Annotated in this window: 50 protein-coding genes and 2 tRNA genes (2 of these 52 cut by a window edge); 30 read left to right on the forward strand and 22 right to left on the reverse strand. The window is 40.3% G+C overall.

Going from position 1 to position 57,671, the window contains the following annotated elements; translation table 11 throughout:
• The 9 genes from H589_RS0113870 to H589_RS0113910 all read right to left on the reverse strand — a co-directional run.
• A protein-coding gene (locus H589_RS0113870) for an FtsX-like permease family protein (RefSeq protein ID WP_027722587.1) crosses the window boundary here: on the reverse strand, positions 1-2,329 show its 5' portion. 2,528 nt of this gene lie to the left of the window's left edge; only the first 2,329 of its 4,857 coding nucleotides appear in the window; the start codon lies at positions 2,327-2,329; its stop codon lies beyond the left edge, outside the window.
• Between the two features lie 19 nt (positions 2,330-2,348).
• Positions 2,349-3,083, reverse strand: coding sequence for an ABC transporter ATP-binding protein (locus H589_RS0113875; protein ID WP_027722588.1), 735 nt, complete (start codon positions 3,081-3,083; stop codon positions 2,349-2,351).
• A gap of 38 nt (positions 3,084-3,121) precedes the next feature.
• Positions 3,122-3,799, reverse strand: coding sequence for an ABC transporter permease (locus H589_RS0113880; RefSeq protein WP_027722589.1), 678 nt, complete (start codon positions 3,797-3,799; stop codon positions 3,122-3,124).
• A 365-nt stretch (positions 3,800-4,164) separates the two neighbouring features.
• Positions 4,165-4,953, reverse strand: a complete 789-nt coding sequence (locus tag H589_RS0113885; protein WP_027722590.1) for a polysaccharide deacetylase family protein — start codon at positions 4,951-4,953, stop codon at positions 4,165-4,167.
• Positions 4,953-6,116 (reverse strand): glycosyltransferase family protein, encoded by a 1,164-nt coding sequence (locus H589_RS0113890; RefSeq protein ID WP_027722591.1) that lies wholly within the window; start codon positions 6,114-6,116, stop codon positions 4,953-4,955. The genes H589_RS0113885 and H589_RS0113890 overlap by 1 nt, the downstream gene beginning before the upstream one ends.
• Entirely contained in the window at positions 6,113-6,730 is a 618-nt protein-coding gene (locus H589_RS0113895; RefSeq protein WP_027722592.1) for a histidine phosphatase family protein, read from the reverse strand. The genes H589_RS0113890 and H589_RS0113895 overlap by 4 nt, the downstream gene beginning before the upstream one ends.
• A 2-nt stretch (positions 6,731-6,732) precedes the next feature.
• Complete coding sequence (locus H589_RS0113900) at positions 6,733-7,848, reverse strand: glycosyltransferase family 4 protein (protein WP_027722593.1); 1,116 nt, start codon at positions 7,846-7,848, stop codon at positions 6,733-6,735.
• 60 nt (positions 7,849-7,908) lie between these two features.
• Entirely contained in the window at positions 7,909-9,177 is a 1,269-nt protein-coding gene (locus H589_RS0113905; RefSeq protein WP_027722594.1) for a glycosyltransferase family 4 protein, read from the reverse strand.
• The gene (locus tag H589_RS0113910) at positions 9,174-10,343 is read right to left on the reverse strand and encodes a glycosyltransferase family protein (RefSeq protein ID WP_027722595.1); all 1,170 of its coding nucleotides are present in this window, start codon (positions 10,341-10,343) and stop codon (positions 9,174-9,176) included. Before H589_RS0113910 ends, H589_RS0113905 begins: the two co-directional genes overlap by 4 nt.
• A 251-nt stretch (positions 10,344-10,594) precedes the next feature.
• Here H589_RS0113910 and H589_RS0113915 point away from each other — a divergent pair, with 251 nt between their 5' ends.
• The 4 genes from H589_RS0113915 to ilvN all read left to right on the forward strand — a co-directional run bounded on the left by H589_RS0113915 (position 10,595) and on the right by ilvN (position 14,697).
• On the forward strand, positions 10,595-11,767 hold the full coding sequence (locus tag H589_RS0113915) for a hypothetical protein (protein ID WP_027722596.1): 1,173 nt from the start codon (positions 10,595-10,597) through the stop codon (positions 11,765-11,767).
• The gene (locus H589_RS0113920; protein ID WP_027722597.1) at positions 11,754-12,467 is read left to right on the forward strand and encodes a class I SAM-dependent methyltransferase; all 714 of its coding nucleotides are present in this window, start codon (positions 11,754-11,756) and stop codon (positions 12,465-12,467) included. Before H589_RS0113915 ends, H589_RS0113920 begins: the two co-directional genes overlap by 14 nt.
• A 300-nt stretch (positions 12,468-12,767) precedes the next feature.
• The gene (gene ilvB / locus H589_RS0113925; protein ID WP_027722598.1) at positions 12,768-14,429 is read left to right on the forward strand and encodes a biosynthetic-type acetolactate synthase large subunit; all 1,662 of its coding nucleotides are present in this window, start codon (positions 12,768-12,770) and stop codon (positions 14,427-14,429) included.
• Between the two features lies 1 nt (position 14,430).
• Positions 14,431-14,697, forward strand: coding sequence for an acetolactate synthase small subunit (gene ilvN, locus H589_RS0113930; protein ID WP_027722599.1), 267 nt, complete (start codon positions 14,431-14,433; stop codon positions 14,695-14,697).
• 290 nt (positions 14,698-14,987) lie between these two features.
• Here the strand turns inward: ilvN and H589_RS0113935 are convergent, their stop codons facing one another.
• The 4 genes from H589_RS0113935 to H589_RS0113950 all read right to left on the reverse strand — a co-directional run bounded on the left by H589_RS0113935 (position 14,988) and on the right by H589_RS0113950 (position 20,265).
• Positions 14,988-16,418 (reverse strand): DNA integrity scanning protein DisA nucleotide-binding domain protein, encoded by a 1,431-nt coding sequence (locus H589_RS0113935; RefSeq protein WP_027722600.1) that lies wholly within the window; start codon positions 16,416-16,418, stop codon positions 14,988-14,990.
• A 121-nt stretch (positions 16,419-16,539) separates the two neighbouring features.
• Complete coding sequence (locus H589_RS0113940) at positions 16,540-18,450, reverse strand: YgiQ family radical SAM protein (RefSeq protein ID WP_027722601.1); 1,911 nt, start codon at positions 18,448-18,450, stop codon at positions 16,540-16,542.
• Between the two features lie 40 nt (positions 18,451-18,490).
• On the reverse strand, positions 18,491-19,756 hold the full coding sequence (locus tag H589_RS19805) for a two-component system sensor histidine kinase NtrB (protein WP_342664914.1): 1,266 nt from the start codon (positions 19,754-19,756) through the stop codon (positions 18,491-18,493).
• Between the two features lie 5 nt (positions 19,757-19,761).
• Entirely contained in the window at positions 19,762-20,265 is a 504-nt protein-coding gene (locus H589_RS0113950) for a PocR ligand-binding domain-containing protein (protein WP_027722602.1), read from the reverse strand.
• A 226-nt stretch (positions 20,266-20,491) separates the two neighbouring features.
• Here H589_RS0113950 and thiD point away from each other — a divergent pair, with 226 nt between their 5' ends.
• Both thiD and H589_RS0113960 read left to right on the forward strand, forming a co-directional pair.
• Positions 20,492-21,856 (forward strand): bifunctional hydroxymethylpyrimidine kinase/phosphomethylpyrimidine kinase, encoded by a 1,365-nt coding sequence (gene thiD / locus H589_RS0113955; protein WP_027722603.1) that lies wholly within the window; start codon positions 20,492-20,494, stop codon positions 21,854-21,856.
• 147 nt (positions 21,857-22,003) lie between these two features.
• Positions 22,004-22,087: transfer RNA gene (locus H589_RS0113960), tRNA-Leu, on the forward strand.
• Between the two features lie 85 nt (positions 22,088-22,172).
• On the opposite strand, the gene H589_RS0113965 is transcribed toward H589_RS0113960, so the two are convergent.
• On the reverse strand, positions 22,173-22,592 hold the full coding sequence (locus H589_RS0113965) for a hypothetical protein (protein ID WP_027722604.1): 420 nt from the start codon (positions 22,590-22,592) through the stop codon (positions 22,173-22,175).
• A 129-nt stretch (positions 22,593-22,721) separates the two neighbouring features.
• A complete protein-coding gene (locus H589_RS0113970) occupies positions 22,722-24,026 on the reverse strand; it encodes an APC family permease (protein WP_027722605.1) in 1,305 nt (434 codons plus the stop codon).
• A 424-nt stretch (positions 24,027-24,450) separates the two neighbouring features.
• Between H589_RS0113970 and putP the strand changes: the two genes are divergently transcribed.
• The 9 genes from putP to H589_RS19815 all read left to right on the forward strand — a co-directional run bounded on the left by putP (position 24,451) and on the right by H589_RS19815 (position 34,854).
• Positions 24,451-25,923 carry a sodium/proline symporter PutP gene (putP, locus tag H589_RS0113975; RefSeq protein ID WP_027722606.1) on the forward strand — a complete coding sequence of 491 codons (1,473 nt, stop codon included), beginning with the start codon at positions 24,451-24,453 and terminating at the stop codon, positions 25,921-25,923.
• A 178-nt stretch (positions 25,924-26,101) separates the two neighbouring features.
• Positions 26,102-27,265 carry a THUMP domain-containing class I SAM-dependent RNA methyltransferase gene (locus H589_RS0113980; protein WP_027722607.1) on the forward strand — a complete coding sequence of 388 codons (1,164 nt, stop codon included), beginning with the start codon at positions 26,102-26,104 and terminating at the stop codon, positions 27,263-27,265.
• 127 nt (positions 27,266-27,392) lie between these two features.
• The gene (locus H589_RS0113985) at positions 27,393-27,761 is read left to right on the forward strand and encodes a response regulator (RefSeq protein WP_027722608.1); all 369 of its coding nucleotides are present in this window, start codon (positions 27,393-27,395) and stop codon (positions 27,759-27,761) included.
• Between the two features lie 87 nt (positions 27,762-27,848).
• Positions 27,849-28,826 (forward strand): PhoH family protein, encoded by a 978-nt coding sequence (locus tag H589_RS0113990; protein ID WP_027722609.1) that lies wholly within the window; start codon positions 27,849-27,851, stop codon positions 28,824-28,826.
• A 2-nt stretch (positions 28,827-28,828) separates the two neighbouring features.
• Entirely contained in the window at positions 28,829-29,284 is a 456-nt protein-coding gene (gene ybeY / locus H589_RS19810; protein WP_035076075.1) for an rRNA maturation RNase YbeY, read from the forward strand.
• 207 nt (positions 29,285-29,491) lie between these two features.
• The gene (gene argF / locus H589_RS0114000; RefSeq protein ID WP_027722610.1) at positions 29,492-30,469 is read left to right on the forward strand and encodes an ornithine carbamoyltransferase; all 978 of its coding nucleotides are present in this window, start codon (positions 29,492-29,494) and stop codon (positions 30,467-30,469) included.
• A 22-nt stretch (positions 30,470-30,491) separates the two neighbouring features.
• Positions 30,492-31,724, forward strand: coding sequence for an argininosuccinate synthase (locus tag H589_RS0114005; RefSeq protein WP_027722611.1), 1,233 nt, complete (start codon positions 30,492-30,494; stop codon positions 31,722-31,724).
• A gap of 271 nt (positions 31,725-31,995) precedes the next feature.
• Complete coding sequence (argH, locus tag H589_RS0114010) at positions 31,996-33,375, forward strand: argininosuccinate lyase (protein ID WP_027722612.1); 1,380 nt, start codon at positions 31,996-31,998, stop codon at positions 33,373-33,375.
• A 150-nt stretch (positions 33,376-33,525) separates the two neighbouring features.
• On the forward strand, positions 33,526-34,854 hold the full coding sequence (locus tag H589_RS19815) for an HD-GYP domain-containing protein (protein WP_051249753.1): 1,329 nt from the start codon (positions 33,526-33,528) through the stop codon (positions 34,852-34,854).
• Between the two features lie 72 nt (positions 34,855-34,926).
• Here H589_RS19815 and H589_RS19820 read toward each other — a convergent pair whose 3' ends face one another.
• Complete coding sequence (locus H589_RS19820) at positions 34,927-35,328, reverse strand: bacteriohemerythrin (RefSeq protein WP_035076078.1); 402 nt, start codon at positions 35,326-35,328, stop codon at positions 34,927-34,929.
• A 189-nt stretch (positions 35,329-35,517) separates the two neighbouring features.
• Positions 35,518-35,611: transfer RNA gene (locus H589_RS0114025), tRNA-Sec, on the reverse strand.
• Positions 35,612-35,806: 195 nt separating this feature from the next.
• Between H589_RS0114025 and ftsH the strand changes: the two genes are divergently transcribed.
• From ftsH to priA, 8 genes are read left to right on the forward strand one after another with little or no spacing between them, the layout of a single operon-like run.
• Positions 35,807-37,849 (forward strand): ATP-dependent zinc metalloprotease FtsH, encoded by a 2,043-nt coding sequence (ftsH, locus tag H589_RS0114030; RefSeq protein ID WP_027722613.1) that lies wholly within the window; start codon positions 35,807-35,809, stop codon positions 37,847-37,849.
• 7 nt (positions 37,850-37,856) lie between these two features.
• Positions 37,857-38,699, forward strand: coding sequence for a dihydropteroate synthase (gene folP, locus H589_RS0114035; protein WP_027722614.1), 843 nt, complete (start codon positions 37,857-37,859; stop codon positions 38,697-38,699).
• Positions 38,699-39,445, forward strand: coding sequence for a diadenylate cyclase CdaA (gene cdaA / locus H589_RS0114040; RefSeq protein ID WP_027722615.1), 747 nt, complete (start codon positions 38,699-38,701; stop codon positions 39,443-39,445). Before folP ends, cdaA begins: the two co-directional genes overlap by 1 nt.
• 1 nt (position 39,446) lies before the next feature.
• The gene (locus tag H589_RS0114045) at positions 39,447-40,367 is read left to right on the forward strand and encodes a CdaR family protein (RefSeq protein ID WP_027722616.1); all 921 of its coding nucleotides are present in this window, start codon (positions 39,447-39,449) and stop codon (positions 40,365-40,367) included.
• Positions 40,368-40,401: 34 nt separating this feature from the next.
• Positions 40,402-41,751, forward strand: a complete 1,350-nt coding sequence (gene glmM / locus H589_RS0114050) for a phosphoglucosamine mutase (RefSeq protein ID WP_027722617.1) — start codon at positions 40,402-40,404, stop codon at positions 41,749-41,751.
• A gap of 49 nt (positions 41,752-41,800) precedes the next feature.
• Positions 41,801-42,670, forward strand: coding sequence for a UTP--glucose-1-phosphate uridylyltransferase GalU (galU, locus tag H589_RS0114055; protein ID WP_027722618.1), 870 nt, complete (start codon positions 41,801-41,803; stop codon positions 42,668-42,670).
• Positions 42,661-43,422, forward strand: a complete 762-nt coding sequence (locus tag H589_RS0114060) for a LolA-like protein (RefSeq protein ID WP_027722619.1) — start codon at positions 42,661-42,663, stop codon at positions 43,420-43,422. The genes galU and H589_RS0114060 overlap by 10 nt, the downstream gene beginning before the upstream one ends.
• A gap of 8 nt (positions 43,423-43,430) precedes the next feature.
• A complete protein-coding gene (priA, locus tag H589_RS0114065; RefSeq protein WP_027722620.1) occupies positions 43,431-45,773 on the forward strand; it encodes a replication restart helicase PriA in 2,343 nt (780 codons plus the stop codon).
• A gap of 152 nt (positions 45,774-45,925) precedes the next feature.
• Here priA and H589_RS0114070 read toward each other — a convergent pair whose 3' ends face one another.
• Both H589_RS0114070 and H589_RS0114075 read right to left on the reverse strand, forming a co-directional pair.
• A complete protein-coding gene (locus H589_RS0114070) occupies positions 45,926-46,954 on the reverse strand; it encodes an STAS domain-containing protein (RefSeq protein ID WP_027722621.1) in 1,029 nt (342 codons plus the stop codon).
• Positions 46,954-47,703, reverse strand: coding sequence for a Smr/MutS family protein (locus H589_RS0114075; RefSeq protein ID WP_027722622.1), 750 nt, complete (start codon positions 47,701-47,703; stop codon positions 46,954-46,956). Before H589_RS0114075 ends, H589_RS0114070 begins: the two co-directional genes overlap by 1 nt.
• A gap of 366 nt (positions 47,704-48,069) precedes the next feature.
• Here H589_RS0114075 and H589_RS0114080 point away from each other — a divergent pair, with 366 nt between their 5' ends.
• The 4 genes from H589_RS0114080 (at position 48,070) to H589_RS0114095 (ending at position 52,715) form a co-directional block, all read left to right on the forward strand.
• Positions 48,070-48,831, forward strand: a complete 762-nt coding sequence (locus H589_RS0114080) for an ABC transporter ATP-binding protein (protein WP_027722623.1) — start codon at positions 48,070-48,072, stop codon at positions 48,829-48,831.
• A gap of 25 nt (positions 48,832-48,856) precedes the next feature.
• On the forward strand, positions 48,857-50,017 hold the full coding sequence (locus H589_RS0114085; protein WP_027722624.1) for a SufB/SufD family protein: 1,161 nt from the start codon (positions 48,857-48,859) through the stop codon (positions 50,015-50,017).
• A gap of 271 nt (positions 50,018-50,288) precedes the next feature.
• Positions 50,289-50,738, forward strand: coding sequence for a metal-dependent hydrolase (locus H589_RS0114090; protein ID WP_027722625.1), 450 nt, complete (start codon positions 50,289-50,291; stop codon positions 50,736-50,738).
• A gap of 111 nt (positions 50,739-50,849) precedes the next feature.
• Positions 50,850-52,715, forward strand: a complete 1,866-nt coding sequence (locus H589_RS0114095) for a potassium transporter Kup (RefSeq protein WP_027722626.1) — start codon at positions 50,850-50,852, stop codon at positions 52,713-52,715.
• Between the two features lie 16 nt (positions 52,716-52,731).
• Here H589_RS0114095 and H589_RS0114100 read toward each other — a convergent pair whose 3' ends face one another.
• From H589_RS0114100 to H589_RS0114110, 3 genes are all read right to left on the reverse strand, one after another.
• Positions 52,732-53,076: an Hpt domain-containing protein gene (locus H589_RS0114100; RefSeq protein ID WP_027722627.1), complete on the reverse strand. Its 345-nt coding sequence runs from the start codon at positions 53,074-53,076 to the stop codon at positions 52,732-52,734.
• 251 nt (positions 53,077-53,327) lie between these two features.
• Complete coding sequence (locus H589_RS0114105) at positions 53,328-53,759, reverse strand: ACT domain-containing protein (RefSeq protein WP_027722628.1); 432 nt, start codon at positions 53,757-53,759, stop codon at positions 53,328-53,330.
• Positions 53,760-53,796: 37 nt separating this feature from the next.
• A complete protein-coding gene (locus H589_RS0114110) occupies positions 53,797-55,095 on the reverse strand; it encodes a phenylacetate--CoA ligase family protein (RefSeq protein WP_027722629.1) in 1,299 nt (432 codons plus the stop codon).
• Between the two features lie 492 nt (positions 55,096-55,587).
• On the opposite strand from H589_RS0114110, the gene rsfS reads away from it, so the two are divergent.
• The 3 genes in view from rsfS to H589_RS0114130 are tightly spaced (at most 21 nt apart) and all read left to right on the forward strand, a layout consistent with a single transcriptional unit that may run on beyond the window.
• On the forward strand, positions 55,588-55,974 hold the full coding sequence (rsfS, locus tag H589_RS0114120; RefSeq protein WP_027722630.1) for a ribosome silencing factor: 387 nt from the start codon (positions 55,588-55,590) through the stop codon (positions 55,972-55,974).
• Positions 55,975-55,995: 21 nt separating this feature from the next.
• Complete coding sequence (gpmI, locus tag H589_RS0114125; protein ID WP_027722631.1) at positions 55,996-57,531, forward strand: 2,3-bisphosphoglycerate-independent phosphoglycerate mutase; 1,536 nt, start codon at positions 55,996-55,998, stop codon at positions 57,529-57,531.
• Positions 57,531-57,671: the 5' portion of a hypothetical protein gene (locus H589_RS0114130; RefSeq protein ID WP_027722632.1), read on the forward strand. The gene runs 102 nt beyond the window's last position; the window shows 141 of its 243 coding nt (coding positions 1-141); the start codon lies at positions 57,531-57,533; its stop codon lies off the right edge, out of view. The genes gpmI and H589_RS0114130 overlap by 1 nt, the downstream gene beginning before the upstream one ends.

Raw genomic sequence — 57,671 nt, forward strand, 5'->3', positions numbered from 1 at the left:
TGGCAATGGTTGAAGAACGGGTATCTATACGGCTATACCAGTAGTGCATGGGCTCAGCATCCCTTGTACCGTCAAGAACTTCAACTTTAGTCATGTAACGAAATGTTCGTGGAGTCAGTAGGTCAAAAAGTGTAGTTTGCCGACATGCAAACATGATCACCTTTGTATCCATATTAAGTCTGTGCATTTTTAGTCTATAGGCATTTTTACCTGTCTGCCTTTTATCAATAGCCCAGACTATATTACCTTCATCTGAAAATTTGTATCCTTCAATAATAAGCTTTGGCTGCACTATTTTCTTTGATGCAACACCGCTGAATTTAAAATCTCCCTCGGAGTCAGCCAGAGAGTAAAATCGTGTTTTACCTTGAAAAGCCATAAAAATTGTACCAGGAGCAGCCTGATCTGCAAAAAGTTCACCCTGACGGATGAAACGAGCCTTGCCGTGTACCTGTGAAAATCCTTTGCGGGGCTTTTTAGTGGTTAATTCTTTAGGAGTATTGGATATTTTTCTGATAAGCCCTTCTATAAGCGAAGCCTGCTTAGCGATATTATTCCAATTTATATTTTCGATGCTATCAAAAGGAGTCCCCCAATATTCTCGCGCATCATTGACCGTGGCAAAAGTAAAACTTAACTGGCCTGCTAATGTCCCAATCTCACTACTGAATTGAGGCTTATCAAGAAGCCATGTCTGCCATGGACGTGTACGGTCTGGGCGTAGAGTATCTTTGTAGAGACCTTCGGTTCCGGTCTCTTGTTCAACAATGGGTACAGCATCTCCTAAGATATTATTTATCTGCGAAAATGTACGGGAGAGGTTAATTCTTGGGCGAAGTTCATAAAACCAACCTTCGCCGAATGCTCCAACCCCTTCGCCGTGACTGGAAAGATGCAGTGATACAGAGCAGGCAAGTTCCTTTGAACGTACGATACTACGAAGTTTTCTTGCACTTTTGATGGCATTCAGCTGCTGCTTGGTGTCATGCTTGGTAATTAAGACTTTTTCTTTGAGCTTAGGGAACAGGCTCTTAATCTCAGCCATCTCTTCCGAAGGCAGATTAGAATAGTCTGTCTTCCATGAAATGCGGCGCAATAGTTTACGCCTATTATCAAGTTGAACGATTTGTTTTTGATCAATATTTTTCTGTAAACGCTGGCTCATCAGTTCTTTACTGATAATATCGGCTTCATCTTTAATTTGATTTTTTATTGTTTTGTATAGCAGTTCATAGAGTTCTGGATTACCTGTCGCAATTTCCGTAGCCAGCGGGTTATCATTCTCCAGTCCTTCCAGAATTCTTGAGGCGTTGTTTTTCTTTTTGCTTAGCTCTACTTTAATTTTTTTAAGAATTTTACTTTTACCGGAAATAGCATTTATAAATTCGCGCATTCCACGCAAAGACTGAGCATGACCAGTCGTCGCTAACAGTAATACAGAGCGTTTTAGTGGATTTGCTGCTATCTTTCTGCCTATATCTAGAAGTGAAGCCACAGACAAAGCTTCATCTGCACCAGGAGCATCCCCCATAATATATGATGAACTGTCGTAAAAAGATTCAATGACAATAAGCTGTTCAGCCATTTTAGGGTCACTGCCTTCAATCATGCAGTAAACATTTTCGGCTTCAATACGCTTCCATCTGCTTTTTGAGTGCAGAGTCCCCGTGTCAGAAATAAGCTGTTTAATGCCGCCTGAGACAACGCCAAGCTCTTTGCGGGCATCGACGGCACTTATATAGTAGCGTGGAAAATCAAGCGGGGACAATTCGAGTTTTTCTTCAAAGAATCCTTTTATACTTTGCCCATTATCAATATAAATGAGAGCAGATGCGCCAAGGCTGGCTGCATTCAACCAATTTTTACCTGAATCAAGGTCCATAAGAACAATGGAGTTTTTAACTGGAAGTCCGTTAAAATCTTTAAGTTGTCCATGGCCTACATAAATGACAGGGCCTGATAATCCTTTTTGGGGAGTAGAAGGTGGGGATATTGCATTTAGTTTTGCAGGCTTAATGCTGATTTCTTTTCCGTCTTTACCAACAGTAAATCTGGTTTTAGAACTAACTATTGCGGGAGCCAGAAAGAGCTGTCGGCCTATTTTGAAATTTCCAAGTTCTTTAAATCTTTTTTCAATATAATCAGCAGTTTTTTTAGCCCCTTCGGAGCCAAAAGAACGATCCCCAAACATAGAGAGATCGGTTATAGTCTGTCTTATTGGATCAATTGAGCTGTGCGCTTGCTGTGGTACTAAAAAAGAGACAAGCATAATTATGCATAGCAGCATGGGAAGCGAACGTATTAAATATTTGGGAGATGTCATTGTCATCAAAGCAGGTCTCCAGTGATCATGCCATGCTGATACGGCCAACATCAATATTCAGCTGGTCACGTTCTTCGATTTTTTTAATAAGTCCGTCTTCGATCCAGACCACTCTGTCAGACGCATTGAGCATTTTATAGTCATGTGTTGCGGTAATGATTGTTACACCGCGTTCTTTACTTAAATGATTCATGAGTTTAATGATCTCTTCTCCGGTAGAGAGATCAAGGTTTCCTGTAGGCTCATCTGCAAGGATGATTGCCGGATCGTTTGCAAGAGATCTTGCAATTGCAACTCGTTGCTGCTGCCCTCCAGAAAGTTCCTGTGGTTTATGATTGTAGCGTTTATTCAGTCCTACAAGGTCAAGCAGCTCAATTCCTTTGGCAACGGCCGCATCGTTATGAACTCCGGCAAAAATCATGGGTAGAGTTATGTTTTCCAGGGCTGTCATAACCTGAATAAGGTTGAAGGTCTGGAAAATATAACCGATTTTACGGTTTCTGAGCCATGCCAGTTCAAATGCATCAAGCTGGGCAATATCGACTTCATCAATAAATACTTTACCTTCTGATGGCTTATCAAGACCGCCTATCATATTGAAAAGAGTCGATTTTCCAGAGCCAGAAGGTCCCATTATAGATAGGTATTCTCCTGCATATATTTCAAGGTCTACACCTTTAAGAGCTTGTACATCAGTACTGCCGAGTTTGAAGCTTTTCTTAACTCCGGTTACTCTGACTATAGTATGTTGATCGGCCATATCTTTCGCCTTAATGTAATTCGTTAAGTTAATTAAATTTATTCTTCAGTACGCATAGCTTCAATAGGGCGCATTCGCGCGGCAATGAAAGCAGGGTATAAAACTCCGAGTAAGCTAAGTCCCAAACCAACTCCAATCGAATAAAGTATTGAAAGTCCAGCTTCTTGCGGGGAAAGCATGGTCAAAGCCTCAAATCCGAATCTCAGCATGCCGATTATGATAGATATAAATGCTCCGAATATTGCTCCAAGTAGTGAACCAGTGACTCCCTGCATGGACGCTTCGAGCACAAAAAGGCGGAGCACAAAGCTGTCAAGTGCTCCGAGGCATTTCATTGTACCTATTTCGCGAAATCTCTCAGTTACAGCCATAAGCTGCGCATTAACAATACCAACTGTGCAGACTAGCAGTGATAAAATTACAATCCATCGTTCTTTGGCGCTGCCACCCGGTTCATACCCGGTTTTATCAAGCATTTTGATAATATCCGGATTGCCGGAATTATAAAGTCCATTGCTGATGTCCGAACCGATAAGCACATAGGCCAGAAAGGATACTGCTAAAATCAGGCTGGTCACCGTAACCATATTACGTAAAAAACGTGATTTTAAGCTTTTTAAACTGATCTCAAAAGATTTCTTAAACGGAAGAACCACCAAAGCCGCAATATCTGATGGTGAATCCGAGTTTTGGAAAGGTATTCTTTTTTGTGCCATATTTTGTCCATATATTATTAGGCAGGATGCACCTGTGTAACCAAAGGATCTTAAATTATTTATTAAGTAGTATTCAATTTTTTGCTAAATCCTGCAAATTTATGACATACCTCAGTTAAGTAAATTATCTAATCATATATTAGATTCCAATGCATAGAAGATTAAACTTTTATACTCAATAAATAACTGAAATATTGTGAATTGCAAAGAAAAAATTAGTCAAATAGGCGTACTTTTGTATGATTATTTATTTAGCAATATGAAGTGGAGTCAAATATCCATTGCAATAAATTTTCTATGAAATTTCATACTATGTTAGTGAAACACTCGTACACAGAAGACTAATGAAGAATAGGGTGAGTTGGTTATGGAAGCATGTCTCTGATATCTTTGATTTGAAAAGAAGGTGTATCTTTAATTTTGCTCAATAGATAATCAAGAAAAAGAAAGGATGTCTTGTTCATACGCTGATGGTGAAGCATAAATCCTGCGTAATCGGTTTGAACAGCTTTTTCTATCTGAGACTGTAATATTTGAATACCTGATTTAGGATTTTTCTCTTTTACAGTATGTAAGTCAATATTTATGGGAAGGTCAGGAAGGTTATCAAGCGGGCAGGGCGAAACATTGATGCTTCGCGAAATGGCAACAAATCCAAGATCAGAGAGACTGTTCATTGTATCACTTGTGCAGCGATTCCATGGAGGAGTAAAAAAAGGACAAAAATTTTCGCCAAGAAGAGTGCTTAGTTTTTGCTGGCCTTTCTTTAATTCTGCTTTGACTTTATTTTTATCGCGAGATGGGCCGAATTCGAATTTTTTTCCTTCTTTTTCACAGTTAATGTGGCGGTAGCCATGCTGATGCAGACACCATAAATTAAGTTCCGGCTTCAAGGTATCTAAAAGACTGGCGACACGAGATTCATTTGCCCATGCAGGAACAACCGCAAGGGATAATGGGACTTCGTGTTTTTTAAATACACGGATCATTTCAGAAAACTGATATCCTGAATATCCTATATCGTCAGCTCTAAAAAAAACATCACATCCTTCTTCAGGTATGATTTTTTCAAGATGATTCCACCAGAAATCAAATGAATTGATCAGTGTTGAAATATTATTCTTCCAGATTGACGCAACAGGCCTATATGACATTAATTTTTTCCATATTCTCTTATGATATCAGCAGATGTATTTGCTCCATCCAAATCTATCGCATGACATTGCGATGTGCGGCAACTCATCAACAGGGCGTTTATAACATTATCCATACTGGACGCAACTAGATCTTTAGTCTCTAAAACTCTAAGCGGAATATGTTTAGCCAATTTTTCAGCACGCATACGCTGTTCATGGTTATGAGCAAAAGGTAAAACTGCCGTAGGGATACCAGAGGTTAGAATATCCATACAAGTGTTATATCCGGCCATAGAAATCATAGCGTCGGCAGCGGTCAGCAGGTTCGTAAAATCAGATGCAAATTTTTTTACAGTGATATTTTTAAAATTTTTTGAGGAGTTATAAAGGATATTAAAATTTTCTTGATCGTAAAAAGGCCCGGTCAGCATAAGCAATTTTGTCTTTTCAGGAGAATTGCATGAAAATGATTTAAACACAGCCTCCATAAGAGGTTTCCCTACTTTGCCGCCTCCAGCGCTTGCGATGAGTAATTTTTCGTTTACAGCAATGCCTAAACTTTTCCTGATGGATTCACGAACACCTTTATCTGGCTTGCGGGCAGTAAAACCTGTGTATGAATATGGAATAGTAATTTGATTCAGAAGTTGGAATGTTTCATCAAGACTTGCAATTTGGGGGTCAGAATGTATGAGCAGCAGGTTAAAATATTTATTAAGATATTTAACTACGCGTTTTTCGTGTTTTCCTCCATCATCTCTTTCCACCAATATATCACGTAGTGAACAGATTACTTTTATGTTGCCAAGTTGACCGTCTTTTATGGCATCAAGAACTGGTAAAAGCTCAAAGCGGAAAGCCTTTCGTCCGAATGGAAATAGTTCAATAAGAAATATATCAGGCTTTTCCTGTCTAAAAATATTCAAAAGAGATGTTGCACGATTTTTTTTAACTTCTTCAAGGTCAAGGCTTGGATCGGTAGTCATTAAACCACCGAATTTTTCATCCATGCACAGTCCAGGCAGTTGAATATATTTTATGTTTAATGGTAGATCCTGATCAGGTTTACTCCCACCTGCAACAAAAAGAACCTCTTCTTTGTCCAGAGCGCGAGCGATTTCGAGACTGCGAAAAAAATGTCCCATTCCAAGGACATGTTGGCAATAATGTATAATTTTCATAAGATATCATTCAATCTTTCAATAGAAAGGTTTCCATCATATTTTAACCAGTGCAAACGTCTGCGTTTAACAAGCTTTGGTTTGTCATCCATAAAATCATGACCGGCAAGTTTATAAATCACTGTTTTTAAAACGCCTTCGTGGGCTACAGCAAGTACTTTTGGATGTTTCTTGTCTACCATTTCTGCCACTTTGCCAGCTCCATGAATAAGTGCATCAATTCCTCTGGCAGATGTTATTCTTCTGTTTTCACCATTTGGGGGGCAGAAATCCCATCCTTTAGAAATCTCTTCATCCAACATGCCTGGAAATTTTTCATTAAGTTCTTCAAGTGTCAAACCGGACCATTTTCCCCAGTCCTGCTCGCGCAGATCTTTTAGTCTTAATGTTGGAAGGTTGAGTCCTTCTGTAATTATTTCAGCTGTTTCAATTGCTCTTCCAAGATCGCTGGTAATCACTGCATCGAATGATTCTGGTTTGATTGTTTCTATCCAGCTTGCAGCCAGTTGGCGGCCATGATCTGTTAACGGGGAATCAAAATGGCCTTGAATTCTATTTACTGCATTCCATTCGGTAACTGAATGTCTGATTAATGCTATATGTACTGATTTCATATTTACCTCCGGCTTGTTAATTGGATTAATCTAGATTCAACTCCCATCAGGTTCTTTTTCATATTAAAATATTTTTCAATTCGTTTTGGTGCTGCGATGCTCATTTGTTTACGTTGTGATTTATTACAAATAAGTTTTAGAATATTGTCAGTCAGGTTAGAGATATTTCCTTGAGGCGAAAGCAGTCCTGTTTCACCTTGGGCAACGGCTTCAGATGGGCCACAGGTTGAATATGCAACTATAGGCAGCCCGCAGCATTGCGCTTCGAGATAAACCATTCCAAGTGATTCATTAATTCCGGGAAAGGAAAATAGATCCGCGGCGCTGTAATATTTATACAATTCGTTGCGCGGTATTTGTCCAAGAAAAATTATTTTATTACCTGCTTTTTTGTAAGCAAGAGATTCAAGCCTGTCTCTAGCTTCACCGTCACCGGCAATAATCAGTTTTGTATCCGGATTAGTTTTGGTGACTGAGGCAAATGCTTTTATCAGGTCCGTTATGCTGTCTGCTTTAACATCATTGCGCAGCATTGCGGTGCTCATGATTGTCGTAGTGCCATTTAATTTAAGCATTTTCCGAATATCATTTCTGCCTTTCATGCAGAATTTAAATTGATCAGGATCAATTCCGGGATAGGTTCTGGAAAGTTTTTCAGGCAACACTATGCGTGCTAGATTTGTAAAGTCAATTGCCTTATTGGCGAATACATGATCCGCATGGATAAGAGCACTTTTGTTAGACATGTAGCCGAGCCATGTCTTGTAGTTTCTTCTGTATTTTGTGGCGAATACACCTTGGTATATTGCATACGGAATTTCAAGTACTCTGGCGATTCTAGGTCCGAAAAGGTCTGGAGATTTGTAATAGCTGTGGTACGTAAGCCAGATATCAGGATTGAAATCTTCAACTCTATTCAGCGTTTTTTTGTATTCATATAAAAGAGCAGGCCATTTATGAGGTTTACTCATAATGTTGCGCATGCGCATATGACTGGCAATTTCAACTTCATGCCCCTGATTACACAGAAAATCGTGTAAACTTTTTCCGATCATGAGATCCCCGGAAGGAACTTTGTGGTTAATCGGTTTGGGCGGGGCAAAAAAAGCAATCCGCATTGATGCTATGTCCTTCTTGCCTTCTTATGCAAGTGGCTGAAAGTGATGCTGAACGTGTTGCTAGCTCCCGGCTTTTATACCGTATATTTCATATACATCAGCCAGTTTGTTGATCCAGTAGCGGTTATCAAAAATTTCATGGACTCGTTCTTTTGCTGCAGGGATGACTGACTTGCGAAGCTCTTGATCTGTTAGAATTCTTTCCATGGCATCAGCCATTGCTTCATGATCACCTGGTTCAACAAGAAGTCCGGTTCTGCCACTTTCTACCAATTCAGGAATACCTGAAACTGTTGTAGTAACTACAGGGACGGACATAGCCATACTTTCAGCAAGAACATTGGGTATTCCGTCACGGTCACCGTTTTCGGCAATTTCACAGCCCAGAGTGAAAAGATCTGCTTTACGATAAAGATCAAGCACTTCTTCATGCGGTTTAGCCCCTAACCATGTGCATTTTTCAGAGAGTCCAAGTTTATCAATAAGGGCAAGTGTTTCTTCCCGCTCATCACCATCACCAACAATTTTGTATGAAAAATCTATTCCTTTTTCGTCAAGTTTTTTCAATGCCTTGAAAACTGTGGGAAGTCCTTTTTTTGCTGTAAAGCGGGCTACTGTGAAAATTTCGTAAGGAGCAGAAGAAGTGTATTTCTTATCAGAACTGAAAAGTTTCAGATCAATGCCATGATACACTTTGTGAATAGGTTTTCCTTCCGGTGCAATAGACTGAAGGTAATCGCAGTTGTAACCAGTGCAGGTTACAGCAAATTTAGCCTCTGAAATCTTAGCTGTGATTTTTTCAGGCTTCTGGGTGTATATATCCTTTGCATGGGCTGTGAAGCTGAAGGGCAATCCTGAAAGGCGGCTTGCATCTCTGGCTACAGAACATGGAGAGTGGGCAAAGTGCGCATGGAAATGAAAGATATCAGATCCGGGCAATATCTTTTCTACAATAAATTCAGCTTGCAGCATATGCTTAAAAGATGCCTCGCTTCCAGAGTCTTTGTATACTTTCCATATGTTATCAATTCTGGAAGTAAACGCAGAGTCTATGCCGTATCGTTTATCTTTAAGACCAGCATCCATGTCTGCAGATCCAAAGAGTTCCTCAAGACATCCTTCCAGAGTTGATGGAAGATAAGAAACTTCAGCTTTGATTTCAGAAATGGATTTGTGTGTGAAATTCTCTCTGGGCTTGCGCATTGAAATAATATGAATTTTCACTCCACGCTGTTCGAGCAGTCTGATTTCATTTGAAATAAAAGTTTCAGATATACGTGGGTAACCCTTGAGAATCATCGCAAGGACAGGTTGTGTTTTTTTGTTCATTTGCAATTTTCTTTGAAATAGCCCACACGCTGATGCATTACGTCAAGGCCGGTGAAGTTAAAGTTATTAATCGCATCACGAATCTTATGGGAGTTGTTAAGAAGATGATCAACTTTTTCCATTATTGTGTCAGGTCCAAGCTTGTGCCATGGAATATAGTCTGCAAGATTCTGTTCTGCGAGAACCTGTGCGCGTATAGTCTGTTCTAAACGCGGAGTTTCGCGTGGTACAATGAGTGCAACCTGTTTGTGAGATAAAATCTCACAGAATGTATTATAGCCGCCCATGCAGACAACTAAATCAGCGTTACTGAACAGTTTTTCCATTCTTCTATAAAAATGGTAGAAAGTTACAGAAAGTTTTTTTGCCCGTTCCGAAAGATCAAGTCTTTGCTCTTTTGACATAAAAGGCCCCGTAACCATGATTGTGCGGAAATTTTGCGGCCCGTATTTTTCAAGGGCTTTAAGGTATGCATCCATCATAGGGTAGCCGTCACCGCCTCCACCAGCTGTTATTACAACCAGTTTTTTGCCGTTCTTACGTTTTTCAGGGCATGAGCGGGAGTGAACTTTACGGGGAATATATCCGGTGAAAATCATTTTCTGGCTAATGGATTCTGGAATTTTATATTCTTTTACAGGGTCATAATATTCTTTATGACCATAAACCCATATTTCAGAGTATAGATCATCTAATACGTCATAAATACCTTTATCTGTCCAATCTTTAATAGTGCTGTCAGCATCATCCATTATGTCACGTAATCCTAGGATCGTACGTGTTTTTCCATTCTCTTTCATCCACTCAAGAGTGGGCATGATCTCGTGTTTAAGTCCGCGAGGGGCTTTATCGACAATGAAAAGATCTGGCTGAAAGCTTTTTGCTGTTGCATCAATAATTGACTGGCGGATAGACATCGCATGAATAGGGTCTATTTTTATCGAATGAGGTATATAATTATCATTTGACTGTTTAATCATGCCGGGAATTCGTACAAAGTCTATCTGCTCAGGGAATTCGAAACGGCCGACAATTGGTGAGCCTGTTAGGATCAGGATATTTACACCTTTGCACTTCAACTGTGAAGCTATAGCCATAGTGCGTCTAATATGCCCAAGACCGTACGTGTCATGAGAATACATCAAAATATTAAAGGTATTATCCATTTATTGTACCGATTTTCAGATTTAATTTAACCGCATTAATTTGTATATTTGTCTTGCATCACTAGGGCCGTTGGAATATCTAGCGAAAAGGAATACTTCTGTAAATCTTTAAAAAAAACTTATCGTATTTGTGGTAATTCCTATTATTTTTTTCCCGTAGAAGCAATCCCTTTCCTAAACTTTTATTCTTTGAAAATAATTTATATACTATACTGAAATAATTATATTAATAAATATTATAAGGTTTATCGATGTCGTTTATAATTGATTTGATAATTTATGCCCATGACGGAAGAGGATTAGGGCATGTAAGTAGAAGTGTTGCCATCGGCCTTGCTGTTCGCAGATTATTTCCTAAAATGTCAGTGCTATTAATTACCGGATGTAGTGCCGTTGCTGAACTTATTGGTGATGGAGATCTGGACTGGATAAAACTTCCATCATATAAAACAAAAATTTTAGCCGGAAAATCTTCTGGTGCCGAAGGTCCATCCCAGATTGATGATAAGACTCTTGGTGAACTCAGAGCACAAAATATTCGTCATATATTCAAAACATATCGGCCAAAGGTTTTTCTGGCTGATCACACCCCTCAAGGGAAGCATAAAGAGCTTATTGCTTGCCATAGTGTCTCTCATGAAACTGTGCGAGTTTTAGGTATTCGTGCTGTTGTGGGAGATGTTGATAAAGTCTGGTCGGAATTTTCTGCAGATTTTTTTAAAAAGGGATATAGCAAAATATTTTGGTATGGCGATTCAAAGATTACTGGCATTAATGAAATTAAACGGGTTAAAAGCTGTTACGGGATTGATCCTATCGAGACTGGCTATGTTTCAAGATTTTCCGAATTGGGACAACTCAGTATCGATGACGGAGCAGAGAGCAAAAATCTTGCAGGAGTTGTATCTGTTCCATGGTCAGGAGAGGGTACTTTCCTATTCCTTGAAAAACTTGCTGAGGCTATAAGTCAAATTGATCATTCATACGGACTGTGGAAGATTTATATGAATTTGCGTGAGGCAACTGCGTATGAAGCTATAAAATTTTTTGAATTTTTGCCCAATGTATGTTTTTCACAGGTTGGTCCTGAGTTTCTTTGTGACCTGCATGGTTCTCGTTCTGCCGTAATTTATGGTGGTTACAACAGTCTCACCGATGTGATGGCTTCCGGAACTCCCGCAGTGGTTCTTTTGCGGGGAATGAAAGATGGTGAACAGGAAGAACATGCAGCATTACTTGCCAGCAAGTCATCTGCAATTGTTGATGTTTTCTCTGAAGACAACATAACTGCTGACTGTCTGCGTGAGTCATTATTAAAATGTATACAGACAAAACCTGAAGTTTCATCTGTTAATCTTAACGGAGCTGAGAATGCGGCTCGTTATCTAGCCTCGCTTGCAGGAGTAACTGATGCTAACAGCTAGCCCTGAGTTGCGAAAAATGATGCGTAAAATAACAAAATGTTTTTCACAGCATGAAATGCTGCAATGGGAAAAAATTTTGAGTCCTCTTGACCGAAATATGCGAATTATTGAGGTCGGTTGCGGACGGGGCACCAAAACTGATTTTTTAATTTCGCACGGATTCAATAATATTCTCGGTGTTGAGAAGAATGAATTTCAGGTTCAGGAGTGCTGTAAAAGAGGGCTGGATGTTGTAACCCTTGAATCTTTTTCAGCAAATTATAGTAATGAAAAGTTTGATTTTTTAATTTTATCACACATTATTGAGCATTTTTGCTTTGAAGACTTAATCGATTTTATCGATGGTTATTTAAAATATCTTAAACCGGGAGGCTTACTGCTCATTGCAACACCAATGCTGCATCCTCATTTCTGGCTGGATCTAGATCATCAGAAACCATACTATCCACAGGGAATAAAGAATTTTTATAGTGGTAGTGGTGAGCAGGTAGGATTTACATCTAACTATCGATTAAAATTGAAAGATATCCGTTTTCGTAAAAGTCCATTACGGATTAAAAATGACCGTAATCTACTGCTCAAAAAAAATGATTTTCCTATGTTAAGTTTTAATCTGCTTTGTGCAGCAGTTTTCAAAGGGTCTTTTAATTTTATTGGATATAAAACCGGGTGGCTGGGATTGTATAAACTTGAGTCTTAATGTTTTTTAAAAAGTGCTTGCTAATTAATTTATGCTGGACTATTTCTAACGAAACCTAAACAGATTAGGAAAATTTTAAGAGTAAACAAAATGATACTATCTACCCTATCTCATATGAATGCAGTTGTTGCACCCATCGCCTCTGTGGTGATGGTGGTGATTTCTGTGGTCGTCGTGAGAGGCATTAATAAGCCGGAGGGAAGGTTGTAAGCATCAGTTTACATAAAAGTGTTGTTGTAACCCCCGCCGGCTTGCCGGCGGGGGTTTTTTATTTTCATCAGGAAATATGAGGGTGCGGAAATGAAATTAAGCGGTGCAAAATTACTGATCAATCTTTTGGAGCGGCAGGGTATTGAAATCATATGCGGTATTCCCGGCGGTTCTAATCTGATAATTTATGACGCATTGAGGGACAGCTCAATTAAGCACATTCTTGCCCGTCATGAGCAGGGGGCCGGATTTATGGCTCAAGGAATGGCTAGAACAACAGGAAAGGCTGCTGTGTGCATGGGGACTTCCGGTCCGGGAGTCACCAATTTGCTGACGGCTATTGCTGATGCGCGACTTGATTCAATTCCCGTTGTTGCCATAACAGGGCAGGTATCCAGTTCTTTAATCGGGACGGATGCTTTTCAAGAGGTTGATACCTATGGTTTGACAATTCCAATCACCAAACACAATTTTCTGGTGCAGTCAGCTGCCGATTTATTGGAAATTATTCCGGAAGCATTCAGGCTTGCTGAATCTGGTCGGCCGGGGCCGGTTGTTGTTGACATTCCTAAAGATGTCCAGAAGGAGATTGTCGAAATCACAAGCTGGCCTGAACATGGATTGAAAGACGCTGTCCACACGTGTGATGATAATGACTTGAAGCAAGCTCTTGAGATGATAAACTCATCAAGACGGCCTATAATATATGCTGGTGGCGGAGTTGTTGCTGCTGACTGTTCAGATGATTTGCTTAAACTTGCACATAAAAATTCAATTCCTGTCGTTAGCACACTTATGGGGCTTGGTGCGTATCCTGACGGAGATTCTAATTATCTTGGTATGCTCGGTATGCATGGGGCTCGTTCAACGAATATGATAATGGAGGAGGCGGACCTCATTATTGCTCTTGGTGTGCGCTTTGATGATCGTGCTGTAGGGAAAGCTTGTGAATTTTGTAAGCATGCTGATATCCTGCATATTGATATAGACCGCTCTGAAATTGGTAAAATAAAATCATCCAATCTTTCTGTTGTAGGTGACGTAGGACATGCCTTGAGTGAGCTCGCAGCCAACGTAGAGTCTTCAATAAGAATTTCATGGAGTGCGCGAATTGCATCATTACGAATGAAATATCCTGAAATTATTCCAGACAGTAATGAAACCTTTCATCCTGCAAACTTAATCAGAATAATGGGAGAATCTTTGCCCGATGATGCAATCATCACCACGGATGTTGGGCAGCACCAGATGTGGGTTGCTCAGAAATATCCATTTAGAAAACCCCGGACTCTGCTAACCTCAGGTGGTCTTGGAACAATGGGGTTTGGGTTGCCAAATGCAATAGGGGCTGCTTTTGCTAAACCTGATAAAAAGGTTGTCTGTGTAAGCGGAGATGGATCATTCTTAATGAATATTCAAGAACTTGCAACACTTGCTGAGCAACATTTGAATGTTAAAGTCTTGATCATGAATAATCATCGTTTAGGTTTGGTGCGGCAGCAGCAGGAATTGTTTTTTGAAGAACGCTTTTTTGCCTCATCATTTGAAAGCAATCCTGATTTTGCTTCTATTGCTAAAGGATTTGGAATACCTGCTTTTGACCTTGATGATCAGGATAATCCGGAACTTTTTTTACGCAAAATTTTAGGACAGGATGGTCCGTGCGTTATCAATATACCTATTGGCTTAGAGAATAAGGTTTTTCCTATGGTTCCACCTGAATGTGCAAATCGTGAAATGATTGGAGATTAAGATGCATAACTATGTAATTGAACTTTTAGTTCGTAACCATGCCGGGGTAATGAGTCAGATAACAGGACTTTTTTCAAGAAGGAATTTTAATCTTGAGGGTATTATATGCGGCCCTGTAGGTGATGGAGGGGAAAGCAGGATGATTTTAACTGTTGCTGATAACAGTAAGCTTGAGCAAATATTACTCCAGCTTGAAAAACTTTACGACGTATTACAGGTACACAAGGTTGATGATCATCCATTAACAAAGGTTTTAGAAGAACTGTAAATAACTAAACTCCGGTTGGCATTAATTGTTGACCGGAGTTTAGTTTGAAGAACAATTCTAAATGATCAATTTTCGTTCAAAACTATTCAGTTATGTGTTTTAGGGCATGTGAAACCAGTCTGATTCAGCATTTTTTTATCAAACCTGTTTTATGGAGAGTTGAAAGGTCTTTTTCAAGTGCTTCAGAAACTATTTAAAATTAACTTTTTTAGCTTACTAATGATATAATGAATGTCTGCCGGAAATATAAGTTAAAATTAATTGTGTAATACTTTAATATAATTAAAAAATTAGACATCAATCCATTTTGTAAGAGTTGGGGGTGTTGTTACACATGCAAAAAGTTGTTTCCACTCACATAAAGCTGTAAGTTCTACTCCCCGCTGAATTATGGAAACAGGTTTGTCAGAGGAAACAACAACTACTATCAGGTTGGGATGTTCAGATGTAAAGCGTAAAGCTGAATTAAATCTTGCACCTCGGGCTCTATTTTCTCCTGCTACAGCTTTACCATCAAGTAGGCATGCAAATCCATACAGTTTAAGATCTTTACATATATGTACTGCACCATCCAGCTTAGTTAAGGAGCGGGCAAGTCCTCGCATTTCAGGTTCTCTTAGATCAAGAGGTTTTTCTAAAGCCTGACCGGCTATTTCAACAGGAGTATCATTAAAATCAAGAACTAGTGTAGATCCATGGCTGCGGTTGTTGGCGCTGGTTATCATTTGAACTACTAATTGAAAAAGATTGTGACGTACTTCTGCGCTAAGATCTATTTCAAGCAGATATTCTTCAAGTTGGACCATGTTCGGTTTATAGTTAGTTGATGAGAATTTAGCATCTGCAAAGCTGCAAACCGGAGTACATCCAAGGTATATCAGTCCTCGGTCACCTTTAAAATGAGCTGAGATAGAGTTGCTTGTTGGAGATACCACGGCAATCCCCACAACGACTTTTCCGTCTGAAACTAGTTTGCGCCCCGAACTTTCTACTGACTGGAGCAGTTTACGCACGTGTTTGTGATTTTTAAGGTAAGGGCGTTCTTTTTCAGGAAATTTTGCCATGTATTTGATTTTGTCAAGTTCTGAAGGCTCAATAAAAATTAAATCTCCTCGTGCCCATGCTCCTTCTTCTCTTGTCTTGGAAATCCCAAGAACTGAATCAAGAATAGGGTAAATTCTCAGCTGCGTATCCCATCCCATGATGCGATTACGTTGATCCACTATATAATCGCGAACGGCGTGAGTTGAATATTCACGCAAAAGATGTCCAGAGCTGTCAATGCGCAAAATATTTTGTGTGGCAAAATCTTGAGAGAGGAGGAGTGCGGCATACTCCATCCAGCTTTCTGTGGGGCCGATAGAACACATATCCGGGTGTTGTTCTGTGAACCAGCACTGGTAAAAAATACTACTTGATCGAGCACTGCAGGTGATCAGTCCTGCCAGTGCCAAATCTTTGGTCCGGATTACTTCGATTAAGCGGGTTGTGTCATCATGATTGTCTCCGGCACGCCAGTCATCTGAGTCGAGGTAGTATTCTTTTATTTTGGGATCGTGTTCACGTAACAAATCTTGCGGATCATATATACGTATAGGATCATCTGGGTTTACAGCATATATTAGTGCTACACGACTCGCTTTTGAAAAGTGGGAAAGTCCATCTCTAAGGCCATCCATGATGTGGAATATACACAAATTAGCAAAATAATCTGAACTCATTTATTGTATCCGGATTTAGAGGTTCAAATTTAGTCGTGAGCGGTTTTATGTGGAATTTACCAGTTGTTATTTTTTCGTCATAACGTAGTTATGCACAATTTACATTCATTCCCTATAGTAATTACTTTATTTTTTTCCTATTTGTGAAGCTTTTTTTCCCTTTTTTAGAATAGGGTTTCTTTTCATCATGAGAGCTTTTTGCTCCACTTTTTTCTTTAAACTGTGCATCGTTGTGAACAGCGCTTTTATATGTTTTTTTTCCTCGAGGAGATTTGCTGCCTGATCTGCCTCCAGCACGAGGATCTTTGCCTGGATCAGGTATTAGTATGCGGTGTTGTTTCAATCGTTGTGCGTCTGTTTTAGCAACATATATTCGGTTACCGGACGGATCTGTTTCAGCATAGAACATAGCGGTTGCAACTGTGCCGGGGGTGGGAATGAAACATTGCACCTGACGTGGTTTCCAGCCACGTGCAGAAAGCCATGAGCTAAGCATGCGCATATCATCATCCGTACAACCTGGAAAAGCACTCATAAGATATGGGATAACATATTGTTCTTTACCTGCTTTGCTGGATTCAGATTTGAACATCTCCAGAAAGCTTTCAAATATAGGGAGGTTCGGTTTTCGCATATGTTCCAGAACCCTCGGGGCAATATGTTCTGGTGCAACTTTAAGCTGTCCTCCAACAAATTCTTTAAAAATTTCTTTTAGACTTGTGCGGTCTGTTTGTCCCAGATCATAGCGGACTCCACTGGCAACCCGTACATGTTTGATCCCATCCATCTTCTGGGCCTGACGTAACAGATTAAGGTTAGCTTTCTGGTTGTATTTGAAATTTGGGCAAACCTTAGGCACAAGACAGCTTTTTCGCTTACATTTTTCTCTATTTAAAGCGCAGTTAGCTTCCCACATGTTGGCACTGGGACCTCCAATATCAGAAACTGATCCTCTAAAATCAGGATGTTTTTTCATGTTTTCCAGTTCGCCAAGAATTGATTTTTTACTGCGTGACCGTATGTGTCTGCCCTGATGCATAGCAATGGAGCAGAAAGAGCATCCTCCACCACAACCTCTGTGTGAGGTTACACTGAACTCGATCATGTCTGCAGCAGGGATGCGCCCTTTATTTTTATAAACAGGGTGAGGCAAGCGGGCAAAAGGGAGTGTATATAGCCAGTCCAATTCTTTTGTGGAAAGGTATTCTGATGGTGGGGTGATCACTACGTGGCGATTATCAACCGGCTGAATCGCCCATGAAGTACCATGGTGAACCTGTTCTTCCAAAGTCAGAGTCGCTTTCATAAGCTGACTTGGGTCAGACATAATATCTTTATGTGCGGGAAGCTCAACTTTTTCAGCTGTCTCGGGAATATCTTCAGGGTAGCCCATGAAGGCTGTACCATTTATACCTTTCAGTGTTGCAGAGCATGGTTCTTCAGTTTTTGACAGCCTGATAGCTGCTTCAAGCATGGCTCTTTCGCCCATGCCGTAAATCAGCAGATCTGCTTTACTATCCATGAGAACAGGTTTTCGCACTTTCTCAGTCCAGAAGTCGTAGTGTGAGATACGGCGTAAAGATGCTTCTATCCCACCAATAATGACAGGAAGGCCTTTAAAGGCTTTTTTGATCAGGTTGGTGTAGATAATAACTGCACGGTTTGGACGGGCTCCTGCTTTTCCTCCGGGAGTATAAGCATCGTCACTTCTTTTCTTGCGAAATGATGTGTAGTGAGCAACCATAGAGTCAAGTGCTCCGGCGGAAACTCCGGCGTAAAGGCGAGGGCGACCTAGCTCTTCAATGGCTTTACTGTCAGTCCAGTCCGGTTGGCAAACTAGCGCAACTTTAAAACCATGTGCTGTGAGTACCCTACCTAAAAGAGGTATTCCGAAACTTGGATGATCTATATAACTGTCGCCGGAAACTAGAATTATGTCAGGACGATCCCACCCCAGTATATCCATTTCCTGCCGTGTCATGGGAAGGAAGCGTGGTTGTTTGCCTTGGTTGGCAATGATGCTCTTTGTCATGGGGCGGAGCATATAGATGAAGCCAGAAGCTGGCAAGAAACTATATGGGCTGTTTTAAGGGGATTTTTATGGTGAATCTGGTCCAGTGTCCGGGATTTGATTCAACAGCCATTGTTCCGTTATGCTGATTGGCAATAATAAAATACGAGACTGAAAGTCCCAGTCCTGTACCTTGTCCTATTTCTTTCGTCGTATAAAAAGGTTCAAAAATTCTGTTACGTATAATATCAGTCATACCACCTCCATTATCTTCAATTTCTATTACAGCCATGCTGTTATCTACATAAACTCTACAAATAAAATGAGGAGTAGAATCAACATAGTTTTTTTCAGCCATGGCTTCTGCACCATTTTTGAAAAGGTTTAATAGAACCTGTTGGATTTCATTTCCTGAACAGCGGACTAAAGGAGTCTGTAGGGCATATTCACGTATTATTTTGATTCGTCTGAAATCATAACTTTTTTTTAAGTTATAATCATTGATAGCTAGTTCAAGGGTTTTATCAATCAATGTTCCGAGATTTTGTGGAGTAAAGTTATTGTCGCTTTTACGGGCAAAACTGAGCATATTACTTACGATGTTTGCAGCTCTTTCTCCCGCATCTGTGATGCCATCAAGCATACGTGGAATTTCACGTTTATCCAGATATTCTCGTACATCCTGCAAACTGGCATTGCATGTTTGTGCAACAGAAATATTGCTCGGAATATCTGAATAAATTCTTTTTTTTATGTTAATAGCATGACCCAGTATTCCGGCAAGAGGATTGTTTATTTCATGGGCCATGCCGGCAGCAAGTCCACCAATTGATAACATCTTTTCTGATTGAAGCATCATACGTTCCATATTGACTCTTTCAGTAACATCATCAATACGGATGACAGCCCCTCGAGCTTTGTCAGATATCAGTGGATAGATTGTAATATCTTCATATATTTGAGTTGATTCATCAACATTTGAAACTGTGCCGTAAGTTTGTTTTTTGCAGCTGCTTATAGCCTGTTTGATATGATCGATTTCTTTATCCAGTCCGGGCATCGCCTGTACCAAAGGAGTTCCTAAGGCCTGCTCAGCGGTTAAGCCTGTTAAATCTTCAGCCCTTTTGTTCCATTGTGTAATGATTCCTTCCGGGTCTACTCCTATAAGAGTTGAAGGCATTGAGTCTATTATGTTTGCCAGATAATTACGAAGGCTCCGGAGTTCGCTTTCAGCATTTTTTCTCTGTTCAATCTCAAATTGTCTTTCCAGATTTTTTGTTGCAAGATTTGATAGAAAGGCAGCTAATGCAATATTATATTTAAGAATTTCGTCTACACGCTTTTTTTAAAGCGGGGTACTTCATCCAAGGCGGAAAGGTAGTCTTCTGTATCATATCCAAAACGTTTGGCCTGTTTAATGAAATAATCTTTATCAGGAATTTCTTCATCGTAAAAAAACTGACCTAAGAATAAGGTTGCTATATGTTTACCCATGCATTTAATAGGTACGCCGACGTCCCAGAGACCATTAGCACATTTGTATCCGCAATAGGGGGTATCTTTGATTTTGCTCACGATGGCTGTATCACTTGCAATGCAGTTTAGATTGCTATCAGGGTTAGCCCTGTGAAATTGAACACATATTCTCTGCCAGCCTGCACCAGCATATACTTCTCCGTTTATTGCATCGATAATCCCTGATGGCATGCCGGTCGCAGCATAGCTCACGTCAAGCATGTTTTGCAGTTCATCAAGTTCAATGAGGTCTTTAAAAACAAGCTTTGAAAGTTTATTGCATGCTGGTTCTAAATCACATTTTTCGGAAAATTCTATCACGGGAGTCCTTTTAAAAAAGTTAATGTAGAATAGGACGAAAATAGGAATCCTGATTATTAATAAATCACACTGAAATTAATATGTCCAGAATGTAATCTTTTTTATGAGTATATAATGTATCGAGGCCCGAAATAGAGTATGAAGTTGCACGGTTGACCGCAGATGAATGGGCAGGTAAAAATGCATCATATTAACAAAAAACAATAATCAAGCCTAAGGAGGCTAGATGAAATCGCTTCCATGCGTTTTAACTATAGCAGGCTCAGATTCAGGTGGTGGAGCCGGTATTCAGGCCGATTTAAAGGCTATCTCAATGGCTGGTTGTTATGGAGCAACTGCTATAACAGCTTTAACTGCTCAGAATACAACCGGAGTAACTGGGATAGAAGCTGTCTCATCGGAGTTTGTTGCTTTGCAGATTGAAACTGTTTGCAGTGACATTAAAGTTCATGCAGCAAAAACAGGAATGCTTTTTTCTGCATCTATTATTCGATCAGTAGCTGCTGCATTACAGGATAAGAATTTTCCATTGGTAATTGATCCCGTTTGTGTTGCTACAAGCGGTGCAAAATTGCTTAAAGAAGATGCTGTTGAAGCTATGAAAAGCTTGTTCTCTCTTGCTGATCTGCTAACCCCGAATGTTCCTGAAGCGGAGTTATTTACCGGGATTGAAATAAAAACTCGCGAGGACGTATTTAAAGTAATTGATATTTTGCTTGATATGGGGCCTAAAGCAGTTCTTATCAAGGGAGGACATTTTGATTCTGTAGCCGCAACTGACTGGCTTGGAATTAAAGGACAACAACCTATTCCATTGATGCAGCAGCGGGTGAAGACTAAAAACAGTCATGGCACAGGCTGTACCCTTTCGGCTACAATCGCTTCTAATCTTGCTAAAGGATATGATATGCATGCAGCTGTGCGAAAGGCTCAGGAATACTTGAACCTTGCATTACGTGCAGGTTTTGATATCGGAGAGGGAAGTGGACCTCCCAACCATCTTGCGCCTATGTTAATTGAGAAGATGAAGCAGAAGCTATTATCAGATCATTATGAATGTGGGATTAGACTGAGTCGTATGGAAGGTTTGCATAAACTTATTCCTGAAATGCGGATGAACGTAGCTGCTGCATTACCGTATGCAGCATATATCGAAGAAGTATCGGCATTTAGCGGCAGGATTACCTCAACACGTAAAGGTGAGGTAATTGTTTGTGGACGGCCTGATTTCGGTGCCTCACTGCATTTAGCTAAATCTTTGATTTGTGTACGTAAGTATAATCCTGAAGTTGGATGTGCTGCAACTTTGCGAAATAATGCTGAGATTACGTCAGCAATTGCATCATGCGGATTTGTTGAAGCCTGGTTTGATCGTGAAGATGAGTCTACTGATCTTAAAGGCAGCGAAGCTGCAAGTATTGAGTGGGGGACATGCAAAGCTATATCTGAGCATCCTGAGCCTGAAATGGTCGATGTTGTTTGTGATTCAGGTGAAAAAGGTAAAGAACCAATAATTAGATTGTTAGCTAAAGACTTTGCAGATCTTGAATTAAAACTTGAGCAGATTTTAGCTGCACTCACTGAAATGTAGTTAAAATATATAAATTTTAGGTTAGATTGTTGATTTTTGTTGACAAGCTCTGGCTGTCCCTATATTAACGCAACGGCTGGCGGGGATATTGCCCTGATTAATCTTGATTAAACAGCAATGTTCAGGCTATAGCCTAAAAATACGGTTGCGAGAGTGGCGGAATTGGTAGACGCACTGGATTTAGGATCCAGCGGTTAATCCGTGAGAGTTCGAGTCTCTCCTTTCGCACCAACTGTAATAAAAGCACCCCCTTATAACGACCAAGAGCTGGTTGTAGTGAGGGGGTGTTTTTATTGGTTTTATCTTTTAATTGTGACTAGAAAGGCTTACCTGAGTTGGTTGGTTGAAAGTTTATAGTGGATATGAGCCCTACAATATCATCTTCACCAGCTTTGTTGTTCCATTCTATTGTTCCATACCCCATAGTATCTATGTTTGTTACTATACTTACGCTCGCCGTTTCACCTGCAGCTATTACCGTATTGTTTTCCTTGAAGTTTCTGTACAGAGGCCCTGATGTAAGAATTGATGAATCCGTATTATATAGAGTTACTTTTACAATTAAGTCATGAGCTGAAATATTAGAAATATATATGTTATCTCCCGTAGCGGTACCTCCGTATTCAGACTCTGTTTCCCAGTGAGGGATTATTGTTTTACCACTACCAGCAAAAGCAAAAGATTGGGCCGCGATCAACATGAAGCATGAAATGAGTAAGATCTTAAAATAATTCATACGAAAAACTTCTTTAAAAAATAAAATATTAAATAACACTATATATATTACTGTATTAATTAAATGTTTTATTCAATATATTTTACATACAATTCTAGCCGGAGTTGGAAGTACAATTCCTATAAAATCCTACCGCAAACAGTGCCAAGCTCTTTTGGAAGTTGAACGGAATTTAGCCATTGCAAATTCGAACAAGAACGCACAAATCAGAACTACGAAGAAGGCTATGCATGCTTCTCTGTTATCGAATGCCGACCTCCATAATAAAATACATAACACGGCAAAACATACGACAGCTCCTATTATCATTGGGAGTCTTTTGGCATTGATTGTTTTTGCCAGTTTGGCGCCGGCAAGATTTACGGCAGAGAAAATAAGCAGAAAACCTGCGCTGGCTATTACAGCTATTGATTCTATGTTAAGTGTATTGGCCATGCATAAAGTAATTGCACCCACTACCAGTACCCCAAATGGTTGATCCCACACTTTTCGTTCCATTATCTGTGGTAAATCTTTGTCTTTTGCCAAAATGAATCCCAGTCTGGCACTGCCATAAATGGTTGCATTAATAGCTGAAATGGTGGCTAGCATTGCAGCTATTCCAACAAGAAAAAAGCCGAACTGCCCGAGTGCGGGGCGGGCAGCCTCAGCAAGAACATAGTCTTTTGATGATGCAATAAGACTTTCAGGAACCACGCCTACAGTAAGGATTGCCACTAAAATATAAAGTAAAACCACAATGCCAACTGAAGCGTAATATGCCCGGGGTAGGGTGACGCTGGGATTGCGGACATCTTCAGCCGCATTGGATATTAATTCAAACCCTTCATAGGCTACAAAAATAACCATTCCAGCAGGGATTACCGCAGACATTGGCGCCCATGTTGAAACTGCGAGCCGTGCAGGCTGGATATATACGGCACCTGAAGCAACCACAATGCCGAGTAATACTAATTTGACTACGACAATAAACGTTTCAGATTTACTGATCAATTCAGCGCCAAGTAGATTAATCATTACTGGAATAATGATCGCTATGCTGATGAGGCCATGGTGCAGCCATACAGAGTATAGACTGACTGGGAAAAATGTTTTGGCATATGATTCGAATGCCGTGGCATAAAGAGATAGAGTAACAAGATAGCTGAGCCATAAAATAAAATTTAGTCCACCGACAATACTGTCATGCCCGAATGCCCGGTCAAGAAAAACAACTGTGCCACCCTGACTGGGAAATGCTACCGAGAGTTTTGCATAAGAAAATGCTGTTAATATGGCAATGCCCCCGGCAAGAGCAAAGGCGATGGGAGTTGCACCATGTGCCATGGATACTGCAAGTCCTAATACAGCAAAAATTCCGCCTCCGACCATACCTCCGATGCCTATGGCTATTGCGCCGTAAAGACCTATCGATCCCTTTTGTTTTTCATCCATCTCATATTCTCCTGTTTGTTTTATGTATTCAGTACAGAAGTCAAATGCAATGATTCCTGAATGCTTTACGGAATTATTTCAGGAGAGTTGAAGTGAATCTTCAATTTATAGCGAATGATTAAGGAGCTTGGGGACAATTTTTAGTTAAACTATAAATATTTTTGGATTTGGAACTACATCATTGAAGTATATGTGAACTTCATAAAGTCGGCATATAAGGTGTTAGTGTAAAGAAGCATTTGGAAAAAATAAAATGGTTTTGTTTAAAATATCTGAATAAAGTAAATTCTATCTAATATTATTCCGTATAATCAACGTTGAAAAAAAATATCTTGTCTAAAAAACTATAGGTAGTTAAATATGAGCCCCATTTTTACGATATATGTTGTTTTGATTTCGTTTACTTGTTTAAAAAGGAATTATTGTGATTCAAACAGAGACTTTGCTTACATTTGGTGTCTACTTGGTTTTTCTGCTTGCCGTCGGCTGGTATTTTTATAAAAGAACAACTGATATTGAGGGGTACATCCTCGGAGGACGTGGGCTGGGAGGATGGGTTACGGCTCTTTCCGCACAGGCCAGTGACATGTCCGGATGGTTGCTCATGGGACTTCCGGGAGCTGTTTATCTAGGCGGTATGAATGAAGCATGGATTGCCATAGGCCTTTTTATTGGTACAGCTCTTAACTGGATCTTTGTGTCTGCACGGTTGCGTGTATATACTCAGCATACTGACACTCTTACAATTTCATCTTTTTTTGAAAAGCGTTTTAACGATCCAACCAGTTTGCTGCGTGTCGGATCTGCCGTAATTATTCTTATCTTTTTTACAATTTACTCATCCTCTGGGCTTGTTGCAGCAGGTAAGCTGTTTGAGTCCATGTTTCATATAAATTATTCATTTGCAGTAATAACCGGCGCAGTTGTTATTGTTTCCTATACATTCTTAGGCGGGTTCATGGCTGTCTGCTGGACAGATTTTTTTCAGGGCGGGCTTATGTTTTTCGCCATTATACTTGTGCCTATTTTAGGTGTGATTGATAATGGAGGAATTTCTGTAATAGAGTCTGAGATGGCAGCAAAGCATATTGCGACAAGTTTATTTCATGACGGTAGTGGCAACGCCCTCTCCATAATGGCCGTTTTTTCTACTATGGCCTGGGGACTTGGTTATTTTGGACAGCCTCATATTTTGACTCGTTTTATGGGAATTCGCTCCGTACATGAACTTCCAAAGGCAACAATGGTTGCTCTTACATGGGTTGTGATCTCTTTGATTGGAGCTGTATTGGTTGGAATGATCGCAATTCCAATGTTTGATGGACTGAAGGGCGGTGAACAGGAAAAAGTTTTCATTTATATGATTGCAAAGCTTTTTAATCCCTGGGTAGGTGGTGTATTGTTAGCAGCTATCCTTTCAGCAATTATGTCCACTATCGATTCTCAGTTATTGGTTTCTTCATCTGCTCTCACTGAAGATTTTTATAAGAAAATTCTGCGTCGTGACGCTTCCGAAAAAGAATTGATTTTGGTCGGGCGTTTATGTGTACTGGTTATTTCTATTATTGCTACAAGCATGGCTCTTACTCCTGGGAATACTATTCTCGGCCTTGTTGCGTATGCATGGGGTGGATTCGGTGCAGCTTTCGGTCCAGTGGTTCTTTTTTCTTTGTTCAGTAAAAAGACCACATGGGTATCAGCTCTTACCGGCATGGTAGTAGGGACAGTTGTTCTCATTGTATGGAAAAATATGGGACTTGGAGCTCAAATGTATGAAATTGTCCCTGGCTTTTTTGCCAACTTTATTACCATTTATATTATAAATATGATTGCACCGCAGAAAGACGAGCGTATTTTGTCCGCTTTTGATAATATGAAGCTCGGCCTTAAAAAATAGACACTTGTTGTTTTGTGTCTGAGAGTTTATAAGGCTCTGCCTGTGAGTGGGCAGGGCCTTTTTTTCTAAATATGATGCGTGTATGATTTTATTTTTGTATCATTGCAATTTAGTGAAATTATTTTTTAATTATATAGATTTTTTTGAATTGGGCACATGAGTGCCTGTTGAGGTTAAAATGCTTGATTTTGAACGCAAAAGTGTTGTTATGGTTACTTGTCCTAAAGGATTCAGTCCTTATCTTTCCGAAGAGATCGGTCGGTTGGGTTTTTCTGTGCGTGAAGAGTATCACGCCGGAGTTGAGCTCAAGGCTTCACTTAATGAGTGTATGAGGCTTAATCTCTGGGTTAGATGCGGGCATCGTGTCATGTACCAGCTTAAGCGTTTTAAAGCAGAAACACCGGATCAAATGTATGACGAAGTAAAAAGTATGGAATGGGAGCGCATTATTGCACCTGATGGCTATCTGACAGTTACTTCTTCCGTGCGCACTGAAACTGTGAATGATTCCCGTTTTGCTAACGTGAAGGTTAAGGATGCTGTTGTTGATCGTATTCGTGATAAGTGCGGCAGAAGACCTTCTTCCGGTCCTGAGATGTCCGGTATAATTGTTTTTCTGCATTGGCGTGATGACGAGTGTACTATTTATTTAGATACTTCAGGGATTCCTCTTGCGCGTCGCGGGTATCGTAAGCTGCCTCATAAAGCTCCATTGCAGGAGACCCTTGCGGCTACACTTATTCGTGCTGCAAAGTGGTATGGCCGCGGTAATTTTATTTCTCCTATGTGCGGTAGCGGCACTCTTGCAATTGAAGCGGCTCTTATCGCTTTGAATGGGGCGCCTGGATTGATGCGTGAAAGCTATGCTTTTATGCAGATTCCCGGTTATAATCCTGAGTATTGGGACAATCTCTGCATTGATGCTGAGGATCGTGAAAGGGATTCTATTGATGGCAAGATTATTGCCACTGATTTAGATCCTGAAGCTGTTGAAGCGGCAAAAAAGAATGCACGTGCGGCTGGTGTTGAACATCATATTCAGTTTGAAGTTTGTGATTTTCGTGATACTGAAATACCTAAGGGTAGCGGCATCGTGATTATGAATCCCGAATATGGCGAGAGACTTGGCAGCCGTACAAAGCTTGAGAAAATATATACTGCCATTGGTGATTTCTTTAAAAATAAATGTCAGGGCTACAGAGGATTTGTTTTTACCGGAAATATGGAATTAGCTAAATTTATAGGTCTTAAATCAAGTAGTAGAACTTTTTTCTATAATGCCAAAATAGAATGTCGTCTGCTTGAATATGAGATTTTTCAAGGTAGCAATAAAAGACGCTAATAGCTTTTTCAGTATAACTCTTGAAAATTTTTTTTTTAGAAGTTAAATAGTTTTAAAATTTGCAGAAGTGATCCCTGATAATTATATCCACTTGTAATTGATTGTTTTGTAATAAAGGAGTTTGTTTATGCCCCGGATTCTCGTCGTTGATGATGATCCCATATCACGCCAGGTGCTTCGGGCAATGCTGGAAAAAGAAGGCCACCATGTTTCTGAAGCTGATGATGGTTCCAAAGCTGTTCGTGATTATGACAGAAGTTTAATTGATCTTGTGATTACAGATATCTTTATGCCTGAAAAAGAGGGCGTTCAGACGGTCAGGGAGCTTATGAAAGAGAATCCTGATATAAAAATTATTGCTGTTTCCGGGGGAAGTTCTTCTGCAAATTATGATTCATTGGATTGGATCAAGATGTTCGGTGTAAAATATACATTTACTAAGCCCTTCAATTCAAAAGCAATTATTGCCGCAGTTAATGATCTCCTCTCTCAATAAACTTTTAAGTTTGTCACAATTAGCCAGTTGCATAATATTGGTTCCTGCCGTATTTATCCCACAAAAAAATAGCAGGTTTAAAAATTGATGGCAGATAAAGAAAATAAACAAGTAAAGCTGGAGTTTGATGATGTGGGCCTGGCCAGCGTACTTTTTGGCCCCCAGAATTCAAATCTAACGCTCATTTCACGTCAATCCGGCGTAAGAGTGGAGAGTAAGGGGAACTCTTTATTTCTTATAGCTGAGAATGAAGAGTTGATCGATCCCGTAGCAAAATCTTTTACGCAACTTTATTCACTGCTTAAGTCAGGCAAGGAAATTTTTCCGCAGGATGTTGAAGCAGCTTACAGAATTCTTTGCCGTGACCCCGGTGCTGATCTTATCAAAATTTTTCGTGATGAGCTTTTTGCTGTTTCGCCAAAGAAAACACTTACTCCGCGTACACTGACCCAAAGGGCATATTTTTCTGCTATTCGTGAAAACGATATGGTCTTCGCTATTGGACCGGCAGGGACTGGTAAAACATATCTCGCAGTGGCGATGGCTGTGTATGCACTGCAGCGTAAGGAAGTTAAAAAAATTATTCTGACCCGTCCGGCTGTTGAAGCCGGTGAGAAACTTGGTTTTTTACCCGGAGACCTTGTTGATAAGGTTAATCCGTACATGCGCCCCCTTTACGATGCTCTTTATGATATGCTGGACTTTAATAAAGTTCTTGAGATGATTGAAGAAAATATTATCGAGATAGCTCCTCTTGCATTTATGCGAGGCCGGACACTAAGTAATGCTTTTGTTATTCTCGATGAAGCTCAAAATACCACTCCTGAGCAGATGAAAATGTTTATTACGAGACTTGGTTTCGGTTCTAAGGCTGTTATTACAGGAGATATTACCCAGATAGATTTGCCCGGAAAAAATGCTTCAGGTCTTGTGGAAGCCTGTAATATTCTTCAAAATATTAAAGGTATAAATTTTATAAAATTTGAAGATACTGATGTAATCAGACATCCTCTGGTGGCACGCATTGTTAAAGCTTATGATTCTTATGAATGTCGGGGTAAATAGGTATGAGTGTTAACCTTAGCCTTGAGTGCATACCTGATGCAAATTTTCCGCTCGCAAAGCGTGAAGTTATGTTGATGTCAGATATGCTTCTTGACACGCTTGGCCTTATCGGCTTTGACTTTGACCTCAAAATCGTTAATGATGCCGCCATTGCTGAGGTCAATGAGGAATTTTTGGGATGCGTAGGACCTACTAACGTGCTTAGCTTTCCATTCTCCGAGACTCCTGACCTTAACGAGAACAATTTTTTAGGAGAAATAGTTTTGTCTGTGGATACATTGGCCCGTGAAACCAGACTCTACGGTCAAATTCCGGAAGAGCATACTGTAAGGCTGCTGGCTCACGCTATGCTGCATCTTGCAGGATATGATCATGGGGAAGAGATGTATTCTTTAACCGACACTGCTGTTGATTCCGTTGCTCCTTTGTTCCGACAGCGAACATTGGGTTGGCACTAGCAAAAAGGCCAGCCCGCTCTTTCGCAGTACGGTTTTGCGTCAAGACCGTCCATGTACTGCATAGAATTTTCTCAATTTGTCCAGTATGTTGAAGTTCTACCATAATAATATGGTTTACAATGGTGGGTTTTATGAGCAATAATATTCAATTGCCGTTTATTATTGGCAGTTAATGCTCACCGCAAGAATATATTTGGAGTTTTTACGATGATCAGACATTTTTTGAAGATAAATGATGTCCCACGTTCAGAGCTCGGTCAGCTCCTGCTTAGAGCAAAAGAACTTAAGGATGGAAAAATCAGAAACAATTCTCTTGAAGGAAAGACAGTTATTCTGATTTTTGAAAAGGCATCTACCAGAACAAGAGTTTCTTTTGATGTGGCAATTGAGCAGCTTGGCGGACATTCAATTTTTATGACTCCTGCTGAGTCCCAATTGGGTAGAAGTGAACCTTTGGAGGATACTGCTCAGGTTCTTTCACGCTATGCTGATGCATTGGTGGTAAGAACTTTCGGTCAGGAAAAAGTTCGTACTCTGGCTCAAAACGCTTCTGTTCCGGTTATCAATGCTCTGACTGACCGCTATCATCCATGTCAGGTTCTTAGTGATATGCTCACTATTTACGAAAGAACTCCTGATCTGAGCAAGGTTCAGGTTGCATGGATTGGTGACGGCAACAACATGGCACATTCCTGGATCAATGCTGCGATCTATTTTCCCATCTACCTGACTATGGCTTTTCCCAAAGGCTATGAACCTGATCGTGATATTATTTCCCGTGCCCTTTCTATGGGGGCAAAAATTAATATGAGTTACGACCCAGTTGAAGCTGTGAAGGGCGCTCATTATGTGAATACGGACGTATTTGCTTCAATGGGACAGGAAGAAGAACAGAAGAAACGAGAAGCAGCTTTTGCAGGATATCAGGTAAATGAAGAACTGCTTAAAAATGCTGATCCTGACTGCAAGATTATGCATTGTCTTCCTGCACACAGGGGAGAGGAAGTTACCGCTGAGGTTCTGGATGGTCCGAACTCAATTATCTTTGATCAGGCGGAGAACAGGCTTCACATGCAGAAAGCTATCCTTGAGTGGGCTGTCAATGGAATTGACGTTGACCTTGAAGCTGTTTCCAAGGTGCTTGGTCCTGTTCAGGCTGTTCCCCATATGCATACAATAGAATAATATATTTAGAAGGTTTAATAAAATGAGTAAAATTGAAAAAGTAGTTTTGGCTTATTCTGGTGGGCTTGATACTTCCATTATTCTAAAATGGATTAAAAACGAGTATGATTGTGAAGTAATCACTCTTACAGCTGACTTAGGTCAGGGGGAAGAACTTGATGGTATCGAAGAAAAGGCTCTTAGTACAGGTGCTACAAAAGCATTTGTAGAAGATCTGCGTGAAGAATTCGCCCGTGATTTTATTTTTCCATGTTTCCGTGCCAGTGCCATTTACGAAGGTCGTTACCTGCTTGGAACTTCCATCGCACGTCCATTGATTGCCAAGAGAATGGTTGAGATTGCTGAAAGCGAGGGTGCTCAGGCTTTGGCTCATGGAGCTACAGGTAAAGGTAATGATCAGGTTCGTTTCGAGCTTGCTGGTATGGGCATGAACCCAAGGCTCAAGACTATTGCTCCATGGCGTGAATGGGATCTGAAATCACGTACTGATCTGATGGAATATGCTAAGGAAAATGGGATTGATATTCCTGTTACTCGCAAAAAACCATGGTCCATGGATGCCAACCTGCTGCATGTAAGCTTTGAAGGTTCAGAACTTGAAGATCCTTGGAATGCTCCTTCTCCCGAATCATACAGATATTGTACTCCTATTGAGAAAGCTCCTGATGAGGCTGAAGTAATCACTCTTGATTTTGAAAAAGGTGATCCTGTTGCTATCAATGGTGTGAAATACTCTCCTGCAGCTCTTATTGAGAAGCTCAATGAGCTTGGCGGAAAACATGGTATTGGCCGTGTAGACATGGTTGAAAACAGATTTGTCGGTATGAAGTCCCGTGGTGTATATGAAACACCCGGTGGAACTATCATCCATACTGCTCATCGTGATCTCGAAGGATTATGTATGGACCGCGAGGTAATGCATCTCAGAGACAGTCTGATACCTAAGTATGCAGAGATGATTTATAACGGTTTCTGGTACGCTCCGGAACGTATAGCTCTTCAGGCTATGATTGATGAAACTCAGAAGACTATTACCGGTACTGTAAGATTAAAACTTTACAAGGGTAATGTCATTCCTGAAGGTCGTAAGTCTCCTTATTCACTGTACCGTGAAGATCTTGCTACCTTTGAAGAAGATGAAGTCTACAACCAGAAAGATGCAGAAGGTTTTATCAAACTTGTAGGTCTGCGTCTTAAAGGCAAAACTTCTTCAGGATCAAACTGGATCAAAGAAGGCGATGTCTGCGAAGAGTAATTGTTAATAATTCCCGGGTGGATAACTTCTGTGCGGGTAATATAAAAATCCTGCTCTTGTTCATTTGAAAGAACGAGGGTAGGATTTTTCTTTAAAGTTAAATTTTAAGGTTAGTCGACAGCTTTATTTTCAGACAAAAGGGCTTGGGATTCTTGAGTCTTTTTTAATGATTCAAGCTGTTAGAGGCAAACTCTTTTCATTCTTCAAAAGCGCAAAAGCGCAACACCTCCCTGACCTTGATGGTCTGCTGGAGGTATTCATGAGGTAAAATATGGCTGATAATAAATTGTGGGGCGGCAGATTTGCCCAGAAGACAGCTGCGTCTGTGGAAGATTACACTGAATCAGTTAGTTATGATCGGAATTTGTACCGTGAAGATATTGCAGGTTCACAGGCTCATGCTAAAATGCTTGCGGAGCAGGGGGTTCTTACTGTTGAAGAAGCTGAAACACTGGTTAAAGGTCTCGATCAGGTTTTTGAAGAAATTGAGTCAGGCAAATTTGAATGGAAAAAGGAGATGGAAGATCTCCACATGAACATTGAAAGTCGGCTCACGGAAATAGTAGGTTCTGTCGGTGGCAAATTGCATACCGGACGTAGCAGGAATGATCAGGTTGCTACAACATTTAGGCTTAATGTTGTCCATTCTCTTGAAGCATGGAAAGTTGCTCTTGAAAAACTTATCGCAGTTTTTACAACTAAGGCTGAAGCTCATACCGATGTTCTTCTCCCTGGGTATACGCATCTTCAGCCTGCACAGCCTGTAAGTCTTGCCCACCATATGCTTGCATATGCTTGGATGTTCAAACGTGATCACAGTCGTGTCTGTGACTGTCTGAAAAGAGCAAATGTCTGTCCGTTGGGCGCAGCCGCTTTGGCAGGAACCACCTATCCGCTCAAACCGTCAGTCTCTGCGCAGCATCTAGGAATGGAAGATACTTTTCGCAATAGTCTTGATGCCGTTTCCGACCGTGACTTTGTTATGGAAGCCATGTTTGCAGGAAGTCTTATTATGACTCATCTGAGTCGTATATGTGAAGAGCTTATAATCTGGGCTAATCCATGTTTTGGATTTATTAAATTACCGGATGCTTTTTCAACTGGTTCATCCATCATGCCGCAGAAAAAAAATCCTGACGTATGTGAGCTTATGCGTGGTAAAACAGGAAGGGTGTACGGAGATCTTTTTTCTCTCATGACTATTTGTAAAGGACTTCCACTGGCATACAACCGTGATATGCAGGAAGATAAAGAGCCGTTTTTTGATGTCGACAAGACTGTTCATGCATCTGTCTCAATTATGGCGGATATGATGGAAGCTATGGGTTTTAATCCTCAGAATATGAAAGCAGCACTTAAGAAGGGCTTCTTAAATGCTACAGAGCTTGCTGATTATCTCGTGGGAAAAGGGATTCCATTTCGTGAAGCTCATCATATTACAGGTTCTGCTGTGGCTTATGCAGAAAAGGCTTCTAAGGGACTTGAAGATTTAACAATTGAAGAACTAAAGACTTTTTCAGATAAAATAGATGGTGATGTTTTTGAGATTCTTTCATACGAAGCAGCAGTTAAACGTAGAGTTTCACCCGGTGGAACTGGTCCTGAGTCTGTTAAAGCTCAGATTAGCGAGTTGAAAGATTGGCTGGCTTAGTTTCATCCTGTTCGTTGATATGTATTAAAAACTCCACCTATAATAGGTGGAGTTTTTTATTTAGGCCTTTTTAAAAAGAATAGAATTGATAGTGGAGGCTGCTTATGCAATAAAATAAGATATGGTTCTATCTTTTCACAGGAGGTTTCAGTGTTTACTAGGATTTTACAATTTTTTGATTTTTCTGACTGGAGTTTTTTTTCCAGCAGTCATCATATACAGATGTCTATACTACGTCGGATTGCCGGTGTGAGTGTCTTACTGGCTGTTTGTGTAGGATCAATTGCTTATTATAGTGAAATGCGAAACGTTGGGCAGGAAGTCGGGCAGATGGCCATAAATCAGGTTGATTACACAATGAAAAACAGCCTTCCATTGATAACTAATCCTACCAAAGAAAATCTTGTAAAATTGAACAGTATATTAAAAATTGATCTTGATAGAAGCGACTTTGTGCTCATTGAATTATATACTCCTGAAAAAGAGGAAATGGCTGAAGCTGCTCAGGCAGGAGTTGAAAGTATAGATCAACAGGCTGCGATTCATGGAAAGGAACTTCTTAAGCAGGAACAGACTACCTATCGTAATTTTGTGACAGGTGGACATCATTATGTTCAGGTATTTACAGCTCTTAAAGATCAAGGAGAGATAAATGTCGGCTATTTTGAGGGGTTATATAGAGTTTCTGACGCAAAATGGTCTGCAATAGTCAGCAGAGTATACTATATTGTCGGTTTTGTAGTTTTTGCTGTTCTTGGAACCGCGGCGATATTGTATCCTATAATTTGCCGACTTATTAGTGGTATTTTAAGCTTTTCAACTAATTTAGCTGAAGCCAATATAGGTATGTTGATTTCAATGGGGGCTGCAATAGCCAAGAGAGACTGTGATACTGATGCACATAACTACAGGGTAACTATTCTTGCTGTTATGCTTGCTGAATCATTAGGTTTATCTGCTGAAAAAATACGTACTTTGATTGTTGGGTCTTTTCTGCACGATGTCGGAAAGATTGCCATTGCAGATGCAATACTTTTGAAGCCGGGTAAGTTGAATGAAGATGAGTGGACAATAATGAAGACTCATGTTGATCATGGTGTGGATGTGGTTAAAGAGCATGCATGGCTTGCTCAGGCTATTCCTGTTGTACATGCCCACCATGAAAAGTATGATGGCACAGGTTATCCAAGCGGTTTAACAGGTGAAAATATTCCCCTCGGCGCTAGGATTTTTGCTCTGGCAGATGTCTTTGACGCACTCTATTCCAAAAGACCTTACAAAGATCCATTTCCTTTTGAAAAGTGCCTAAGTATAATTGAAGAGGGCAGTGGAAATCATTTCGATCCTATGCTTGTTGAACCTTTTATAAAAGTTGCAAAAAAATTTGTAACTGTTCCTGATTTAGAAAAAACAGAGGTTCTGCGACCTATTCTTGTAAAATATATTGATAATTATTTTCAAATCATTTTGGATAAATAGATAAAAGTCACATGTTTTTATGAGATTGTTTTGGATATAAAAACACGACTCATAGTGAGCTTTTTCATACAATCAGTTTTTTTGGGTCACAATTTTAAGATCTTCAATGTCAGTATTTTGTATGTGTTCAATCAACCATACAGTAAAAAAAATATTCATATGTTCAGCTAAAGAAATAGGGTCTGTTATTTCTTGAAGTCTAAATTCTTCAATTTGTTCAGCCATAAGTCTGTGCTTTTCTTTATGCTCCTCTATAGAAACTAAGCCATGCTTTTCAAGCAGTTTTTCCTCTGTTTCAAAATGATAGAGAGTGTAGAGATGGAGTTCCTCTATTATCCTGGATATGTCTTCTGGAGAATTTTCATTGATGCTCTTTTTGATTTTTTTAAGCAGAGTAAAGAAAGTTTGATGCTGACTGTCAATTAGCCCTATTCCAGTGTGAAGAGAATGCGCAGAGATTTCTTCATTGCTCATATTTGTATCCTCTAAAATATAATTGCAACTTATTTAAAACTATAATCATTCATGATTATAGTTCCTTTTCATTCATATCATTATTTAGTATAGATTGTGAACTTTATTCTTGAAATTTTATAATATAAAATTGTAGGCAATTTTTTTTAAAGACTATAAATGTATGAGGGATGATAATTAAGCGTAAAATGGCGGAAGTGTATAGGAGTCGAACCTACCGACGAGCGTTAACCCGTCCACTGGATTTGAAGTCCAGGCGCCACACCGGTGACGATACACTTCCATTACGGAGAAAAATCAGCTACCAATTTTATGAAGTAAGAGCAAGCATTAATAATATTTCTGAATTTGGCTTGCCTTTTCTTCGATTAGTCTTATTAATAGCTGATTGATACTGAAAACAAAACGTAAATACAGTCTGATTATTGTTTGTAACTTATTTGCTGACAATAACAGGCGCATATCAAGGAGATTTACTTTGAATAGTTTTGCCAAGAATCTCTTGGTCTGGGTAACAATCATGCTGGTTATGATTGTTTTGTTCAATCTTTTCAACCAGCCACAGACTTCCCAGCTCAAACTTTCCTACACTGATTTTCTTATGAGAGTCGATGAAGGTGAGGTCATACAGGTTAAGATTCAAGGGCAGAAAATCAGTGGTGTAATGGTTGGAGATAAACGCTTCGTTACCTATACACCTGATGATCCAAGCCTTGTAAGTAATTTAATTAAAAAGAAGATCGAAGTTGTTGCTGAACCTGAAGAAGAAGCTCCATGGTATATGACTTTATTTATATCATGGTTTCCTATGCTGCTTTTAGTTGGTGTTTGGATTTTCTTTATGCGCCAGATGCAGGGTGGCGGTGGAGGCCGTGGCGGAGCTATGTCCTTCGGTCGTTCAAAAGCCCGTATGCTTAATGAAGAAACTGCCCGAGTCACTTTTGAAGATGTTGCGGGTGTTGATGAAGCAAAGGCCGAACTTGAAGAAGTTGTTCAGTTTCTGAGTGAACCGAAAAAATTTACACGTTTAGGTGGTCGCATACCTAAAGGTGTTCTTTTAGTAGGCCCTCCCGGTACAGGTAAAACTCTGCTTGCCCGTGCTGTTGCCGGTGAAGCAGGAGTCCCGTTTTTTTCCATCTCCGGTTCCGACTTTGTTGAAATGTTTGTCGGTGTAGGTGCTTCTCGTGTGCGTGATCTTTTTGCGCAGGGTAAAAAGAATGCTCCTTGTCTGATTTTTATTGATGAAATAGACGCTGTTGGGCGCCAGCGTGGTGCCGGACTAGGCGGTGGACATGATGAGCGTGAGCAGACCCTTAACCAGCTTCTGGTAGAAATGGACGGTTTTGAGTCCAATGAAGGCGTTATTCTCATTGCAGCCACCAACAGGCCTGATGTTCTGGACCCGGCTCTTCTTAGACCAGGTCGTTTTGACCGTCAGGTTGTTGTGCCTACTCCTGATGTACAGGGAAGGGCTCATATCCTTAAAGTTCATACCCGCAAGACTCCTCTTGCCGGTGAAATTGATCTTGATGTAATTGCTCGCGGTACGCCCGGATTTTCCGGTGCAGATCTTGAGAACCTTGTTAACGAGGCCGCTCTTTACGCCGCAAAAAATAATCAGGATCATGTTCTCATGGTCGATTTTGAAGAGGCCAAAGACAAAGTCCTTATGGGGCGTGAACGTCGCAGTCTTATTCTAACTGACGAAGAGAAAAAGACTACTGCATATCATGAAGCAGGTCATGCTTTGATTGCAAAGCTGCTTGAAAATACTGACCCTGTTCATAAAGTTACTATTATCCCTCGTGGACGGGCTCTTGGTGTCACTCAGCAGCTACCTGTAGATGATCGTCATAACTATTCCAAAGGATACCTTGAGGATACTCTCGTAATGTTACTTGGCGGACGTGTGGCAGAAGAGTTGATCTTGAATCAGATGACCACCGGAGCAAGTAATGATATTGAGCGTGCTACAAAGATGGCCCGCAGCATGGTTTGTCAGTGGGGTATGAGTGAAAAGCTCGGTCCTATGACTTTCGGTGAGACCAATGATCAGGTTTTTCTTGGAAAAGATTTTGGACATCAGAGAGATTTCAGTGAAGATACTTCACGTCTTATCGATTCTGAAGTCAGAAGAATTATTGATACTGCTCATGAAACAGCAAGGCAGCTTCTGGCTGAACACGAAGAAGATCTTCATAAGTTGGCAGAAGCTCTGCTTGAGCGTGAGACTATCTCCGGTGCCGATATAGATACTCTCATGGATGGCGGGGTACTTCCCCCTCTTGAACCAGTCTCTACAGCAAAACCAGCTACAGCGGCGCGTGCTTACGGTTCTACCTCTAAAACAGGCTATACACCTGTTAAAGAGGCTAAGGATGATAAAGATTCTGAAGAGAAAGATGAGTTTTCTTTTGATGAGAAACCATCAGACGAAGATTCTAAAGTCTCTGAAGTCAGTGTAGATGAAAAAGAAACTGACGAAGTTAAAGCTTCTGATGATAAAAAAAGCTCTGAATAAGGTTCGTATGACCAAAGATTATTCATGGACCATAAAAGGGGGTAGGGTATTAGGCCCTGCCCCTTTTTTTATTGCAGGTATTGTTAATGTTACTCCTGATTCATTTTATGACGGGGGAAAGAATTTCGACTATCAGCAGGCCGTTGCGCACGGCGTTGAGTTAGCTCGACAGGGCGCACATATCCTTGATGTGGGTGGAGAAAGCACCAGACCTTTTGCTGATCCTGTGTCCGTTAAGGATGAACTTGAACGAGTTATTCCGGTTGTCCGTGAACTCTCAAGTAAATATGTAGTGTCTGTTGATACTGTAAAGAGTGAGGTTGCCCGTGCAGCTCTTGAAAATGGGGCAGGAATTATCAATGATGTTTCAGCCTTTGCACAAGACCCAGCTCTCCTTGAAGTTATTGGAGATTCAAAACCTGGTTATGTTTTAATGCATAGTCAGGGGACTCCTGAAAAGATGCAATTATCTCCGCACTATGATAATATCATAGAAGAGATTTTAACTTTTTTTAAAAAAAGTCTTGAAAAACTCGTAAAATCAGGCTTACCGGAAAGAAATATTGTAGTTGATCCAGGCATTGGATTTGGGAAAAGTTTAGAGCATAATCTTGATATTTTGCGTAATATCGACAAGATCATGGACCTCGGATTTCCAGTTTATATGGGGCTGTCTAATAAATCCTTGTGGGGTAAGCTGCTTGGTCTCAAACCGGATGAAAGACAAAATGCAACACAAGCGGCAACAGCTGTTCTTGCTGCTAAGGGAGTTCCCATTCATAGGGTTCATGAGGTTGCATTAACCAGTCAGACGTTAAAGATTGTACAGGAGATTAGCGGGGCATATTGATGTTTGAGTTTCTGGGCTTTCAGATTTCATGGAAAGAGCTTCTGGACATAGGTCTTGTAGCTGTTGTCTATTTTTATATTATCCTGCTGGTACGTGGTACTCGTGCAGCAGCGGTGATATGGGGCCTGTTGCTTGTGCTTACAGTTTATTACGTATCAGATGTTTTTGGTCTGTATACGTTAAACTGGTTGCTAACTAATTTTCTTAGTTCAATTTTTCTTGTTATTATTGTTCTTTTTCAGCGTGACATTCGAAAAGGTTTGGCACAGATGGGCGCCGGGCGGCTATGGCACAAAAAGGATTTTGAATTAGCTGTGATAGATGAAATCGGCGCTGCTATGGATTCTATGGCCCGGCAGAAGATCGGGGCTTTGGTGGTTATTCAAAAGAATGTCCCTCTTGGTGATATCATTGAAAAAGGTGTAGAAATTAATGGAAAGGTCAGCAAGCAGTTGCTGATTAATATTTTTTGGCCGGACACCCCCCTGCATGATGGGGCTGTGGTAATTGATTCAGATAAAATTGTGGCGGCTTCCTGTATTTTGCCGCTGGCGCAGGTGTCTACCAGACAAAGCGCTGTCGGTACCAGACATAGAGCCGCCTTAGGTATAAGTGAAGAAACTGATGCTATTGCAATTATTGTTTCAGAGGAACGCGGAACTATTTCTGTCGCTATAGGCGGAAAGCTCACAACTAGTCTTGATATTGTCAGGCTGAAACGTGTTTTAAGGAACGTGTTTGATTAATATGACAGCACAGCGTTGGAAAATAGCCGCTCTGGCTCTTATGATGTCCGTCTTGACATGGTACCTTGTTACCGGTCGTGAGTTGGTGGAAACATGGGTTGAATTCCCGATGGAAATTATTAATCCCCCACAGGGAATGATAATCCGTGACGGTATGATTACTAAGGTTTCTGCGCGCCTTAGAGGTCCTAAGGGACTTATTCGCAGCCTTGATACTAAAAAGCTAGCTTATTCGCTTGATACTGGAAATTTAGTGGTTGGCAGCAATCCTGTGAATATTATTCCTGAACAGCTCGGGCTAGGGAGTGCTTTGGAGGTTGTTGAAATTAAGCCTTCACATATTAATCTTGTGATGGATATGTACGTGAAGAAACAGGTTGAAGTTGTTCCTGCCTGGACTGGTGATTTACATCGTGACTTTACTCTTAAGAAAAAGTACAGCGAACCTACTGAAGTTACTTTGCGAGGACCTGCTTCAATTTTGAAAAAGGTTGGCCAAGTACAAACTCAGCCGATTGTTGTTGATACAAATACACCTGAGAATTGGACTGGTGATGTTCCGTTGCGCCTGCCTGATGAAGTGGAATCAAATCCGGGGGTAGTTTCTGTTACTCTCGAATTTGCTGTGCGCAAAGGAAAGATGTGGGTAAAAGTTCCTCTCTATATTCTGGGGCCTGAGGATGTTGATTTTTCTGCCAGTCAGAATTTCGTAAGACTGCTTATAGAGGGGCCGAAACCCTTTTTCCGTAAAAGCGGATTCAGAAATGAAATAACAGCTTCAATTGATCTTAATGCAACAATTCCCATTGGGAAAAACGTAGTCCCTTATGAAGTAAGTCTTCCTAAAGGTTGCATTGTTAAAAAGAGAAAGCCGGAAGCTATAACTGTAACAATATCGAGACAGACACCTGAAGGTCACTAGATTGGATGTCTGATAATTTTTTGGGAGATTGTGGATGAGTAAACGTTTATTCGGTACTGACGGATTGCGCGGTCAAGTTAATATTTTTCCAATGACTGCTGAGATTGCGCTGCGTCTCGGCCTTGCAGCCGGTTCGTATTTCAGGAACGGAAAACAGCGTCATAAGGTTATTATCGGTAAGGATACTCGCTTGTCCGGCTATGTTTTTGAGTACGCTCTTACTGCTGGGCTTTGTGCTATGGGAATGGATGTTTTTCAGGTCGGCCCTATGCCTACTCCAGCAGTTTCATTTCTGACTAGGAATATGCGTGCTGATATTGGGATTGTTATTTCAGCTTCCCATAATCCTTTCATGGATAACGGTATTAAATTTTTTGATTCACAAGGGTTTAAACTACCGGATAGTGCCGAAGATGAAATCTCAGCAATGGTTTTGTCTAAAGATGATAACTGGGATTATCCTCAGGCTGAAAATGTCGGACGTGCTTTTAAAATAGAAGATGCACGTGGCCGCTATATTGTTTATCTTAAGTATAGTTTTCCTCAAGATATGACTCTTAATGGGGTCAAGATAGTTCTGGACTGCGCTAATGGAGCTACTTACAGTCTTGGGCATATGTTTGAAGAATTAGGAGCTGAAGTTGTCAGAATTGGTGATAAACCTAATGGCCTGAACATTAATGATAAGTGCGGTTCATTATATCCAGAAGTAATGGGACAGCGCGTTGTTGAAGAGAATGCTGATATAGGTATTGCACTTGATGGTGACGGGGACCGTTTGATTGTTGTTGATGAAAAGGGGCAGGTCCTTGACGGGGATCAGATAATGGCTCTTTGCGCAGCAGACTTAATGGACCGCGGTAAGCTCGCGAAGAATATGCTTGTTTCTACAGTAATGAGTAACATGGCTCTTGAGAATTTTATGAAAGAGCGTGGCGGTACCATGCTTAGAACTCCGGTAGGAGACAGGTATGTTGTAGAAGCTATGCGGCGTGAAGGCGCAGTCTTAGGCGGCGAACAATCCGGCCATCTTATTTTCAGAGAATATAGCACTACAGGTGATGGACTGCTTGCAGCCTTACAGTTATTGCGTATACTATGCACAAAAAACAGACCTCTTTCAGAACTTTCAGGAATACTTGAACTGTATCCTCAGAAATTGCAAAATGTTCATGTAAAACGCAAGGTTCCCTTTGAAGAGGTTCCAGCTGTCCAAAAGGCTCTTAAACAGGTTGAGCAGGATCTCTCAGGAAAAGGACGCGTTTTATTGCGGTATTCCGGTACAGAATCTGTTGCGCGTGTTATGGTTGAGGCACAGGACAGTGCTAAAGTTGAACTTTATACTTCTGAGCTTGCAGAAGTTCTGGAAAAACATTTACGCTAATAATATTTTCAGCTGTTATTTCAGCTGATTAATTAAGGAGTTTTGATCAATGGTCATCAAGAAAGTTATTGTTCCGGTTGCTGGATGGGGCACAAGATCATTGCCTGCCACTAAGAATATTCCTAAAGAGATGCTCCCTATCTTTAAAAAACCAGTTGTGCAGCATGTGGTTGAAGAAGCCATGTCCAGCGGTCTTACTGATGTTGTTTTTATCACTAACCAGAATAAAAAAATTATTGAAGACCATTTTGATTACAACCTTTCTTTAGAGGACGTACTTGAGCGTGGTGGTAAAACCGAGATTCTTGCTGAAGTGCGTAAGGTTGCGGAGATGGTAAATATAATCTCTGTACGTCAGAAGAAACAGCTTGGACTAGGACATGCCGTTCTTTGTGCTAAAGAAGTATGTAAGAATGATCCTTTTGCCGTTATGGTTGGTGATGACCTCATGTTTGGTCTGGAGCCGGGAATAAAACAGCTTATTGATGCTGCCCGTACGGAAAATATGGCGGTTGTAGGGGTAATCGAAGTACCTGAAAACAAGGTTAATCGTTATGGTATTATTCAAGGTGAGGAATTTGCCCCGGGAATGTACCGTGTTCGTTCGTTAGTTGAAAAACCTGCTCTCGGCACAGCTCCTTCCAGACTTGCAATTGTAGGCCGCTATGTTCTGCTGCCTGAAATTTTTGACCATCTTGAAAGTCTTGAGCCCGGAGTTGGCGGAGAGATTCAGCTGACCGATGCGTTGCAGTGTCTTGCTGAAGATAATAAATTGCTCGCAGTGAAACTCCGCGGACAAAGATTTGACGCCGGTGACTGGGTAGATTATCTTACTGCAAATATCTATTTTGCTCTTCAAGATGAAGAGTTGCGTGATGACATCGTAGCTAGATTGCGGGAGCTTTTGTCTTGTTCGTAAAGAATTTAAATACTTATTTAATATTTATAGTCCTTGCCGTGAGCCTGCTTGTGGGCAGCCCGGCAAGGGCTTTTTTTCCATCTGACGAAGACCTGAATGAAGTAATATTCCAAAATTATGGAGCATTAACTTCGTATGAGGCAATTTTTACTTTTCCTTCAGAGCCAGGAACAAAGCTGACTATTATTCGCGGCCATGATCACTGGCAACAGACCTTTAGTTATGAATTAAATGTGAACTCTACCGTTACAGCTAAGTCCGTTGGGCAGTATTTTAAGACGATTGCTCAGTGTCCTTCAAATGGTGACATGCCTGTCTCTGTATTGCAATTTTGGTCTCCGGATGATCCTGTAAGTGATTGGATGTCACTTGGTGTAAGTAATGCGACCAAAAGCTACGGTTTTTATCAGGAGACTCCTGCTTTTGTTTTTGGAGCAGAGCAGGGCGATAATTCATCAAGGCAAATCTGGTTTGATAATGAAACCTTTGTACCTGTTAAGATTGTTCTTGGTGCAGGGAAAGCAGTTACCTTTGGTTCGTATTCTAAATTTGCAGGTTTTATGCTTCCTCATAGTGGAACATTACAGGATGGCGATGATACCATAGATTTTAGAATTGAATGGGAAAGTATCAGGAAGAAAATATCTCCTGCTGTTTTTTCAGCTTCTGCAATTACAAAAGAAGATGGATGTTCAGTTCCTCTCAGCCCTGTTTATGAAATACTAAAGAAATGCCTCAGTCTTAAACCTTAGGGGTAATAATGACTACACTCTGGCAAGCTTGCCTCGCCAGCCCTCCATACTCTATTTATACCTATGAAGCTCCCGCTGATCTTCCAATTTTGATGGAAGGACAGCGGGTTCTTGTTCCTTTGGGACGTTCTGTGAGGGTGGCATTTTTAATTGAAACAGTCGATGTTCCTCCTGAGAATGTTGAGTTGAAATCAATTATCTGGCCTTTGGAAAAAGAGCCATTACTCAATTTCAACCATTTTAAGTTATATCGTAATATTGGTACACGGCAGATGCTTCCGCTTGGTAAAGTGCTTGAAAATGTCGTGCCCAAACGTTTTCGCAGTGCTAAAATTTCATTTACAATTGCTGACAGATCTTTTCCTGCCAGACTTAAGGCTCTTGATATTGCAAGGCTTCCTACAGAAAGGAGAATGGAGCTTGTCAACATATACGATCAAGGGCGTATGAATGTCAGTCTTCCTGCATCTATCGAGAAGGAAGAATACGTCAGTCTTACTTCCGATCCTCCGTGGCCTGTGCGTCCCAATGCGGCTCGTCAGTTGCAAATTCTAGAATATATTTTTGAAAATGGTCCCCGTGAGAAAGGTTTTCTCAAGAATATTATGGGAGACTGGACTGCCGGAGTCATAAAAAAACTCCATTCTGATTCTTTGATAAAAATTGGTGCTGCACCGGAAGAAGAACATAATCCTTCTGAAAAATGTGTCACGACATCCACTAAGTGGAACTTTGTACCTTCAGAACAGCAGGAGCGGGCAATAATTAAACTTAATGATGCTCTTGATAGTCAGAAAAGTGTTGTTAAACTGCTACACGGTATTACCGGAAGCGGTAAGACACTTGTTTACATGACAGCGGCTCGTAAGTGTATGGAACAAGGACGCTCTGTAATTGTTCTGGTTCCTGAAATTGCTTTGGCATATGCTTTGTGGAATAGTATTTGTCCTTTATTTCCCGATACCCGCAAATATCTTTATCATGGATATCAGACTCCTGTCCGCAAAGAAGCCATTTTTCGTGCTGTTGCAGAGAACGATAGTCCCGCCCTCATAGTAGGAACAAGATCAGCTCTTTTTTTGCCGCTACGTAATCTGGGGATGATTATTGTAGATGAGGAACATGATGAATCCTACAAGCAGGAGGAACGTCTTCCATACCAAGCTAAAGAGGTTGCGTATTTTTTAGCTCAAATAAATAAAAGTTTACTCGTATTGGGGTCAGCTACTCCAGATATCAAGACTTTTCATGCTGCTCAGCAAGGTGCCTTTGATATTATTCCTATGGAAAAGAGAGTGGGCAAGTCTGTGTTGCCTGCAGTCAAAGTTGTAGACACCAGTGCTATTAAAAATCCGGAAATACCTTTTGCTCCCGAAACTGAAGCCCGGCTGAAAGAAGTGGTCGCTAAAGGTGAACAGGCGGTAATCATGCTTAACCGCCGTGGATTTTCACCGTTGATTTATTGTACTGATTGTGAGGAACCATTCAAGTGTCCACAGTGTAACGTCAGTATGACATATCATAAGGGCAGAGAGCGTGTAATCTGCCATTATTGCGGTAATGCCTATCCTTTTCCTTTGCCATGTTCTACATGCGGTGGAAGTAATCTGCTACCCCTTGGTGGGGGGACTGAGCGACTTGAGGAGCAGGTTACCAAGGCTTTACCACCGGAAACAAAGATTCTACGTTTAGATAGAGATTCAACTCGCAGGCAGGAAAAACTTGATGAAATACTTAAAAGTTTTGCAAGAGGTGAGGCTCAGGTATTAGTCGGGACTCAGATGCTTTCCAAAGGCCATAACTTCCCAGGTGTAACTTTAGTAGTTGTTTCTGAAGGTGATCTGGGTTTGAACCTGCCGGACTATCGTTCCGCTGAACGAACATTTCAGCTATTAGTCCAAGTTTCAGGAAGAGCTGGGCGCGGTGATAAACCGGGTGAAGTCATAATCCAGACTCGGAACCCGCAAAATCCCATTTGGGGTGCGGTAACATCTGCTGATTATAAAACTTTTTTTGAAAAAGAAATTGAGAAGCGTAAGCGGTTTCGTTATCCGCCGTTTACAAAACTTACCTTGATCAGAATCAGCCATCCCATGAGTTGGAATGGTGAGCAGCTTTGTCCTCCTTTTTTCAATATAATTCGTGATGCTGCAAAAGAATTCGGCATTATGGCAATGGGACCTGTTCCAGCTCCTCTGGCTCAGCTTAGAGGTCGGAAACGATTTAACTGTCTTCTTAAATCTGACGATTGGATGAAAACCCGTGAACTATATGCAGAAATATTGCGTAGAAATCCTGATAAAAAAGAGATTCGAATAGCTATGGACCTTGATCCTGTTAATATGCTTTAGAAGTTCATTTGATATATTTTAGGGAGCATATGACAGTAATTTATTAAAATTTATGGCTTTAGTTTTTTGTATATAGAATTAAATAAATAGGTAGAGATTGAAATACTTATCAGTCTCTACCTATTTTCTTGTGATCAGAAAACTTTTAAATATTAATTAGCAAGCTCTTCTATTATATACGGACATTCTTTAAAAAATAGAGCTAATCCAGATTGATGAAGTGTGTTTCTAACTTGGTCAGAGGATGATTTAATTGAAATATCTTTATCTGCATGTGCTGTTTTTCTGACTAAATAATATACAGCTTCTAAACCCTTCGCCGAAATTGCATGAGTACTAGATAGGTCAAGAGCAATACTTAGTTTACTTTCAAGTAGCTTTTCGCCCATACGAATTAATTCAGCAGTGATTTGTGTATTAAGAGTGCCTGTTATTTTGATTACTGCCGGATCTGTTGAATCGTCATAAGTAATTGATGAAGGTAAAGAGGCAAGACAGGTCTGCTTTAACTGTTTTTGAAATTGTAATTCCTCGCGAAAAAGGAGCATTGGGCTGAAAACATTATCAATTTTTTCTTCCACCTTGTTTCTATCAACGTCTTGCGGAATACAAATAATCAAACAGTTATTAATGTTCTCGTAAATTGCAGGTAGAAACTTGGAGAAACTTTCAGGCGGGGCATTAATAAGCACTATATCCGGTTTTGAATCGTTAGCAGTGTCTATGATTGATCGAGCATCAATTTTATCAAGTTTACCAGTTGTTTTGAAGTGTGTGAATAGATTCCATGAAAGAGGCACATATCCATCACTGACTAAAATATCTGTTTTAAGGGCCGTTTGTGATACGTGAAGCATACTGTATCCGTAATGAGCACAAATTCTGGCTACCTGTTCTGGAAATTCAAAGTATTCAAGAGGCATCTTAATTTTGATATCAAGTTTATGACCTATTGCAATGAGGTTCGAATCTGCAGCAAGTATGAAGTCTGCTTCAACTGGGCAGAGTAGTGGGTTTTTTGCGTTATCGAGCAGCCATGGCATTGAGGCAGTAAAAAACAAGTATTTACCGCCTTCTTTATATAGCTCTTCAATAGTCTGTGTGAACTCAGTAAAGTCCATACTAAAAAAGGGAATGCCGAACATAAGTTTAATGCGGCTGATATCGCTTAGATTATCCACTATAAATCCTTATCCCAGTTGATTCCTTTATCCCACTGAACCTTACCATGAACTTTTTTTTGTTTACGCAATAATATATAAATAGCTCCGGCTCCTCCGTCTTTTGGCTGAGCTGTGCAGAATGCAAGTATTACCCGTCGAAATGGGTCACGGGTCAGCCATTCCTGGATTTCACGTTTAAGAACAGAATGTCCACCTGGAGAATTTTTACCTCTTCCTGTTACAGCAAGAATACAACGTTTGTTTTGCAGAAAAGATTCCCTGATGAAAAAAAGGAGATTATCAAAAGCTTGTTCTGAATTCATGCCGTGCAAATCTATATGTGATTCGTAACTAAATGCACCACTTTTGAGCTTTTGAAATATTTTTGAATCCGTTCCACGGACAAATCCGAACATGAATTCATCAGAGTATTCAATCTCAAATTCTATTTTACCAGAAATAAGACTGCTTAAATATTCTTTGCCCTCGTCGTCATCATTTAATTTTATGGAAGGTGTCGGTATAGTCTTTTGGACAGCTACTGTTGTATTATCTAATCGCTGTACACCGCTCATTGCATTCATAAAAGCATAGTCATCATCAATCTCATCCACAATTTTTTCTTCTGGAACGATAGGTTTTGGTTTCTTTTTTACTGAATCCAAAACCTTTTGTACTGCTTTGGGCATTTCTGGTTCTTTTTTTATATTGTCTTTAAATTTCAGATCTTTAAGGTCTGATAACGATTTTATTCTTTTTTTTGCCATAATCTATCTCCTAAAAAATAAGCTGTTAAGATATTCATAATATACAATTAAGTAAATCTCTGTACTTACAAAAAATACTTTTTTCTTTCTATAACTTGACTTTTTTATTGTCGTGACCATCTTAAGTTAACGTTTTATTTTTCCGGGTGCACTCCTTATCCGTCAGGTTCATTGTATATTTGAACTCTGCCAGATAACTTCCTTAGAACTTAAGTTTGATTTAAAATACGCTTTTTGTCTTATATTGTGAGATTAATCACTTTTACTCTGGACTTGAAATGTGAATTTTATTAGCTCTTCAAGGCGTACTTATTTCGACTAAATAACTCCATTTTTGGCTTTTCGCTTATAAAGTGAGGAATTTCAATGCTTAAGATAGAAGATTTGCACGTCAGTATTGGCGACAAAGAGGTCATCACTGGTCTCGACCTCCATATAAATGAGGGTGAAACTTTCATCCTTTTCGGGCCTAACGGTTCCGGTAAGACTTCGTTGCTAATGACACTCATGGGTTTTAGCAACTACACGGTTACTCAGGGCAAAATCATATTTAAAGGTGTAGATATCACATATGCTCCAATTTATGAGCGAGCACGGCTTGGTATCGGTATGTCTTTTCAGCGTCCTCCTACCATTCACGGACTTAAGACTCGTCATCTTGTAAAAATGTGTGGTAATGGTTCTGATGTCGCCGTTGAAATGCTGGCTCAGCGTGTAAATATGACTGATTTCCTTGATCGTGATATTAACTCAGGTTTTTCCGGCGGTGAAATTAAACGTTCTGAACTTCTGCAGTTAATGGCTCAGAATCCTGGACTGCTTCTTTTTGATGAACCTGAATCAGGTGTTGACCTCGAAAATATGCACCTTATCGGTAAAATGGTCAGGACTCTGCTTGATGGTGAAATCAAGCCTGATCTTGACTTAAGTATGAAAGAGCAGAAAGCGATAGGTTCCAAGACTTGTGGTCTTATCATTACCCACACAGGACATATCCTCGATTACATAAATGCTGACCGTGGACAGGTTCTTTACAATGGACATCTCTGTTGTGAAGCCAGGCCTCGCGACATTCTTGAGCACATTCGCAAGTACGGATATCAGGAATGCGTCAGGTGCTTGAACTAGCGGTATAAATCCACGGAGGAATATCATGAAAAAAGTTGATCTCAATCAGTTTAAGTTTGAAGGCCTTGAGCATAGTGTAATTGAAGACTTGTCCAGCATGACGGGCGAAGATAAAGAACAATTGCTTATGGCTGGCGTGGACGTGGATACTGAAGAAACCAGCGGAACTTTTCTGCAGGTTGACCATTCTAATGTGCACTGTGACTCTACTGATAAAAATGTTGAAGTTATGGATATCAAGAAGGCTCTCGAAAAATACGATGGGCTTCCAGAATATTACTTCAACCTTGTTGATAAAGATAAAGATGAATTTACAAAATCAGCGGCAGAAAATCTGCACGGCGGTTATTTTGTCCGTACCAAAAAAGGTGCAAAAATTACACGTCCTGTACAGTCATGTCTGTTTCTGAAAGCTGAGCAGTCCGGTCAGAATATTCATAACATTGTTGTTGTTGAAGAAGACTCTGAATTGCACATAATTACCGGATGTGCTGCTGCTCATGATAAATTTACCGGAGCACATTTCGGTATTTCAGAATTTTACGTAAAAAAAGGCGGCAAGCTTACTTTCACTATGGTTCATAACTGGGGTGAAAACGTTACTGTTCGTCCACGTACAGTAGGTGTTGTAGAAGAAGGAGGTGTCCTTCTTAACAATTACGTACTCATGAAGAGAGTTAAAGATCTTCAGTCTTACCCCACAATTTATCTTAACGGGGCTAATTCCGTTGCGCGTTTTAACTCTGTGCTTGTTGCTCCTGAAGGTTCTCACCTTGATACAGGAACACGTATTATCCAAAATGCTCCAAACACCAAGGCTGAAATTATCTCCCGTACAATTACTACCGGAGGTACCATAATAGCCCGTGGTCACATTCAGGGTAATGATGTTCCTGCCCGTGGGCATATTGAGTGCAAAGGACTTCTGCTCGGTGGCGGACGAATCCACGCTATTCCTGAACTGGAAGCGACTGTCGAAGGTGTCGAGCTTTCGCACGAAGCTGCCGTCGGGAAAATTGCTCAGGAAGAGATTGAGTATCTCATGGCGCGCGGAATGGATGAAGATGAAGCTACATCCACAATTGTACGCGGCTTTCTCAATGTAGATATTATGGGATTGCCTGAGAAGTTACAGAAAGAAATTAATAAGCAGATTGAAGAGCTTGATTCAAGCGACGCAATGTAATCTGGCCTTAAATTAGAACTTTAAAAGTGTCTTCCCGATGGGGAGGCACTTTTTTTTATACTTTTGTTCTGTATGTAATCACTTATGGGCAATTATATATCGTTTTAATATGGTTATAAATGGTAGAATCTTATTTGTTTAAGATAGTTACACGCATGCCTAGAAATAGTATCTCGAACATTAATAGACAAATGTCATGCATTTTTTTATACGCACAGTCGGTGACGACATTTTTTGTAATTAATATTCTTATAATTTAGAGAGTTATATAATGCCCGGATATAAAGTTCATGTGAGCGGATCAATAGTTGCCGGAGTTGTGATTCTGCTTATACTCGTTAACATAGGTATGTATGTTGTTGATCCACAGCAGGTTGCAACTTTATTTATACTTTGTATTTTAGGTGCTCTTTTTCCTGATATTGATACCGATTCAAAGGGAAAACGTATTTTTTATACTGCTATGCTGTGTTTATCACTGACTTTGATTTATTTTAAGCAGTTTCAGTGGGCAGCGTATCTAGGTGTTCTTGCTATGCTGCCGGGTATTAGTGCTCATCGTGGATGGACGCATACGTGGTGGGCTATGCTTGTTGTTCCAATGCCAATGCTAATTCTTCCTTATTATATATACGGGCAGCCTTTTCCTACTTTAATGCCTTACTATATGGCTTTTGTGACGGGGTATTTTTCACATCTATTACTAGATCGGCAATTTTAATTTTCGATTTATTTTTTTGTATAGCTTGAGATATTTCGGGCTGCACGTTAATATTTTACTGATATTGAGTAAAATAGATCATACTAAAATATATTTAAGAGACATAATTGTATGCTTAAACACAGTGATAAGAATCGCGATATTCCGCTGGCTCTAGGTGCATTGGGAGTTGTTTTCGGTGATATCGGGACGAGTCCTCTTTATGCTATGAAGGCATGCTTTAGTGGACACCATGCAATTATTCTTAATCCCGAGAATGTGCTGGGAGTTCTTTCACTGATTATATGGTCACTTTTAATTGTTATTTGTTTAAAATATGTAACTTTTGTTATGGCCGCTGATAATGAAGGTGAAGGAGGAATATTTGCTCTTTATGAGCTGGTAAGCCATGCGGTGAAAAATAAATCAGTCTCATTCATGCTTATTGCCTCAATGGTTGGCGGCGCCTTACTTTATGGTGACGGTGTTATCACTCCAGCAATTTCAGTCCTTTCTGCAATAGAAGGTCTGGATGTAGCTACACAGGTCGCAGATAAATATACAACTTATATAGCCTGTACCATTTTGTTGGGCTTGTTTGCTTTTCAAAGTAGCGGAACAGATAAAATAGGTCGTCTCTTTGGTCCGGTGATGCTGGTCTGGTTTGCAGTTCTAGCTATATTTGGAGCAGGAGCAGCTGTACATAATCTTAAGGTTTTTGAAGCTTTCAGTCCGTGGTACGCAGTTAATTTTTTTGCATCAAACGGTATTGCAGGATGCATGGTCTTAGGTGCTGTTGTGTTATGCGTTACAGGTGGGGAAGCTCTTTTTGCTGATATGGGGCACTTTGGGCGTAAGCCGATTACTCTTGCCTGGTATTTTGTGGCTCTGCCAAGCCTTTTACTCAACTATCTGGGGCAGGGGGCGCTTTTAATAAATGATCCAAAAGTGATTGTGAACCCTTTCTTCAGTCTTTTTCCCAAATTTTTACTTTTTCCAATGGTCGGACTGGCTACACTTGCTGCTATTATTGCTTCACAGGCTATTATTTCCGGTGCTTTCTCACTTACTGCGCAGGCAGTCCATCTGGGTTTGATCCCACGTATTCACATAGAGCAGACTTCTGAAGATAATTCAGGTCAGGTTTTTTCCCGTTCCGTAAATTGGTTGATGGCTGCACTTTCTATTTTATTAGTCATATCCTTTAAAGAATCTGAGAATCTGGCCGGGGCGTATGGAATTGCTATTACAGGTACTATGGTTATAACAACATATTTATTCTGGTATTATTTACGTGAAATACGCAAATGGTCTCTTATACCTACAGTTGTTTTAACTGCTTTTTTCGGGTGTTTTGATTTAGGATTTTTTATTGTTAACTTCACTAAGATTCTTGGCGGAGGATGGTTCCCGATTCTTCTTGCAGCAATAATTGCTTATATGATGTATGTTTGGGTATGGGGAAGGGCTAAGGTTCAGAAAAATTTACAGTCCAGAGGGCTGGAGGTCTCTGAGCTTGACCCTGAGATAGAAAAGTATCTTTTGGCCAAAGTTCCAGGGGAAGCTATTTTTATGTCCGCTTCAGATTTTGTTCCGCATGCATTTCTACAACATTTGCGGAACAATAGAGTGGTTCATGAAAAATTGGTTTTTTTGCGAGTACGTACATCAAGTGAACCTTTTTTAGATTCTCATAAAAGAATTTCAGTAAAAAAACTTAAGAATAATATTTCGTGGCTTACAGTTAGTTATGGTTTTATGGAAAAACCTAATCTTTCGTTAGCCTTGGTCCAGGCATGGAACCAACTTGGTATAAGTAATATGGAAAGCTATTTCTATGTAGGTCGGATGATGATGCAGTTTGATAAAGATCAAACTGAACTTAAATTAAGACGTAAAGTTTTTATATTTTTAAATTCATTATCTGAAGATCCATTGGATTATTTGAAAATACCGACAGAAAGAGTTATTACTATAGGCACTGCAGTAAAAGTTTAAATTCAGTTTACTTCTATTATTGAATAAATTCAGTCATAAAATCGTAAACAAGCTTCATTTCTATTTCCAGAGTAAGAATATTATTAAGAGCTTGTTCTTCGTCTTCGTCCCGTGCGCTGTATTCTAAATCAAGGCATGCTTTACGAACACGGTCCGCACCCATAGTAGCTGCAGCTCCTTTAAGAGAATGAGCAAGATATTTTAGTTCATCCATTTGTTTTGACTCTAGAGCTTCTCTTATTTTCAGTACTCTGGCTGGTTCATCCCTTATAAATACTGAGAATAGTTTGGTTAAAAACTCTTTTTTGGTCGAGGCCATTGAATCTAGCCATTCTGTATTGATTACTTCAAGATTATTCATCGGAGTAACATAGTTCAAATCACAATCTATTTCTACAAATTTTCATTCCTATTATGTGTAAAAACATGGAATTTATCTTTTCTATTCTTAATAATTAATTTTTAAATATTATTAATGATGCAGAATGTAAAAGCGGATGATTCTCACATGTTGTAAGTCTCATCCGCTCTATAATAGTCTGGTGAATATTTAAAATTAAATTTAAATACGCAAATAAATTTTAAATCCAACTTATAGATTTAATTTCTTTTTTAAACCTTACAAAGTTCTTCACTGGGAATAGTTTTTATATTGTTTTCAGCTAACATTTCAATCGCCTGATCGGTACGATCGAAGCGGAAGATAATAACTGCATTACTGCCGGATTGCTGAACAAAGGCATACATGTATTCAACATTAATTCCTGAGCTACGCAGCATTTCCAGAAGTTTATGAAGCCCACCGGGCTGATCATCAACCACAACTGCTACAACTGAAGTTTTGCCTACAGTAAAGCCTGCATCTTTTAGTACAGTCTGTGCTGTATCAAAGTCAGATACAATCAGCCTTAAAATACCGAAATCAGAAGTATCGGCAAGTGATAGGGCGCGGATGTTGACTTTGTTTTCGCTGAGAAGTCTGGTTACTTCAGCAAGTCTTCCGGCACGGTTTTCAAGAAATATCGAGAGCTGGTCACATTTCATGGTGTTTCCTCGCTTTTATTAGGTTCTACTACTGGTTCTAATCACGCAGATCAATAATTCGTTTGGCCTTTCCCGCAGAGCGCTCAATAGATTTAGGTTCTACAAGCTTAACACGGGCGGTTACGCCAAGGAATTCTTTAATGTTTTTTTGTATCTTTCTTTCGAGTCTCTGTAAATTTTTAATTTCATCAGAGAATGCTGTTCCGGAAATTTCGACTTTGACAGTAAGAATATCAAGATTTCCATCACGCTCAATAACAAGTTGATAATGCGGGGATAATCCTTCAGTCTCAATAAGTATAGATTCAATTTGTGATGGGAATACATTTACACCGCGAATGATGAGCATGTCGTCACTTCTTCCTGTCACACGTTGCATACGGGCAAATGTTCTGCCGCAGCGACATGCCGTATAATTAAGGCGGGTAAGGTCACGTGTTCTGTAGCGGATGAGCGGAATACCTTCTTTTGTGAGAGTAGTGATGACTAATTCACCAATTTCACCGGGAGCAACGTGTTCACCTGTTTCCGGATTGATGACTTCTGGCAGAAAGTGATCTTCCATAATATGGAGTCCTTTTTGTTCTTCTGCACATTCCATAGCAACACCGGGCCCCATAATTTCTGACAAGCCGTAAATGTCTAAGGCTTTAATATTGAGCTTATTTTCGATATCTTTACGCATGGACTCTGTCCATGGTTCCGCTCCAAAAATACCAATTTTAAGTGGGAGTTCTCTGAAGTCTATTCCCATTTCCTTACCTGTTTCATATAGATAGAGAGCATAGGACGGGGTACAGCAGATTACTGTTGGACCGAAGTCCTTGAGCAGCATAACCTGACGTCTGGTCCCGCCGCCGGAAACAGGAATAATCGTTGCTCCAAGAGCTTCCGCGCCATAGTGGGCTCCCAGTCCTCCTGTGAACAGTCCGTATCCGTAAGCGTTATGGATACTGTCTTCAGAGGTTGCTCCGGCAATTGCGAATGAACGGGCCATCATATTTGCCCAGTTTGAAATATCACGTTTGGTGTAGCCTACAACAGTAGCCTTACCAGTCGTTCCTGATGAGGAGTGAATACGTACAATATTTTCACGGGATACAGCAAAAAGGCCGAAGGGATAATGATTACGAAGATCTTGTTTTTCAGTAAAAGGCAATCTGGTAAGATCGGATAGAGACTTGATATCTTTGGGCTCAATACCGAGTTCTTTAAACTTTTTATTATAAAAAGGAACATTAGCATAAACTCGTTCGCAAAGGCTTTTCAGTCTTCTGAGTTGTAATGCTTCAAGCTCTTCTCTCGGCATTGTTTCCTTGTCTACATCAAAAATCATTGCTCGCCTCCTGATATGATTAATCCTCGGCACAGGTTTTTGGTAAATAAAAAGGCCACAGGTTTTTGCCTGTGGCCCGGAAAACTTTTATCAGCGTTTATGTCCATAACCACAAGCAGGCTAAATTATAGTCCTAGTAAATAAAAAACTAAAAAATTTAATTAAATCGTGGTTAAGCATGGATTTGTTTATTGCATAGTAGATGTTCACCGTCAAGAAGTACAAAAAGGCACTTTGAATAAATTTTAAAGCAAAATAAATAAAAAGATAAATTTGGTTGGAAAACAGTCATACAATGCATTGCGTACCGAGCATAAATTCTCTATATAATCTTATTGTATGGTGAACGAATATGGAGGACTGTGGATTGCTGGCCATGATGGATGAACAGCTCGCAGAGCTTTTTAAAGCTGATTTTCCTCTGAATATACCTATAGACAAGTGCGGGTTTTATTAAAAAAGTCCGCCAATTTAAGTACTAAAAATAAAAGAATGAAAACTAAACCTAAGAAATTCAAAGAGATCGATACTCAGGACAAAGTTCAGCTTGTGGCTGAATGGTTAGACGAAAAACAGGCTACAGAAGTTACAGCTGTGGACGTGCAGGGGATATGCCCCATCGCCGAAGTTGTAATGGTGGCTGGAGCAAAAGGTGTGCGCCATGCACAGGCTCTGGCTGACTTTATTCTTGAGCAACTCGCCAAAGACAATATTGAATACCTGGGACTCGAAGGCTACAAGTCCGGTGACTGGATTCTTCTCGATCTGAACGATATTATTGTACATATTTTTCAGGAAGATAATCGGGGTTTTTATAATGTTGAAGGCTTATGGTCTGAAGGAACTAGAATTAAACTCAATATACAACCTCAGGCTTAAGCCTGTGTGAATGGTATCATCATGTCTGAACAAATCGGTTCTCCGACTCTTCTGCTTATTTTGGATGGCTGGGGTATTGCCCCTGACGGCAAAGGCAACGCTGTAAAACTTGCCCGCACCCCCATTCTTGACGGCCTATTTGAGACCTATCCCAATACGCAGCTTAAATGCTCTGGAAGAGCAGTTGGTTTGCCTGACGGCTTCATGGGTAATTCTGAAGTCGGACATACTAATATCGGGGCTGGCCGCGTTGTTTATCAGGACATGACCCGTATTGATATTGCCATTGAGAATAAAGAGCTATCAACCAATGCCTCTATTAATGATTTGATGCATAAAGTTAATGCCTCTACGGGGCGTTTGCATTATATGGGGCTTCTTTCCGATGGTGGTGTTCATTCACATATAAATCACCTTTTTGCCTTACTTGAAGCGGCTAAGGAGGCTGGAATTAAAGAAGTCTATGTTCATGCTTTTATGGATGGACGTGATACTTCTCCTTCAAGCGGCAAGGGATATATGCAGCAACTCGTCGATAAGATGGCTGAAATAGGGATAGGAAAGATTGCTTCTGTTTCAGGCCGTTATTATTCTATGGATCGCGATAAGCACTATGAAAGAAATGAACTTTCTTATAAAGCTCTGGTTTTAGGTGACGGGCCTGAAATTTCAGATCCTGTTGTGGGAATTGAAGAAGCTTACGCAGCAGGAGAAACTGATGAGTTTATCAAGCCGCGCCTTGTTGCCGGAGTTGATGGACTTCTTAAAGACGGAGACGGCGTATTTTTCTTTAATTTCCGTGCAGACCGTGCTCGCCAGCTATGCCGAGTATTAAGTTTAAAGGATTTTGATGAAATAGAGCGTCCTATGGTTCCGGAATTTTGTGATTTCGTAACTATGACCCGGTACGAATCAGATTTTCCTTTTGCGAATGCTTTTCCGCCGCAGAATATAATAAATCCCATCGGGGAAGTTATTTCTAATGCAGGACTCAAGCAGTTGCGAATTGCAGAAACTGAAAAGTATGCCCATGTGACATATTTTATGAACGGTGGTCGTGAAGAACCATTTATAGGCGAAGACCGTGTTCTTGTGCCTTCTCCTCGCGAAGTTGCCACTTATGATTTGAAACCGCAGATGAGTGCAGAAGAAGTGACAGACAAGCTTGTTGCTGCTTTGCCTGATTATTCATTGTGTATCTGCAATCTTGCCAACCTTGATATGGTTGGTCACTCCGGTATCATTCCAGCGGCGATTAAAGCCTGCGAAACTGTTGATGCGTGTGTTGGTAGAATTGTTGAGGCTGTAACTAAGCTTGGCGGTTCTATTTTTCTTACAGCCGACCATGGTAATGCTGAAGAAATGATTGATGCCAATGGTGGGCCTCAGACTGCACATAGTCTTAATAATGTGCCGCTGGTCTTTATTGGGGAGCCTCTCAAAAATGCAAAGCCCTCTGAAGGTGCTCTTTGTGATATTGCACCGACGATTTTGAATCTGATGGGCATTGATGTTCCTGCGGAAATGACCGGAAAAAATCTTTTAGAGAGTAACTAATGTCAGAGAACCGCAAACCATTGTCTCCTGTTAAACCTAGCGGGATGGAGATCATTTTTATGTTCACATGTCCATTCTGCGGAAGAGACGTACCGTATATTGCGCCGACTCAGCCAGCAATGGCTCAGTGCGATGCATGC

It is taken from the genome of Maridesulfovibrio zosterae DSM 11974 (genome assembly GCF_000425265.1).
Classification (GTDB): Bacteria; Desulfobacterota; Desulfovibrionia; order Desulfovibrionales; family Desulfovibrionaceae; genus Maridesulfovibrio; species Maridesulfovibrio zosterae.

Coding starts and splice junctions, on each gene's coding strand:
- H589_RS0113875 (WP_027722588.1), bottom strand. CDS start 3,083: ATGGCCGATCAACATACTATAGTCAGAGTAACCGGAGTTAAGAAAAGC.
- H589_RS0113880 (WP_027722589.1), bottom strand. CDS start 3,799: ATGGCACAAAAAAGAATACCTTTCCAAAACTCGGATTCACCATCAGAT.
- H589_RS0113885 (WP_027722590.1), bottom strand. CDS start 4,953: ATGTCATATAGGCCTGTTGCGTCAATCTGGAAGAATAATATTTCAACA.
- H589_RS0113890 (WP_027722591.1), bottom strand. CDS start 6,116: ATGAAAATTATACATTATTGCCAACATGTCCTTGGAATGGGACATTTT.
- H589_RS0113895 (WP_027722592.1), bottom strand. CDS start 6,730: ATGAAATCAGTACATATAGCATTAATCAGACATTCAGTTACCGAATGG.
- H589_RS0113900 (WP_027722593.1), bottom strand. CDS start 7,848: ATGCGGATTGCTTTTTTTGCCCCGCCCAAACCGATTAACCACAAAGTT.
- H589_RS0113905 (WP_027722594.1), bottom strand. CDS start 9,177: ATGAACAAAAAAACACAACCTGTCCTTGCGATGATTCTCAAGGGTTAC.
- H589_RS0113910 (WP_027722595.1), bottom strand. CDS start 10,343: ATGGATAATACCTTTAATATTTTGATGTATTCTCATGACACGTACGGT.
- H589_RS0113915 (WP_027722596.1), top strand. CDS start 10,595: ATGTCGTTTATAATTGATTTGATAATTTATGCCCATGACGGAAGAGGA.
- H589_RS0113920 (WP_027722597.1), top strand. CDS start 11,754: ATGCTAACAGCTAGCCCTGAGTTGCGAAAAATGATGCGTAAAATAACA.
- ilvB (WP_027722598.1), top strand. CDS start 12,768: ATGAAATTAAGCGGTGCAAAATTACTGATCAATCTTTTGGAGCGGCAG.
- ilvN (WP_027722599.1), top strand. CDS start 14,431: ATGCATAACTATGTAATTGAACTTTTAGTTCGTAACCATGCCGGGGTA.
- H589_RS0113935 (WP_027722600.1), bottom strand. CDS start 16,418: ATGAGTTCAGATTATTTTGCTAATTTGTGTATATTCCACATCATGGAT.
- H589_RS0113940 (WP_027722601.1), bottom strand. CDS start 18,450: ATGACAAAGAGCATCATTGCCAACCAAGGCAAACAACCACGCTTCCTT.
- thiD (WP_027722603.1), top strand. CDS start 20,492: ATGAAATCGCTTCCATGCGTTTTAACTATAGCAGGCTCAGATTCAGGT.
- H589_RS0113965 (WP_027722604.1), bottom strand. CDS start 22,592: ATGAATTATTTTAAGATCTTACTCATTTCATGCTTCATGTTGATCGCG.
- H589_RS0113970 (WP_027722605.1), bottom strand. CDS start 24,026: ATGGATGAAAAACAAAAGGGATCGATAGGTCTTTACGGCGCAATAGCC.
- H589_RS0113980 (WP_027722607.1), top strand. CDS start 26,102: ATGCTTGATTTTGAACGCAAAAGTGTTGTTATGGTTACTTGTCCTAAA.
- H589_RS0113985 (WP_027722608.1), top strand. CDS start 27,393: ATGCCCCGGATTCTCGTCGTTGATGATGATCCCATATCACGCCAGGTG.
- H589_RS0113990 (WP_027722609.1), top strand. CDS start 27,849: ATGGCAGATAAAGAAAATAAACAAGTAAAGCTGGAGTTTGATGATGTG.
- ybeY (WP_035076075.1), top strand. CDS start 28,829: ATGAGTGTTAACCTTAGCCTTGAGTGCATACCTGATGCAAATTTTCCG.
- argF (WP_027722610.1), top strand. CDS start 29,492: ATGATCAGACATTTTTTGAAGATAAATGATGTCCCACGTTCAGAGCTC.
- H589_RS0114005 (WP_027722611.1), top strand. CDS start 30,492: ATGAGTAAAATTGAAAAAGTAGTTTTGGCTTATTCTGGTGGGCTTGAT.
- argH (WP_027722612.1), top strand. CDS start 31,996: ATGGCTGATAATAAATTGTGGGGCGGCAGATTTGCCCAGAAGACAGCT.
- H589_RS19820 (WP_035076078.1), bottom strand. CDS start 35,328: ATGAGCAATGAAGAAATCTCTGCGCATTCTCTTCACACTGGAATAGGG.
- folP (WP_027722614.1), top strand. CDS start 37,857: ATGACCAAAGATTATTCATGGACCATAAAAGGGGGTAGGGTATTAGGC.
- cdaA (WP_027722615.1), top strand. CDS start 38,699: ATGTTTGAGTTTCTGGGCTTTCAGATTTCATGGAAAGAGCTTCTGGAC.
- H589_RS0114045 (WP_027722616.1), top strand. CDS start 39,447: ATGACAGCACAGCGTTGGAAAATAGCCGCTCTGGCTCTTATGATGTCC.
- glmM (WP_027722617.1), top strand. CDS start 40,402: ATGAGTAAACGTTTATTCGGTACTGACGGATTGCGCGGTCAAGTTAAT.
- galU (WP_027722618.1), top strand. CDS start 41,801: ATGGTCATCAAGAAAGTTATTGTTCCGGTTGCTGGATGGGGCACAAGA.
- priA (WP_027722620.1), top strand. CDS start 43,431: ATGACTACACTCTGGCAAGCTTGCCTCGCCAGCCCTCCATACTCTATT.
- H589_RS0114075 (WP_027722622.1), bottom strand. CDS start 47,703: ATGGCAAAAAAAAGAATAAAATCGTTATCAGACCTTAAAGATCTGAAA.
- H589_RS0114080 (WP_027722623.1), top strand. CDS start 48,070: ATGCTTAAGATAGAAGATTTGCACGTCAGTATTGGCGACAAAGAGGTC.
- H589_RS0114085 (WP_027722624.1), top strand. CDS start 48,857: ATGAAAAAAGTTGATCTCAATCAGTTTAAGTTTGAAGGCCTTGAGCAT.
- H589_RS0114090 (WP_027722625.1), top strand. CDS start 50,289: ATGCCCGGATATAAAGTTCATGTGAGCGGATCAATAGTTGCCGGAGTT.
- H589_RS0114095 (WP_027722626.1), top strand. CDS start 50,850: ATGCTTAAACACAGTGATAAGAATCGCGATATTCCGCTGGCTCTAGGT.
- H589_RS0114100 (WP_027722627.1), bottom strand. CDS start 53,076: ATGAATAATCTTGAAGTAATCAATACAGAATGGCTAGATTCAATGGCC.
- H589_RS0114105 (WP_027722628.1), bottom strand. CDS start 53,759: ATGAAATGTGACCAGCTCTCGATATTTCTTGAAAACCGTGCCGGAAGA.
- H589_RS0114110 (WP_027722629.1), bottom strand. CDS start 55,095: ATGATTTTTGATGTAGACAAGGAAACAATGCCGAGAGAAGAGCTTGAA.
- rsfS (WP_027722630.1), top strand. CDS start 55,588: ATGAAAACTAAACCTAAGAAATTCAAAGAGATCGATACTCAGGACAAA.
- gpmI (WP_027722631.1), top strand. CDS start 55,996: ATGTCTGAACAAATCGGTTCTCCGACTCTTCTGCTTATTTTGGATGGC.